This window comes from Butyrivibrio sp. AE3009, from assembly GCF_000420845.1.
Lineage (GTDB): Bacteria > Bacillota > Clostridia > Lachnospirales > Lachnospiraceae > Butyrivibrio.
Genome location: NZ_ATVS01000004.1, coordinates 1 through 57,671 on the forward strand (window position 1 = coordinate 1; position 57,671 = coordinate 57,671).

Genomic DNA, 57,671 nt, shown 5'->3' on the forward strand with positions numbered 1-57,671 from the left:
GAGTCATGCGACTCTGTGCGCTTATGCGGTATTATCAGTCGTTTCCAACTGCTATCCCCCAGTATGAGGCAGGTTGCCCACGCGTTACTCACCCGTCCGCCACTAACTTAAAACAAGAATCCGCCGAAGCCTCATCAGCGTCTTAAGTCCGTTCGACTTGCATGTGTTAGGCACGCCGCCAGCGTTCATCCTGAGCCAGGATCGAACTCTCACGTTTAAATGTTTTGTTCAATCCGGCCAGAACTAAAAGCTTGGCTTTAATGTTCTGTCCGTTATTACTTTTGGTTTGTTAATTCTGAATAATTCTCTTGGAATTTTTCAGGGTTGCATTACTGTTTATTTGTCAAGGTACTTGTCGCTGCAGCTCTCAGCCGCAACTCATTTAGGATATCATGGTTTCAAATCTTTGTCAACAACTTTTTTGAAGTTTTTTAAAAAGTTTTTTGAAGCCATTTTAGAAATCGCTTTATTCTGCGGTTTCTTGCCCCTCTCACAAGCGGGCAAAAGTTATTATAGCAAAGCACAATATCAAATGCAACACCTTTTTTGGGAAATTTTTTATAAAATTAAAACACTACAAAATCTTGGAGAAGGACTCGATCATTCCTACTATTTATAGTGGTTTTATCCGGAAGCTTTACACTTAATTTATAAATTGTTTCTAAATCATACGCACTATTATAGAAGAAAAGTCCATACTTAATATCTATGGATCAAGTTCTCCGAGCATCCAATAATTTCATTTTCCAATAAGTCACAGCAACAAAAAACTCCCGAGGACCTAAGTCCTCAGGAGTTATGTGCTAAACGGAGAAAGCGGGATTTGAACCCGCGCACCGCGTTAACGGTCTACACCCTTAGCAGGGGCGCCTCTTCAGCCACTTGAGTATTTCTCCATGTCTGAATCCCTCTACCAATATGCGGTTGTGAATTCATGCGTCTTTGGTCAAATCATCAGACGCAAAAATAATTATACAAAGCACTGACGGCTTTGTCAATTGTTTTATTCAAAGTAATTGAATCAGACTTCTTCATTGTTGAATTCGCGGATTGCATACTCATAAAGGTTATTGCCCTGACAGTCGATTACCACTATAGCGGGGAACCTCTCAACCTTAAGCTTCCTGATTGCTTCTGTCCCCAGATCATCATAAGCAACTACTTCCGATTCCACTATTGCTTTGGATAGAAGCGCTCCTGCGCCGCCTATGGCAGCCATGTATACCGATCCGTTCCTTATGATGGCATCTATGACAGCCCGAGATCTCTTGCCCTTACCTATCATTCCGCCAAGGCCAAGATCAAGGAGCCTTGGAGCATACTTGTCCATTCGGCTGGCAGTTGTGGGTCCGGCTGAGCCTATGGGGCGCCCCTCTCTTGCAGGCGAAGGTCCCATATAGTATATGAGATTTCCCTCCATATCTATAGGAAGATCATCTCCCCTTTGCAGTGCTTCATCCATTCTTTTGTGTGCAGCATCCCTGGCAGTATATATGGTTCCGGATATATATACCATATCTCCGGCCCTTAGCTGCGATGCTGTATTCTTATCTATAGGAGCAAGAATCTCTCTTTCCATTATAAACCTCTTACTATCTAATAATATGTAATGTAGTAGATCAGATAACTCTGGTCACATGCCTGTTTACATGACAACAGATATTAATCGCAACAGGAAGTCCTGCAATATGAGTGGCATAGGTATTGATATTAACAGCAAGAGCGGTGATACGTCCGCCAAGTCCGGCAGGACCTATTCCAAGCTTGTTAATTCGAGATAACACTTCCTCTTCCATATTCTTAACATATTCTATATCAGAGTGGTGTCCTACAGGTCTGGTCAGGGCCTCTTTGGCCATCTCGGCGCACTTCTCAAAGGTGCCGCCAACTCCAACGCCAACAACCATAGGCGGGCAGGCATTAGGTCCGGCATCCTTTACAGCCTGTACTATGGCATCCTTGACACCCTCTTCGCCGTCGGCGGGTTTGAGCATGAACACTCTACTCATATTCTCGCTTCCAAAGCCCTTGGGTGCACAGGTAATCTGCACTTTGTCCCCGGGTACGATGTCATAGTGCACGACCGCAGGGGTATTGTCTCCGGTATTCTTCCTGATAAGCGGATCCCCAACAACGGATTTGCGAAGATACCCTTGCGTATATCCCTGTCTTACGCCTTCATTGACAGCGTCGGTAAGATTGCCTCCGACAAAATGAACATCCTGTCCTATCTTAATGAAGAAAACCGCCATACCTGTATCCTGGCAAATCGGGATCTTGTCTTCTTCAGCAATTTTCAGATTCTCCTGAAGCTGGGAAAAGATCTTTTTGCCAAGGTCTGATTCTTCTTTGCCCTGTGCATCACAAAGAGCCTTCTTCATATCTGAAGAAAGCTCATAATTGGCATCTATGCACATATCTCTGACTGCCTGAGTTATATCCTTAACATCTACTTCTCGCATTTTGTGTTATCAGCCTTTCAATATTTCATCCCTGATTGCAACAAGCTCCTCGGGTGTAGGAGATGTGGGCTTCCAAAGGATATGCTGCCCGTCATTCTTGTATCTGGGAATAACATGAAGATGGAAGTGCATAACTGTCTGTCCTGCTGCCTCTCCATTGTTCTGCACAAGATTAAGCCCATCGCAGCCAAGGGTCTTCTTCATAGTTGCGGCAACCTTCTTGCCAACTGCAGCAGCTCCTGCAAGGGTCTCCTCGGGTATTTCAAAAAGATCTGCGTAATGAGCCTTGGGAAGCACAAGAGCATGTCCCTTGGTGGCAGGTCCCAGATCTAGAATAACCCTGAAATCGTCATCCTCATATATTGTGTTTGACGGAATCTCTCCGCTTGCTATCTTACAAAAAATACAGCCGTCCATTATGCAATTCCCTCCATATTCTTTCTGTTTTTGAAAAGCACTATATTAATGATTCCAAGAACAACGCCTGTCAAAAGACCTCCAAGATGAGCCTGGGTATTGGCCCCTGCCTGGAAAAAGCAGGCCTGGACTATAAACAGTCCCAACAGTCCCAGTCTGATGATAAGGTTCTTGTTCTTTTTAAACATGCGCCTGTTTACAACGAGCCAGATTACCAGGAATCCCACAACGCCCATGATAGCACCGCTGGCGCCCACAGAAACCCAGTTCAGATTGTGACGGATCTCATATGCCATGGACAAGAGATTGCCGGCAATACCGGATATCAGATACATAATAATGTAGAATCCATGCCCTGTGTACTGCTCAACTATAGCTCCCACGGAGATCAGCATCAGCATATTATTAACCAGATGCTCAATACCTGCGTGGATAAATATTGCGGTAAAGATACGATAGAACTCACCGTCCATAAGGACCTTGTAAGTGACCATAGCTCCTTTGTTATAGATGACTTCCTCTCCGATTATGATTCCAAAGAGAAATACAAGGACGTTTAGCCCCACCAGAAAAAGTGTAACAAATGCATTTCCGATAAGGTTGGTGAAAATGTCAGAACCTCTGTTATTCATACGTCAATATCCCTTCAGGCTTTAGTCTGTCTGCATGAGATCAAAGAGCTGATCCATGCTCCTCAAAAGCTTAAAGTCGCCTTTCATCTTGATATTGCCGGCCATAAAGGCTCTCTGGAAGGTAAGTCGTCCCTCCAGGATATCTTCAAACACCTTCTGATCTGTTGTGATTATAACGTCACAGACATCATCATCACCTTGTCTGCAATCGCACTTGGCGTTATCGACATCGATGATAAGTGGACCAAGCTTAGGATTATCCTGGAAAAGAACCTTGTATCTGGAGCGGATTCCCGATACCGGAGTAAAGGTTCTGTCAAGCTTTTTGATATATTCATCAATGCTGCCGGTGCTTGCATCCTCCTGACCCATCTTGTCTCTGAAGATGCTGGCCAGTTCCTGAAGATCTTCCTTCTGTTTTTTGACATATTTATCGTCGGAAGCATATTCTGAGAGCTGCTCCGACTCCTGAGGTGTAAGATCAATGCCCTTTGCAACGGCAACCTTGTTGATAACAACCTGATTGCTGGTAGGGAAAACAGCCATCTTCTGATTAATTGTCCTATAGATGTTCTCTGTCTTCTTCTCAATGATCTTGATATATTCATTGCTGGTCTCAAGCTTGGTTGTGTCAGCTATGTAGCCGCAGATACCGTCGCAGGTAAGTCCTCCAAGCATCTCCCAGGCTGCGGTGAGGCTCATCATTCCTTCGCGCTCGCCGTGCGTAGTACTCATAACAACCGGAGCCATGTATATTTCCCTGATTCTGTTCTTGTCGCCATATAGCCAGCAGGAATCAAGAAACTGCATCATATAGCCTCCGACACCAAACCACTCAACAGTTGATGCAAGAATGATTCCGTCTGCATCCTTGAGAGTTCCGGGAAGCGCAGTTATGCCGTTCCTCTGCTCGTAAAGATTGTACTGCTGTACCTTAACATTCAGTTCCTGTAAAACGGTGGTTATCTGTGAGATTACTTGAAGCGTGGGATCATCTATAATTCCCCTGCCGCCATAATAGATATTGATCTTCATGAACTTCCCTCCAACTAACTAAGGCTATTATATCATAATTTACCTGCAGTCGAAGCAAATTCTGCCTATTCTCACCTCGTCCCCCTCATCTATATAGTTCTTTTCCCTGGGTTGAAGGCGAAGACCGTTCTTGAAGGTTCCGTTGGTGGAGTTAAGATCGATGAGCGCAAGGCGCCCGCTGTCCTCGTCCCGAACTATCCTGCAATGTATCCTGGATACGCTCATATCCTTGATTACTTTGTCGACGCAGCCCTCCATCTTGCCTATGGTCAGAGGCAGTCTATTCAGCGCTATTCTTACAGTCTTATCCAGGTTCCTGCTGTAGAGACTTAGCTCTCCTTTCGGTTCATTGTCCATATCAAGCACGATTGTCCTGTTGTCTGAGCCATCTTCGCTATTGCCTGCCGCCGTTATTTTAAGCGGAGTTTTATAAAAACCCGGTGTGACAGGCTCCTCATAATCGTAGTCGTACTCGTCTTCTTCAGGTTCTTCCAATTCTTCCGAAATCATTTCTTGGGCTCTGCCCATTGCCGAGGTCGGTTCTATTTTTCCTTTAATTCCACGCAGGCCACTTACAAGACACATCGCGCCGCATATAACAGACACTGCCATCACGCCCATTGACATGTAGTTTTCCTGCTGTGTAAGAACGAAGTTCATCCTGATATACACCATGGCGGCAAGTATAGCTGTAAAAAGAATTGCAAACAGCAGCTGAACTTTGGCTGCAAGCCTCTTATCGGCTCTCTTAAGCCCTAAGTTGTCATGCTTTCTTATTGCAAAAAAGCCTCTGCTTTCTTCCTCCTGATCTTCATCCTCCTCATCCTCCATGGCTTCTCTGTCACCCTCATACAAAAACGGTTCGGGGTCCTGGATGCTCACAGATGCAGGTGTCGGAGTCGCTGCAGTAGTTTTCTCACTATTTTTCAATAGTTTCTCGATTCCCTCCATCGTCATTGCGCCTCGCCCTGATGCGTATTCGCACAGCTCATATATGGCTGTTGCAGCTTCGTCATCCTCGGAACTTGTCAGATCAAGAAGCTGTTCAGCAAAAGTCTCGAAGCCGGATTCTTTCGCTGCGACCGGGCAAAACATGAAGCTGTGCCTTGAAGTCGACATATCCACAAACATACTGTCGATATCAAAGACCACTCCCTCTTCTCCCAGCAGATATTCCGACAGCCCCTCCAGCATTTCCTTCATATCTGAAAAAAGCTGCAGCTGCTGGGCACGATTCATTCCCCTTGAGGTATATCTGTCACGGAGGCTCTGCATTGAACCCATATCATAATAAAGGTACTGCTCTCCGTTCACGTTCCTTACATCACAGGGAAGAAGTCCCGACAGCCTTCCGCTTTCAAGGATCTTCATCTGATATTCGTTTTCCCTAAGGCTCTGTTCTTCATTTTTTACCACCAGATAATTGTGCTTAAGGTCTCGGTAATACTTGTAATTCATGGCAATTTGCCTCCTATATCCATAAGTCTTTTGACTCTCCTTACATGTTTGGGGTCGTTTCTTATTTTGGCCTTCAGGGTAGCCTTAAGCTCCCAGCCGGTTCCAATCTTGAGAAAATACTTGCCCATGGCATTTGTACGTATCCCGGTTTCGCCGGTTACTTTCACCTCTTTGCCGGATTGGGCTGCGGAAAAAGTGGGCTTTGTAGAACCAAAATATTTGGCACCCGCCTGTTCGGCTGAGCTCTTGGAAACATACTCAGAGGGCGCCATCTTTTTCTTTGCATCTGCTCTGACACTGGCTCTGAAGGCGAGAACATAGCAGTCCTGACTTAATATAGCTCTGTTGTACATGTAATAGCTTCCCCATATCAGCATCACAATAACGCAGATAACCATGGGGATTATCAGAGAAGCTTCCAATGTCATATATGCCTTATATCTTCGCAAGCACCATCACCCCCATTCCAACTGCCATGAAGGGAATAAAAGGAAGCCTTGTCTTACCCTTGGCCTTTCCGAACACCAAAAGAAACAGAGATAATATTCCTGCCAGGAAGACCGCCAGTATAAGTCCGAAGGCAGTCTTCTGAATTCCCAGGGCAGGTGCTGCACAAAGGGCGATCAGTCCATCCCCATAGCCAAGTCCCTGCCCGGTCACCCTGGAAATCAGCAGCATCACAATTCCCGGAATCAGCGACAGAGCGATGTATGGAAGCGTAGCAGAGTGCATAAGCAGCATTAATCCGGCATCGGCAGCCGCTATGATGCCGCACATTATTATCATCATAGCAGTGACTTCTTTTTTCCTTATGTCGCCAAGTGCAGCAAGAACCAGTGTTGCAATCAGCGCAGTTTTTAAAAAAGCATCAACAAAGATCATATTTTCCTCCTGTCACCCACAGGTGCTGCAGGGGCTTCTGCCGCCTACTTCCGAGATGGGAATCGTGTATATTTTTCTTTTTAATCCCTGGCAGCTAACGCTGCTGTGATATCTGTTTCCGTAATCCGTAACGAACACATTGCCACCACCCACATTGCTACCACAGTATTCGCAGGGGTAATAAATGGAGCCGTCTTTATTTCTTGCTGAGGACAGGCTGTTATAGGGAATGCTCTTTACATCTATCTTAAGGTGACTGCAGCCGGCATCTCTGTGATACACAGTGCCATGTTCGGTTACAAACACCATCTCCTCTCCCACCTTGGCGGAAAGAGTTCCTCCGGAGATATCGTAACCGGTCCAGGCATGTCCAAAGTATCTCGACTGCACCTTGAATTCCTTGAATCCAATTACCGGAATCAGGGGATGGACCTTGTAATCAACGACTATATCCACATAATCATTGCCCGACATAATTCTTGAGGATAAAAAACTAAGTCCCGCAGCTTTGTCTGTCACACAGCTCTTATTCACACTGTCTCCCAGATACTGTCTGACTCTGTGGGCGGCATAAAGCGTGTATCCCCCTGAGGCGATCACATCAGAAGCACCGGTTTCACCGTCGATGTTAAGCAGATTTTTGCCTGCATTAAGGTCATAGGCTATTGCCGCAATATCGCTCCCTGTCTGATGAAGAGCGGCCTCCAGGTCCGACTGCACCTTGATTATGTTAAAGGCAGTCATTATATTCACAAAAAAGAATATGAATAAAGGCAGTACTATCGAGGCTTCCACGGTGATGGATGCAGATAAGAACACTCCCTTTATATGCTCGATCGTCCGGAAATGCGCTCTTTCATTCATTATTTTTTTGTCTTTGTCGGAAGTGCCCTTAGCTGCCTCCGTCACTGCCAAAGCCTTACATATATTTCTCTTATTCTTCATATCCGTATATTTTGTCCACCTTTGCCTCATAGCCGTATTTCGTTCCCACAGTGATCTCCGCTCTGAATATGTCTACGCAGTGATCTATTCTGAATGCTGAATTGCCGGCGGTTTTCCTGACATCCATCTCAATTATATCCATGAGCCTTTTTGTTTTCTCTCCGGAATCTGTCATAAACAATTTGATTCTTAAATAATCCCGGTAATACAGCCCCTCTCCCAGATCGCCCCCGTTTAGAAAGTTTCTGAACAGAAGCATATCCACGATACTAAGCCTCCAGGTCTTGTCGCTTTTTAAAAGAGGTACTCTCCCCCCGCTGAACAGAATGTTAAGGTCCGATATGGACTCCGCGAAGGTCCAGGCAAAAAGTATTGAGTATTTGAGGGTTTCCCGAAGATCCGGCATGTATAAAAGAATGGCAAGAGTGTCCGCAAGAAGCTCAGCCTGTCCCACCTTGGCCTGATTGGTGAAAAGATACAGCATATTGGAGGCCTCTCGCCAGAAAAGAAGTGTGTAGGCCATGCTCTTAAGATTCTCATAGTCGCTTTCTTTGCCGTAGATCATGTACTCCAGCTGATATTTAAGAAGGGACTTCTCGAGCTCTGCCCCGTAGCGGCTGCATTTTTCGTAGTAATACTGCTCAAGAAGAAGCTTCTTAGCAGCATTAGGAGCACTTTCATCCAGGCCGGTGCCATGGCCCAGCCCTCTGTGGGATGCATAGGAAGAAAGATTAACTGCTGCCGTTGAGATCTTGTTCTTATCCGGAATCGCAAGCGCTAAGGGGCCGAGACTCTTCTGAGAATTGACAGCATCCGCAGGGTTACCTATGGGTATCTCTTCCTCCTTCCCTTTGTCGTTGATAATGACCGGTGGGATAACTTTATCCAGCTCGGCCTGGTTAGCTGCTGCCATTGCTTCGACATCTGTTGAATCAAGTCCGTGTCCTGTCAGTTCTCCCATGTTTTTTAGTACATCCGAGAGCAGCCCCTCCACGGGCTCTGATTCCATATAGGCCAGTATCTGCCTGTTAAGCACCGCTCCGTTGTTGTCACTGGCAAGGGAAAAACCGGTCACTTTGGCTTCCTTACAATTCATGCCAAGCATTGTATCCGCTCCCGTGACCTTGCCCCAGGTAGTTCTCTCAAAGTTTTTATCTGCATAGAACCTTAGATGTTCCTCAAGATTCTGAACCGATCCGGTGCCTGTTCCGTAGGCCATATCCACCATCAAAAGGCCATACTGCTCATACAGAGCCCTACTGTATTCCGCCAGGCAGGAATTCATGGCAATGTCCGCCACGCATTCCGTCTTCATCTTCACAGCCCCTACCCTGGCTCCCTGATAGAGAGCCAGAATAAGTGACAGGATTATCATTATGGTCAGCGACAAAAATACAGTCAGGTACCCATCAGCCGGTGATGACTTTGGTGTCTGCTTTGATTGTTTTAAAGACGCTTTCAACAATTCCGGAGATCTCCTTTTTGAATACGATTACAAGTCCGATGAGTACCACGATGATAAGGATTACCTCAACGGTTCCCATTCCGTCCTCATCCTCCCAGAAATCCTTCATTCTCCTTAAGGCTCCCGCCCCAAATGCTCTTGTTCTTAAAATAAGTTCGTTCATAATTTTTCCTCCTTGTGCGCTTGCTGCGCTAATTTATTAAAATGCCATGTACGCCGGGATCATGATGATCACCATCACGATAAGAAGCATCAGCACCATGGGCATCAGTAACTTGGTTCCTGCTTCCTCGCCTTCTTTTCTGACCAGATCCAATCTGTCCGAGAAGGCTTTGTCAGCCTCGTTTCTAAGAATTGATAATAGCTCGTTGTTTCCTTTTTTAAGATTCTGCGAAAGAAGTGTGCATAGCCTTGAATACTGCTGACTTCCGCATCTTTGGCCCAGTCTTTCGTAAACTTTTGCCTCGGGAAGTCCTCCTGCAAGCTCTCTTACGGACCTTAGTATTTCCTCATAGAGATAGCTCTTGGGCGCTCTGGCCCTTCGCTTTTTCTGATAAGTTCTTGCCTGCAATTCAAAGACGCCTCGCATTGTCATTCCGGCGCCAAGATACAGAACTATCTTGGAGACAAACTGCGGATATTCGGATAAAAGAGCTTTAGACCTGTCCTGAACACTTTTCGCCAGTTCCCTGTCCTTTGCTATGTATGAAAATACTGATAAAACAAGCATCAGAACCAGAAGAATCAGGCTGTTATCCTCAGTTTTTTCCTTCCACACAATCTCGGTATCCTGGTATTTGCCCGGAAGAGTTATGCTCTCTTCATAGGGGGACTCCTCTTCTGCGTCCCTAAGTTTCTCATCAATGGACTTGATCAGCATTTCGTAGGGGGTAAGTATCCTTGGTCTGACATTTGCATAAAGTACCTGCCGGTAGATGACATCCCCATAGCTGTAGTCGGCGGTCAGCATCACAACTCTGCCCTCCTGCGGGATTGCCTCTTTGACAAGACTTCCGTCGTAGTGCATGACTTCATAGTCACTTACGGTCCAGGCTATGTCGAATGGATAACCCTCAAGCTCCTCTATGAGATCAAGATCTTCCGTGACGTCATCCAGGGATGTATTACTGCCGAGAATTGCCTCCGGAAGCGCTTCGCAGGCATCTTCAAATAGCCTCTTAGTCTCCGCTTCTGTATATCTTCGCTCCTCAACAGGAAGATTAAATTCTCCGATCACCTCTCCGTCAGGGCTTTCTGCGATAAGCTCCGCATCATAAGCACCTTCCCCGTAGCTTCTTCTGATCAGCTGCCCATCCTCATTGATATGCGAGGAAAAAAGAATATTCAGATGCATCAGCATTGCCAGGATGCACCCCACATTCAGAAGAACTATCACAAGGCTGATCTTACGGATGTAGTACTGAGTCTGGAGATTTTCAAAATCCCCGGGGTTATTAAGCTGCTTTAAGTTAGTTCTTACCGCCTCCGGCATGAGAAACAATAAGCCCTTGTTTTTTCTTAGTCTCCCGTAAAACAGCATTGCTATTTTCAGAAGTTCGCGGCTGATTCCCGTTTCTTCCATGCCCTCAGGCAAAGGAAGCTTTCTCGCCATCAGATAGAGGACAAGGAATATAAGAGGCACCGCTCCATATAAAAAAATGATCATTTTTAGCTTTCCTTTTTTACATTGAATCGCCAGATATTTTAGGCTTTGATGTTCACGATATTCTCCGACATAAGATATGCGGCCACGTAAATGACCATGCACACAGACATTGCCATGATTCCGAAAAGATTGTGATACAGCGGAGTAAAGAAGTCCCTGCTGGTAATGCTCACATAGATGATTATGAAGAAGGGCACTATATTCATGATCCTGGCCTCCATTCTCTTGGCACTTATGAGAACCTCGATTTCTTTCTCAACTTCAACCTTGGAGGCGATTATTCCAATTGTCCTTTCTATAGTCCTTGTCATATCCCCGCCGTTTCTTTTGGCTACGGCAAAAACCTGAGCAAAGTCCTGAATGTCAGTATTTCCGGACTCCTCTCCAAAGGAATACAGAAGTTTTTCTATAGGAATGTTGTTCTTAATTCCCTTATAGATTTTTTGCAAATACATACAGATAAGACTCTTTTTGCCATAGAGTAGTTCCATGTCTTTTCCTGCCTCCAAGAAGGCATTTTCGACGGAATATCCTGCCTTCATGGCTGTCGCCACCGATTGCATAGCATCCTTGAACTGTATTCCCACAAGCCTGATGTCCCTTTCCCTTCGCCTTTTTCTCTGCAGAAAAACCCATATCAGAATAACCGGCGATACAAAGATAACTGCAGTCCAGGAATCGTAAAAGAGCCTTCCGAACAGTATCGCTATAATAATCCCGCGGATCACATCCGGGATATCATCCCTCTTCAGACGGCAGTCTAAGACCTGCCGCAATAAGCTTCTCCCTCGCTTTAAGATTCCCTTCTTTTTTCCACTCACCCTTAATCCTCCCTTTACTGTCAGTACCCGTTTCTTCAAATCTGAACAGGGTATTGGTCACAATCTTCCCTTCCCGGTCCAGGCCGCTCTCAACCTCTCTTATCTCAAGAACCTTCCTGCTTTTGTCCCTCAGCCTTCCCAAATGTACGATTATGTCTATTCCTGCCGCAATCTGTCCTCTCACCGCAGGGAGCGGAAGCTCCGCCATTCCCATGAGACTCATAGTCTCAAGTCTTGAGAGCATATCTGCTGCGCTGTTGGAATGACCGGTGGACATCGCCATATGCCCTGTATTCATGGCCTGCAGCATGTCCACACACTCCCCGCCTCTGACCTCACCCACTATAAGCCAGTCGGGGCGCATTCTAAGAGATGACTTAATCAGGTCTCTTATGGTAATGGGTTTGCAGCCTTCCACGTTGGCGTTTCTGGCCTCAAGCCTGACAAGGTTCGGAACGCCTCTTATCTGAAGCTCGGCGTTGTCCTCTATGCTTATTACTCGTAAATCCTTGGGAATATAGTCCGAGAGCGCATTCAGAAAGGTGGTCTTACCGGAGCCGGTTCCACCGGAGATAAAAATGTTGTAGCCCGCTTTTACCAGAATCATCAGATAGTCCCTAAGCTCCTCCGAAAGTGATTCAAGTTCAAGAAGCTTCCCCATGGTTATAGGTTCATCGGGAAATCGTCTTATTGTAATGACCGGCCCTCCAAGTGCCACCGGCGTCAGAACAATGTTAACTCTGGCACCGTTTGAAAGCCTGGCATCAACTATCGGCGAAGATTCGTTGACCACTCTGTTGCAGGAGGCAACTATCTGCTGCACCACATCCTCTAGCTTTTCACGGGATTCGAATCTGGTGTTAAACCTATACAGTCTTCCTTCTTTTTCGATGAAGATGTTGTCTGTTCCGTTGACCATAATCTCCGTGACCTTAGGATCATCGATCAGCTGCTGCAGGACATCCAGTTTTCTTATGGAGTGAAAGACCAGTTCCCGCACCCTTCTCCTATCACTTATAGGAACCATCAGGTCCTTGAAGCTCCCCGACATTTCCTTGTCGATAAGCCCGTACATCTCTTCATCCGAGATATCCTTGGAGAAATCAAGGGATGCGATTACCCTGTCCTTAATGCTCTTTTTCAGATCTTCAAGCCTTGTGTCCATCAGATAGTCCCTCACCTATCAGAAGCTGCTCTATGGCTGAGGCATAGACTCCTTTGTCCCTGATATCCGGAAGCCTGCATTTTACAAGCCTTGCGGATACGTCCTCATAACCGTTTTTGCCAAGTACTCCTTCAAAGACCCTCAGTCTGTATTTATCTGCGTTCTGAGGTCTGGTCACGGTAAAAACGGTATCGCAGAGCCTTAGCATATCCATAAATCCGTCAGGGTATTCCTTCATATCAAGAAGAATGCATTCGTAGCCGCAGGAGTTTGTAAGAAGCTCCACAAGCTCAGATAGCCTGTCGCAGGAAATGTCCCTCAGCTGCAAGGCGGTCTTCGCAGGCGGTATGTAGTCGAGGCCGTTGACTGTCTGCCTGATCCTCTCCAGATAGAGGCAGAACTTGTCCTTCTCACACTCTGCATAGTACATGAGATCCGTGATATCCTCCTCCGGCTCCTCGTTAATAAGTCCGCCCAGGGATGAACAGCTCTCGAAGCTAAGAAGTATCGTCTTATGGTTCCCGGCAAGAAGCTCACCTGCTCTGACTGCAAAAGAGGTCTGCCCACATCTTGAAAGGGGCGTGTAAAAACCTATTAATCTGCTCTCTGAGTTCTTGGCCCTTGCCCACAATCCCTTAAAGTCCTCAGGGCTTCTCGAGCACATGTCAACCACCGCACGTGACACTGCAGATGCAGACTGATACTTGCTGACATGCTCCACGTTTTTGCCCGTCCCGCTATCCTCGCAGACTGCGCCGGATATTCTCTCCTCATCCAGGATCAAAATGTTCTTAAATCTTCCGAGAGCATGCTTATCTTCCAGCTCGTAGTAGCTCTTCTCGGATACTATGAGGAGATTGATATCCTCTTTTTCCGCAAAATCCGTGAATATGTCCGGCTCTGTAAAAGAGTGGATATCCATGCTCAAATTAATATGGGTTCTGATATACTCATCAAGGCGCCTCAGATACACAGGGTCCAAGTCGCAGATGGCAAGTTTAGGCCTGCTCATACAAATCCTCCTATAGCAATCATCGCTCCGGCCATTACGGGCACGGCGAAATGTATTGTCTTGTGCTTATTCTTCTTAAAAATGATGATCAATAGTGATATAGCTCCTGCAACCAGGAAAGAATACAAGATACAGGAATACAATTCCTGAAATGATAAAAAAGATGCTGTTGCCATGATCAGCTTGACGTCTCCGGCAGCTATGCCCTTAAGCAGGTATACCGGAAGCAGTACCAGGAAGGCAATAAGAACTGCAAGAAATGCATTTCCAAGTGACGCTGCTCCTTTGGTTGCCGACATGATGAGTCCTGCGGCCAGCCCCGGCAGAATCCATAGGTTGTAGATTTTGTCCCGTGTCAGATCCTGGAACACCGCTCCTGCCAGAAACGCATATAGAATTGCTCTGATAAAAATCTGCTCCTTTCGCAAAATGATTTTTATTCCGGAATATTTCGAGCTCGTGAGATAGAATTTAGCAGATGGTTTTTGCTTTGTAAATAGGGTTTTGCCGATTCTACGCTTTGCATAATTAATAATTTGTTCGATTTTTGTTCGATTCCTCTCGGGACATGTCTAATTCTTCAAAAAGCCAGTAAAAAAGCGAATCCCCACGCCACCATCAAACGCTTAATAGGGATTCGCTCTTTTTTATTGCGTATATATGTTAATGCATAACTGCAAAAACACCAAAGAAAATTAATAATCTTAAGATTTCTTAAGAATTGTCAGCAGACATAGCCTCTGTTCATGGAAACCGCTGCAATACTCTCGTTTAACGCACTTCTTCCATAGGTAAGTCCTGCGTATACAGTCTGGATATTTTCCATCATGGGTGCTGAATTGTCATAGGTTTCCAGCTCTTTATAGGCTTCATGAAGAGCCCTGATATTCTTCTCAACTCTCCAGATCTTGTTCATGCTTCCTGTTGCTGCTGCCACTGTCAGCTCTTTTTTGGAAAAAAGATAGATTCTGTGGAGGTTCTTGCCAAGCTCGAATCTTCGATCAACGGATCTTATAAGTTCATCGAGACAGTTCTGAGCCTTATCAAGTGCGGCAACTGCATCATCTTTTTTGCCAGCTCCAAGGAGGTCAATGGCCTCGTCTGCATAGCACATCAGGATCTCATATAGGATTGTGATCATCTGCGTCTTATTGGCATTGGATATTCTCAATGTAAATTCCTGTTTCTTTTCAGAGGTCATACACTTATCTCCTTATCACTGAAGTAGCTGCAATACCTGTGAAGGTCTTTCGTTGGCCTGTGCCATCATTGAGGTTCCCGCCTGGGAAAGAACCTGCTGTGTGGAATAAACCGTCATTTCCTCGGCCATGTCCACATCCATGATTCTTGAATAGGCGGCTGTCATATTCTCAACTGTGATATCAAGGCTGCTGGTGGTATGCTCAAGTCTGTTCTGGTATGCACCGAGCCTGCTTCGTATCGAGCTTATATCGGATATAGCTTCCTTAATGCTCTGTATTGCCCCTCTTGCTCCGATGGGATTGGCCATATCTACGTTGTAGATGCCAAGGGTTGTGAGATTAACCGCAGGGATCCTGATGTCAATTGTCTGTCCCTCGTTGGCTCCTATCTGCATTGTCATTGAGCCTGTTGCGGTGAGCTCTATCTCTATATCTCCTCTGAAAGCTTCGTCTATCTGAACCTGTATCTTTTTTCCTGTGCTGTCTCTTAATGTGAGTACATCTTCTTCGATTGTTGCCTTCATTCCGTTCGGCATATAATTGTTGCCGTTTTCATCGACTATCTGAATTCTGCTATCGCTGTTGTCCTCGAAGAAAATTCCGTTTTTATCAACATCTGTGGATCCAACCAGATGGGCATAGGATACGTCGATGCCTTTGATGGTATACTTGCCGGCATCCATAGCGTCCGAATAGCCTACCACCTTTATCTTTGAATCTGTAACCGACTCTACTGTTGCATAGGCTCTAAGGTCAAAGGATCCGTCCAGAATGCTCTGACCATTGAACTGTGTGGTTTCGGCCATTCTCTCGATCTCGTCCTTAAGAAGAGTTACTTCCGTCTGGATCATCTCTCTGTCTCCGGTTGTCAGTGTATCGTTACTGGCCTGTATCGCCAGCTGATTCATCCTCTGAAGTATCTCATGGATCTCGGAGAGTGTTCCGTCTGCCACCTGAACGATGGAGATGGCATCGTTGGCGGAATTGCCGGCAACTCCAAGTCCTTCGATCTGGGAGTTCATTCGCCTCGACATCGCAAGTCCCGATGGGTTGTCCTTGGCGTTGGCAATCTTAAGTCCGCTTGATAATCTCTCCAAAGATTCGGACAAGAGAGTGTCGTTTCTCTGAAGTGCGTTATTAGCCACCATTGCAGATACGTTGTAATTAATCTTCATTCTTACCTCGATTCTATAAAGCTTCAAGAAAAGCCTTTGCCATTTTCAGAAGGGTTCCGGTTTCTGTAATATTCTTTGAGTTGCCATCCGTGGCATTAGCTGAAGCCGCGCCTTTGTTCAAAGGCTGTATCTGTGCGTGGTAAAGGATCGCTATTTTATCTTGGCCCACACCAAATTCCCTTATACTCTCTGCCAGTTTGTCGCACATTTTACGTCTAACGGTTTCTAAATATTCAGTCTCTTCGCTGCCCGGGCTTGTAGTCGTTGTCAGCATTCCGGCTATCATTCCGCCCTCTTCATACAGTGTTGCGGTGATAAGTCCGTACTCGTAAGTCTGAATACTAGCTTCCATCCGTGATTTTTGTGTGTCATCACTTTTGATTGTGATGTGCATGGAAATCTTTTGCCCGTCTATCATTGCAGGTACTTCAAAGCTGCCTCTTTCGGAGCTCTGACTCATGACGGTGAGCTGCTTCTGCATGAGCCTTATGCTCTTGACGTCGATGTAGGAGTTCTCCGGCGCCTCAAGCACTTCGGAGAGTTTGTCCGAGATCGAAGAAAGAGTATCCCTATAGGTCTTTCCATAGTTTTCTTCGCCGAGAGCTTGTGTCAAAAGGTCCTGCTCTCTTGCTATCTCGTCTCTTCCCAGATCTTCCGTCTTATCCCAAATGCTTCCGGCACGTCTGTCCCGTCTATTGGAGATCATGGCTTCAATGTTGTTTAAGGTAACCTCTAGCCCAAGCGCATTTAACTCATCCACCGCTCCGGCGGCTGCCTTAGATGAAGCTATGTCTCTTATTTCTCTGACCTGCTGCTTGTAAAACTCGTTGTTTAGCTCCTTATCCTCACCTGCTTCTTCCAGCTTGTCAGCAAGCTCGTTTAAAAGAGTCCTGTCATCGGGTTTTACTTTTGATAGTTTTTCAGGTTCAAGATTCTCATATACTATATCGGCTTTGGCACTGTAATATCTGAAGGCCTCACTTATCTGTTCATCAATTTTTTTTGCGCCTTCCCTTGAAACGCCCTCCAGACCGCCAAAGTCATCATCTACAGTAAAATCTATGCCGCGCCTTGCCCCCGCCTGGGTTCTTGTGGCAGATAAAAGATTGCCCAGAGTCATATCTCTTCCGGTCCTTAGAACCGAACCTATGGCCTGATAATCGCCTGCCTTAAGGGTGGCAAAAAGTCTGTAGATTCCGATAAAAGAGGTTTTCTCCTCCCGAGTTATATTCTTTTGCTTCTCAAGCTTGTAGATAAATCTTGAGTATTTCTCGTCCTTACCTGAGTTATCTCTTCCCTTCTCATCACCTGCAAGGTTCTGATCAAGGGCCTGTCCAAGCTCTTCCAAAGTCATGGACAGCGGATTCTTGCCGTCTCTTATAAGGTCAAGAACTGCTCCGGGTTTGAGTCTGTCCAGGGTTGCCTTGAGCGTCTGATCCCAGCTTCTTACCTTCTCTATATTTTCCTCTGTGATCTCCATTTGGTTGTATCCAAGGATTCTCACAGCCCGTCTGTTATCTTCGTTTAGCTCCTCTCCCTTTTCCTTTAGAAGCTCATCTATATTTCCAAAGGCCTTTTTGATGCTGTCGCCAAGGTCCGGTCTTACCTCTGTCTCCAGTGCTTCATAGCTCTTTTGCGCCTTGCTGTAGGAAAGGGTGAGCTTGTGTGAAGTAGCACTTATCTCTGAAAGACTTGCGTTGCCAAACTCATCTGCCATGGCACCGACAACATCAACCGGACCGGACTTAATCACATTTACTCTTGTGATAGTCATGTTAAGGACGGTGGTCTGAGTCTTAGTATCTACACCTGTTATCTCATCAAGCGCTATACCGGCGCTCTCATCTGCAGCGTTGCCAAGGATGCTTTTTAACTTATCGATGAGATCCTGCATTGGAGCTGTATCTATTGAGAACCCGCTGGAAAGAAGCTGGTGGTTGGCGTTGGCTGTCATCTTCATGCGGACTTCCTCAAGCTGGAGTCTTGCCTTGATAAAACGAGGATCCTGACCATCCACTGTGATATCGTTTGCCGCTTTGCTTGCCAAAACCCTTGTCTCAGTATCAAGATTCTTGATGTTCAGTGTTTTTCCGTAAGCGATGACTCTCTTGATGCCATCGTCGCTAATATTCCTTGTTACTCTTTCAAGATTCTGAGCCCTGGAATAAAGGCTCTTACTGTTGTACAGGTTTGCATCAGTGACCTTTTTCATATCATAAAGAGCTGATGCTATGGCCTCTGCGGCTTTATCCTCAGTTATGGGGAATTCTATACTTTTAAGCTCAGTGGCTGCTGTAAGGTTCTCCGGTGTAAGGGGGATTCCCTGCTCAACTATCCACTTGGCTGTGTCTCTTACTTCCAAATTACCTGTATCAAGGTCGGCTTCTTCTATAATCTTATCTATCTGGGGCGCAAGCTGCTGCCAGTCGAAGTCCTCAGCCTTCTGTGCGTAGTAGCCGCCCATCTCCTGGGAGTAGAAACCTCTCTGCACTCTGTCCATACCATTGGTACTGTGGGATGCGAAATAGAGATTCTCAATGGTGGGCTGCATCTTGTTGAGCACCATGAATTTGACAGCACTGTCATCAAGAGCCGTCATGTTCTTTATCTCATCGTAGGCTACCTTGGCTGCCTTCACGTTCTCTCCGGTAAGAGGCACATCATTCTCATGAAAGCTCTTCTGAATAGCTGCGGCAAAGGACTCGCTTCCGGTGATGCGGGATAGCTTCTCAAGGCTAAGGTCATCATTATAACCTGTTATCTCCACACCGGATTCAAGGAGCACACTCTTTATTTTGTCGATAATTGTAACTGTTTCCGAAGGGTCCAGATTCCTAAGATCAAATCCATCCTCACAGGCCTTGGCATAGTCTTCTGCGGACATGGTATTTGAAAGGAGCGCCATATAGTTATGCTGCGTCAGAACATCCGTGTTCTGTGCCATCTGGCTCATATCGTCGAGGGATCTTGCTTTTCTTGAATAGGCTTCGTTTCCGAATAAGCTGGTATCAAGATCCACAGAAAAAGCGGTAAGGCCATCCATGGCATTGCTGCCGATCCTGGAATAAGTTGGTCTCCCCATATCCATCCCTGATGTATTCAAACTCTGGGAAACCTTCTGATCGGATACAGTATTAAAAGTAATGTTCATATTCGCCTCATAAATTACGTGCAAAACAATAGAAGGTGATGAACCTATCATTCATCACCTTCTATTTCGGCTAGTGCCGCAAAATTCTTAACCGTTTTAATTAAATAGCATTTATGCCTTTTTCTTGGCTGCAGTCTTTTTTGCAGGCTTCTTCTCCTTAGGCTCCGCTTCTTTCTTTGCTTCTTTCTTTACTTCTTTTTTAGCTTCCTTCTTCTCTTCCTTGGCAGGCTCCTTAGCGTCTGCGTTCTGGAAAACAAATACCTCGGCTCCGTAAGGAGGAAGATCAAAGGTAATGCTGTAATCCTTGTAGTCGCAAAGTCCGGGAACAGCCTTGATCTTGGCAGGTATACCGCTGCCCATGCCGCCGAAGCGCTCCTCTGCGCTGTCCAGGAGGTGTGTGTAGGTTCCGGCAAATGGAACACCTACCATGAAGCCCTTGCGCTCTACAGGTGTCATATTGATAACAAAGAGTATATTGTCCTTGCCGTTAATTGCTCTTCTGTAGAAGCTGTAGGTGCTGCGCTCCTTGTCATCTGCATTGATCCATTCGAATCCGCCCCAGTCGTTGTCGACTTCGTACATGGCGGGATATTTTCTGTAAATCTTAAGGAGTTCGGATACATAATCCTTCATTCCTCTGTTGAGGGGGTTGGCAAGAAGGAACCAGTCAAGTTCTCTCTTCTCACTCCACTCACGCTCCTGGCCGAAGTCCTGGCCCATGAAGAGGAGTTTTTTGCCGGAGTGTCCGAACATGTAGGTATAGCCGGCGCGAAGGTTGGCGTATTTATCAACCTTGTATCCGGGCATCTTCTCAAGCATTGAGCACTTGAGGTGTACAACCTCATCATGGGAAAGAGGCAGGATATAGTTCTCCGCGTCATTGTAGCTCATTGCGAAGGTCATCATGTAATGTGCGCCCTGTCTGAAATAAGGGTCAAGCTTCATGTATTCACAGAAGTCATGCATCCATCCCATATTCCACTTGAAGGCAAAGCCAAGGCCGCCATCTTCGGGCCTTGCGGTAACCTTGGGCCATGCTGTTGATTCCTCAGCAATGGTGAGAACTTCGGGATAGGTGCCCCTTACAACACTGTTGAAATGCTTGAAGAACTCAATTGCCTCAAGGTTCTTGTTGTCGCCGTATTTATTGGGTACCCACTGTCCGTCCTTCTTGCCGTAGTCCAGATACAACATGGAAGCCACTGCGTCTACACGAAGTCCGTCAATGTGGAATTTTCTGATCCAGTAGAGTGCATTGGCGATGAGGAAGTTCCTTACCTCATTCTTCTCAAGATTGAATATCTTGGTGCCCCAGTCGGGATGTTCGCCCTTTCTTGGGTCGGGATGTTCGTAGATGCAGGAGCCGTCAAAGCAGGCAAGTCCAAACTCATCAGGGCAGAAGTGTGCGGGAACCCAGTCAAGGATGACGCCGATGCCTGCCTTATGAAGCTTGTTCACAAGGTACATGAAGTCTGTAGGCTCACCGTATCTGGATGTGGGCGCATAGTAGCCTGTTACCTGATATCCCCAGGAGCCGTCAAAAGGGTGCTCCGCAATACCGATAAGCTCGATGTGGGTGTACTGCATCTCCTTGAGATACTCAACAATCCTGTCTGCGAACTGCCTGTAAGTATAGAAACCATCCTCGGTTCCGTCGGGATGTTTCATCCAGGAGCCGATGTGGCACTCGTAGATTGCAATGGGAAGACGGTTAACGTCCTTGCCCTTGATGCTGTCATACCATTTGTCATCAGACCACTTGAATCCTGACAGATCCGTTGTTCTTGATGCATTCCCGGGACGCAGCTCTGCGTAGTTGGCATAAGGATCTGCCTTGTAGAGCTTCCTGCCGTCCTGTGTAGTGATCATGAATTTGTAGAGCGTTCCTATTCCTACTCCGGGAATAAAGAGCGTCCAAATGTTGCCGGTCTTGGAACGCTGCATCTGATGTGCGTTCTCATCCCAGTTGTTGAAATCTCCTACCACATGAACATCTGCCGCATTTGGTGCCCATACTGCAAAAAAGAATCCTTTTTTGCCGCCTTCTTCTGAAGGATGAGCTCCTAGCTTCTCATAGATCTCATAATGAGTTCCCTGTCCAAAAAGATATTCATCAGCCTCAGATATAAAAACTTTCTGACTCATATTTTTTCCCCCTCGGTCAAAAGTAATTATAGTAATTAATGCATAAAGTCTTTTTCTCTTAAAATAACCATATCGTTCTCGTCATAACGCTTGTTAACGATGATGTCCATGAAATGACCCACGGACTTCTTCTCTGCGTAGTAAATGGCGTCGTCCACGATATCCTTGACCTCTGCCACAGTTACCTCGTGGTCAAGGGTCTGTCTCTCGGAGATTCTGGTGTGAAGAGCCAGAATTCCCAGATTGTCGATGGCATACTCTTTTTCAAGGGCATACTGTCTTGCGTAGGCAACCAGCGAATCGTCGTCAAGGGCCTCTATATCAACCCTGGCGTTGAAACTCTGCTGAAGGGAAGGGTTCTTGTCAAGGAATCTGTCCATGTCTTCCTTGGTGTCTTCCATAACTATTACAAGGCCCTTGTTCTCCTCCTGAAGAACCTTCAGAAGCTCGCTGACAGTCTCCGGAAGAAGGTCTGCTGCCCTCTGTATGATGAGAGCGCCGTTGGCCAGCTTGTCAAAAATGGCTCCAACGCTCTTCTTGTTAAGTGTATTGGCTGTGATCTTGGCAACCTTGCCGCTGAAGTTGGAATCGGAGGCCTGCATTGCCTTGATAAGTCCCTTGGCAAGATTGACGGTGCCGGCTCCCTCTTCTCCGGTTACGATGGCATTGCCGGAAAAAGCGTCCATGCTGAGATTATCAATCGCGTTGATTATCTGCCTCCTGGACTTCTTGTGGTGGATGTAGGGGCCAAAAAGCTCCTTCTCCTCGGGAGTCATGGTCCTTACGCGCTCCTCCATCTCACGGTTACCGATGTGGTGCTTCTTGGGACCCGGTTCGGACTTGACATCCTTTTTATCTGATGAGGTATCTTTGCCTGATTCTGGCTGCTTATTATCTTCAGAAGAGTCCTCATCGTCATCTTCGTCGTCAGAGTCATCCTCTGAACTATCTGCGGAAGTATCTGCAGGTTCGTTATCGGAAGCGTTCTCTGCCTCTTTGGCACTGCCTGCTTCTTCAACTGATTCTTCAGACTTAGCCTCCTTTGCAGGTGTTTCGCTACTCTCAGCTGAAGTTTCATCGGTATTCTCTGCAGGAGTCTCATTATCGTTCTCTGCAGGGGCTTCGCTGTCAGCGTCTTCCGGCTCAGCTGATTCTTCTGCAGTTTCGGAAGGTGTTACAGCCTCCTCAGGCTGCTCTGCAGCGCTGTTCTCTGTCTCAGTTATATTCTCATCTGTGAGGACATCATCAGCGTCCTCGTCCTCATATGAATAGTTGCCGTTATCGGCATCTTCCATATTCTCGCTGTCCATTACCTCGGCAACCGCTTCATTTATTACATCCTCGCTGCCGCGGCTCCAGTCGCCTCTTCCGGAAGCCTTGTCGTGGCGCTCCTTCTTGATGGCATCTGAAATAGCCTTCTCAATCTTCTCCTGAAGGCCTGCCTTGGTTTTCTCATCAAAGTCAGCAAACATGTCGCCGGTCTCATCGGCAACTCTCTTCTTGACTCTCTCAAGCTGCTTCTGCTGCTGGCTCTTCTTGAACTGCTCCCAGTTCTCCATGTACTCGGCAATGCTGATCTGGCCTGTGATCTGTTTCTCAACCATAGGCTCGGGCTCAACAGCCATACTTATCTGACCGTCTGACTCCTGTGACAGGATCCTCTCGAAATGAGAAGGCATCTGGTAGCTGGCGTTAGGGTGGATAACGGCTCCGGGTACCTCATCCTCAAGGGGTTTCTCCTCATAGGTCGCAGGACCAAATGTTGTTGGAATCGGCGGTATTTCTTTTGTATTGCGCTCTACAAATTCCTTGAATTTGACTGAATCATCTGAACGAAGCTCGGCAAAATCCGGCTGCGAAACGCCCCCTTCAAAGTCCTCGGGATTCTGGTAACCCTCGTTTTTGGCTTCTCCGAGAATAGGGCCGTTTCCGCCGTATTTGATATCTATTCCAAGCTCAGGAGCTGTGGGAATGTCCTGGGTCTGTGTGTCGAAAAAGACCTCCTGCATGGTTCCGGTGGCTGACTGCGACACAGCAGCAAAGGCAGGTGAAAAGCTCCTGGTCTCATCACCCGGAACCTGTTCCTGCGGGGTCTCCTGTTCATCATATATCTCTGCCGTATCAGGTTTTAGCTGTTCCTGTACAGGCTCATAGATTCTGGTCTCGTCAGTGAGCTTACCTTCGGCAAAGGCCTCTTTTAACCCCTGCGCCAGCGTCTCCTGAAGGTTCATGGTGTTATAGTCGCTGATGTCTACAGATGGTTCCTTGATCTCACTGATGTGAGGGTATCTGATCTGGTAAGGATCGTACTCAGGCTCTGCGGCGGGCTCCTGTGAAGGTTCCTGTTCCTGCTTAAGCGCTTCTTCCGCTCTCACCTGGGCCTCAGTGATAACCTCACTTACAGATTCAAATTCAGCAGTATCGGGCTCCGGCATGATCTCCTGTGAAGAATCGCCGGCAAGCTGCTTGTACTGGCCTGCATTATATATCTTGATGTCCTCGTCGGTTACGGGAGGCATCTCCTTGGTGGGCTGCTTGATCTCGATGGTTCCGGTCTCATCCTTGCCCACTTCATCCTTCTCGCTTACGATGGCTGTATCTACCTGTCCGCCGTGAGCTGCCTTGAGTCTTGCATATCTGTCCTGCTGCTCAGGTGAAAGGGGCTCGTGTAAAGCCTTGAGTTCCAAGGCCTTCATAACATATCTGCCCTCTCCGAACCACAGGAACATCTCGTCGCATTCCTCGATACACTCGGTGGTAAGGCCCACACGGTGATAGAGATACGCAAGTTCATATGCCCATCTTTCACGGTAATCATGCTTCTTATATTCTTCGAGTACGGCAATTCTCTCCTCAAGACTTACGTCCTGGGCCTCGTAGAGCTTGTACTGAAGTATGTATCTTCCGGTGTCTCGCGGTGCTATCCTTACAAATTCCTTGTAATACTCAACCGCCTGAACGAACTCGCCCATTTTGATGGCCAGCTCGCAAAGAGAATAAACGATGGCTCTCCCCGTAGGGTGCCTGTCATAAGCCATAAGGAGTATATCCCTGCTCTCCTCATAGCGTCTGTTGATCTTATATAAGTCGCTGATGGTGCACAACATGGTGACGCTCTTGACGCGCTTCCAGTCAATAGTGTCAGCGATCTTTACTGCATCGGCATACTTGCCTTCCCCAATCAAAGCCTTAATTTCATCGGCTCGAATTTTGTATTCGACTTTATCCAAAATATCCACCCTTTTTTAGTAAAAAAAATTATGATACGAATTGCTCCGTTGAAAAGAACTCTCGCAATTCTAAAAACATTCGGAATCTGCAAAAATGCTACTTCCTCATGTTTTGAGGGTCCCAAATTCATAATGAGGATCATGCAAGCATGACCACATTATGACCTTTGTCCCCTATCATAATACTATATATAGTGTTAGTTTAACATAGCGCACTACCTTTGTAAAATATCTGAGAGCTGTGCAAACTGCTCTAATGTCAGCACTTCTCCTCTTGCCCTTTCGTCAATCCCCATTTCTGCAAGGGCATCGGTAACCTGCTGCCTGGAAACACCAAGCTGTGGGCTACTAGACAGAGAGTTGGAAAGTGTTTTCCTTCTCTGGTTAAAAGCGGTTCTGATCATGTCAAAAAGGAATTTCTCATCCTTAACTGTTACCTTGGGCTGCTCATAGCGCTCAAGATGCACTACGGCAGAGCCAACTCCGGGCTGTGGGATAAAAGAGCTGGGAGGAACCTCCATAACTTCTGTTGCCCTGGCATAAAATCCCACTGCCAGTGAAAGTGATCCGTAGTCCTTACTTCCGGGTCCCATACTCATGCGGTCCGCAACTTCCTTCTGAACCATAACCGTCACACTCTCTATAGGAGCGCCGCTCTCAAAGAGCTTCATGATTATGGGAGTTGTTATGTAGTAAGGAAGATTGGCTACGACCTTGATGGGTCTTCCCTCATTATATTTATTAACGATCTCCTCTATATCAACCTTGAGGACATCCTCATTGATAACTGTTATGTTGTCGTATTCAGACAGGGTATCCGCAAGAACGGGGATGAGAGTCTTGTCGATCTCCACTGCCACAACCTTTTTGGCGCTGTCCCCAAGATACTGGGTCAGGGTTCCGATGCCGGGGCCGATCTCAAGAACGCAGTCCTTGTCTGTGACACCTGCTGCCTCTACAATTCCCTCAAGAACACCGTTATCTATAAGAAAGTTCTGACCGAACTTCTTTTTGGCGCTCATATTGAATTTGGCCAGAACCTCTTTTGTCCTGGCTGGATTACCTAAATATGCCATAGTATTCCTCTTTTATGTGTTAAATCCCATACATGTTCTTGGCGTTCTCAAGGGTGATGCGTTCCACCTCTTCCTTGGAAATGCCCTTGATCCGGGCAATCTCTTCCACCACGTAGGGAATGTAGGTGGAATTGTTGCGCTTGCCGCGATAAGGCTCAGGAGCAAGATACGGACAATCGGTCTCAAGAAGGATCCTGTCCATGGGAGTGACCTCAACCACTTCCCGCATCTTACGGCCGTTCTTAAATGTAACAACGCCGCCGATGCCTATATAGAAGCCCATATTAAGGCATATCTTCGCAATCTCCGCAGAATAGGAAAAACAGTGTACCACGCCGCCAATTTCCTCGGCATGGGCTTCCTTCATGATGTTGATCGTATCCTCTGCTGCCTCCCTGGAATGAATGATAACGGGAAGTCTCTGCTCTCTGGCAAGATCCAGCTGTCTTCTGAACCACTTCTTCTGAATATCCCTTGAGGGCTCAGGCCAGTGATAATCAAGTCCGATCTCACCGATGGCAACGCATCTGCCATCCTCACTCCACTCCCGAAGGAGCTCTATATTATCTTCATTCAGCTCAGCGCTGTCACTGGGATGTACACCCACAGCTGCATATACAAAATCATATCTATGTGCCAGATCAAGGGAGTTCCTTGTAGTCTCAAGGTTAGCCCCAACGTTGACTATACAACCTATTCCGGCATCCTTCATAGACGCAAGAAGCGCCTCTCTGTCTTCATCAAAAGCCTCATCATCATAATGGGCATGTGTATCAAAAATCATATTATCCTCCAAATTACCATATATAAAATACCACAAAATCCGCACAAATCACAGTATTTATGTGGGATGAATTCGCCCTTTGGAAGATTAAAAATGACTATTACAGATATTCTCAGTCCAAAAATATGGAAACTATCAAAAAATTATTCATCTCCAAAGCCTTGTAATTACTGGCTTTTATAAAAAACTAATAAAAAAATTAAAATTTTTTCAAAAAAGTGCTTGCAATCTCCTTCTGAGCGTAGTATAGTATCACTTGTCGTTAAGACATGGCACCGCCACTAAATAATAAAAATGCGCTGCTAGCTCAGTTGGTAGAGCACCTGACTCTTAATCAGGTTGTCCAGGGTTCGAGACCCTGGCAGCGCACGCCGAGTACTGTTTTCGTAGGTATATCCTATGGGGATGGTACTTTCTTTTTGCGCGTAAATAGAGCCATGCAAAAAGAGATACATGCATTCGCCGTGGGAGCTTGCTCACTAAGGTGAATGTATGTATCTCTTTTTATACGGCGAAGCCGCGACAACGAGGAAGTCTGCTTTTTAGACTTCCGAGTCTGTCGGCATGGCGGAATAGTGGGTATCACCCCACTCAATTCGCCCTAATATCAATCCCCCAGCAAAACGGCGCAATTCCATCACCCCACGTATACACCAGATAGTACTTTCCATCCGACACATCCGCATCTATCGTGTCATCAAATCCAAAGTTTCTCTCAATTTCCTCCAGATTCTGGCTCTCCTGCTTCTGTACCAGAAGATCATACTTCCCTTTTCTATACGCACTGTAATGCTCTTCTATATCTTCAATCGACAGATCAGAATGAAGCAAAACCGCACCGTAATACTGCATTTTATTGCCATTTCCGTTCAGATTTCCCGCCAGATAAAACGTCTCAGAGATTTCCGTCTGCTCCGGAAGCGGTAAATTTTTAATCCTGTTCATATCTTGCTTTGCAGCAAAATCGTTCATTAATGGCGGGATAAAGATATTAACTACAAATAACGCAATTAAGCCTATACATATTACTATAAATACTACGATGCTCCTGCTTTTTTTCATTATCCATTTGCCTCTTCAAAATGTTTACGGGGATTCATCACCCATAAAAATTCTTAATCTCATCCGGATGCGCCGAAAGGAACTCTATTACATTCTCCGCAGTAACATCACTGACATTCTCACCAATCCAATCAGTAATAGTTTCCATGCCATAGTCTCCGTAGCTGAAATTACCCCATCCATCAACATAGCCGCTAAGAAGTACAGCAACCGCATCGCCGCCTCGTGACATGATAACGATCATATCCTCTGCTCCATCTTTGTCCACATCACAGATTGCAATATCATCCACACTGTCAAACTCAGCAGAATCCCCAACATTTCTTCTGGGGTATACTGTCTGAACAACTGCATTATCTTTGATAATCTCAATATTAGGTCCAAGACCTGTATATTTTACTCCGCAGAAGGTGGTCTCTCCGCTATCAGTCACAGGAGCCGCAATGATCTTATCTGCTCCTTTTTCCCACAGTTCGCGGTTTGCGGCAAACAGATACTGATCAGGTGAATCCGCTCTTTGGATCATCGTTAAGCATCTTTCATTGTCATGCATACCATCATTTACGACAACCTGCACCGTATCACCATTTTTAACGCCTTCTGTACAGGTTACCTGGCTATAATTTGTATCACTTACCTGATGAAAAAGAATGTCAGAATCTTCTACATATGTATATCTCACCAAAGATACATCAAAATTCTTAATCCCCGTCTTGGCTTCCACAAAGTCTCTGACATCCTGTCCTGAAAGGGCTACGAGATCATATTCAACAGAGTCAAAAAACTCATCTGCCTCAAGATAAGCATCCAGATCTTCCTGTGAATACTCGCAGTTCTCAATACCGGCTCCGTTATAAAGCACAGATGCCCAGTTTATCTTGTCCGGCGATTCATATGACACAGTGGCAAAACCATTATTATCCCGCTGGTTTAAATATGACTGGAAAAAACTGAGCTCATCTTCCGTAAGCTTTTCTCCATCCATAAGCTTAAAGCCTTCATGCTCAGGTTCTGCTTCCGATGCGTCTGCTATAACCGTTTCCTGCTCCTGAAGCGGCTCGGAACTGCCTTCTTCAGAATTATCCATTGTCACATCAATAAGGTCTGTAATGACATTTCCGGTATCACCATTATCTGCATTATCCTGCGCTCTATCTGCAGTATTTATGCCGTTACATCCTGTCATGATCATAGACATTGCCATCACTCCGGCAACGGCCGTTACAAATCTCTTTTTCATAATATCTCCTCTGTTACTCTTTATCTATCACCATTAGTTCCGGTTCCTTGTACCGGAGATGCCTCCAGGTTGTTGGAATATGAGGTCTTGCCCTCTCGATCCATCTCAATAACTCCGCTGACTTCCTTCCTGAACTCATCCATAGAATTGAAGGTGCGGCTCTTAACCTGCTGTCCCCTATTTCCCTCAATGGTCTTAATGGTTACCGTTCCATCCGGATTCTGCACTACACTGCTGATAAATCCCACATGTCCTGATTTATCATTTGGATTGTTCGGATAGTTTCGTTTATAAAAAATATCACCCGGTTTAGGAACATAATTGGCGGTTTCAGCTTTGCTGAAATCCCTATAAAGGCCCTTCTCATCTGCATCTACCATCATGTCATAAGTTACTGCTGTGGGCTTAAGCGTTGTATCTCCTGACATGAACAGACACCAGGAAACAAAGGATGCACACCAGGGCTGGTTATCAGAACCCGTATATAATCCAAAGGGAGTCTTATTTCCCCATTGGCCTTGATCATTCTTGCCCTCAGTAAATCCATTCTGAGCAATAGCCCACTCCAGCCAGTCATCTTTATGTACAACTCGCTTTGAACCATCAAGATCCAACGGATCCTCATTACCATATTGGCCGCTTAATTTTTCATATACTTTTTTCTGCTCATCGGTAAGCTCGGTCGGCTCAGGTGTTGCATTTCCTCCGTTTTGAGGATCGTTGTTATTCCCGCCAGTGCCACCGGGAGCTGTACCACCACCGCCATCATTGATTACAACCGTAAATGGGCGGCTAATTGATGCCGCTATATTACTCTCTGCGTCTTTATACGCAGCAACGATCCTCTTCTGTCCATCACTCAGCTTCTCCAATTTGACGCTGTGTGATCTGATATTCTGAGATACCATCTCCAGAGAGGGCTTTATATCCCAAAGGCTTGAATCCAGTTCAGAAATAATTGTGTCTACTTCCTTGGCCAATCCATCCAAATGCACCGATGCCTGACTCATCTGATCTGCTGCCTGTAAAACAGAATCCGGCTTAATACTGAACTTTGTTCCCATACATATTTCCTCCATTTAATACGATCATGTTGCCTAAACTATAACAGATATGGCAGGAAAATGTTGTTTTTCTGACAAATGGTATCTGAAATCGGACGAATTGCATTATTTGGTTTTAATGAACATTCCGATTCCGCCGGCGATCGCTCCGCCCACAACCATGGCAAAAGCCTCTATCGCAGCCTTACCCTGCTGCTCATCCGTCGGATTCACCTCCAGAGATCCTGTATAAAGGTACATTACTCCGGTCAGTATCAGTATCACTGCCGTAATCAACAATCCAAACTTCACTATCTTCAGAACAGTATTCATCTTTGCCTCCATTATCCACAAAATTGTTCTAGCACTTACATAATATCATGGACACCGGTAGCAGACATTACTTCGCTTATTAATCCCACCAGAAATACCATATCTTAGATACTTCAAGGCTTGCTGCCACTTCACTTATAGTACCGGTTCTCGTTCCCTGATCTACTCTGTCGGGGCAAAATGCATAATGCTCTTTAGCAAGTTCCAATGCATCACCGGCGCTTACGCACTCAAGTACTGACATTTCCATGATTTCGTGGGTAATAGTAACAGGAACCGCACCATACTTTTCAAACCAGTATTTGCAAACGGATACCATCTTATCCGGGTTAGGGCACTCATTCCATCCGCCAAAAGGAAGGTAGGCAACAACCTCCCAGGGATTGGTTGTGGGCACTTCAAAAATTATTGTCTCTAACGTGTCAGGTGCTCCGAATTCCATAAAAGCGGTCACATGATTTATTGCATCCGGCTCATCATCAAATTCGCCGACGTACTCTTCTTCTGACATCGAGGTGTCATCCAGCATTTCCTCATAGCACTCATGAAGAAATTTCTTGCCTTCTTCAGAAGAGGCTCCGCGAATCGTATCCTCAAAAGAGTATTCCTCGTCCTCAAAAATTTCCCAGTACTCTTCCAGCGTTTCGTCAACAGGAACAATAACCGGAGTGAATCCTTTCTCTTTTCCCTCGCGAAGCTTCTCTTCGTACCTCTTCATTATGTCTGAGTGGTTGCTTCCTTCAGGAAATACCTCATAGGGAAATTTACACTTTTCCACCATCTCACGAGCTGTATCGCTCATAGCCTGAGGCTGATCTCCATTATTTGAGCCGCGCTTAAAAAAATCGATTATCATCTGTCATCCTCCTTGCAATACCTTTTTCCGTAATTGTGTTTCCTCACACAGTTTGCCTAAATTATATAGTTGGACTGCGCAGCGCTCAATAATTCATAGGATGAATTAAAGACCTGTATTTTCCGCTCTTTTCAAAAAAAGTTACCACCTACCTTAAGTAAGTGGTAACTTATATCAATTCTCATATCAGATAGAAGCCGCAATCATCGGTTGTATAGGACTTAACTTTATTTCCAAAAAGATCAGCAATCTCATAGGATACCTCTCCAGCCCGTACCTTCTGCCAGGAAGCCTTGACCCTTGAGGCGTAATCACCCGGAAGTACGCACTCATCATGGGATGCGTAGATGGTGTCATATTCGTCCTCCAAAGCAATGAGCTTATCGAGAGATGCTTCATATAGATCAGGCTCTCTTTTGTCCCCAAACATGTAGATATGGCCCTTCTGCACAGAATCTCCGGCGATGAGGACGTGATTATTCACATCTAGAATTGCAACGCTACCTGCAGTGTGCCCCGGAATATGTATTATCCTAAGAGGTCTTCTGCCAAGGTCTATCACGTCACCATCTGCAATTGCATGCAGTTTGGTTCCCGGATATCTGTTACACACATCGCATTTGACATAGTCATCGGGGTGTAAATAGATCTCGGAAAAAGCGCTTGTTCCTGAGGTATGATCCCCATCTCCGTGAGTGTTAAGAAGCATCAAAGGTTTGTCCGTAAGAGTAGCTGCCTGCTCCGCAGCATCCGGGCAATTCATTCCGCTGTCGATAAGAACTGCTTTTTCCTCACCGACCAGAAGAAAGAATCTTACAAAGCCGTCCTCAAAACTCCAGGTATTCTCATTAAGCTGTATAACGTCTGCCATAAATTTTGCCCCCAATTCTTTTTTCTATATGTTGATTTCATTGTTTCATCATTTTTGCATCAGCTCAGAACCGTGGTCCTTAAGCCATTTGCGCTTTTCCTTATAATCAGGAAGAACGCTCTCCACTAAAGCCCAGAACCTGTCTGAATGGTTCATTTCCTTTCGATGGCAAAGCTCATGAACTATCACGTAATCAACCACATCATCCGGCGCACGCATAAGCAAACAGTTAAAATTAAGATTTCCCTGCCCTGAGCAACTTCCCCAGCGGCTCTTTTGCATCCTTATGGTAATGCGGTTGTAGTCAACGCCAAGGACCTTGGCGTATCTATCTACCTTTGGAGGAATAACTCTTTTTGCCCTGGTTGTAAGGAGCTTGATATCCTGTGGTGTCAACAACTGGCCCTGTGGCTGGTTCTCCTGCCTCTCCTGCATCTTCCGAAGGCTCTTATCGATCCAATCCGCCTTCTCCCCTATAAACCCATTTATCTCCTTCTCAGGCATTTTCATAGGAGCTCTTACGATAACCCGCAGATCCCTCGTCACCTCTATAGCTAATGATTTTCTATTACTTCTTATTAACTCTATTTTGTCCATACCTGAATTATATCAAACTGCAAGAATAAAGTTGCAACCTTCTTGAATCCCATTCTATTTCAAACGATCTATCACCTTCTTTTCAACTTGCTTTATATCTAACGGCACCAATTCTGATTCCATAGAAAACAATAATGTTTCTCCTATTACAAGTCCGCTCTTTTCATATGCGTGTAGTCACCCCCGCAACGCAACACGCAGAAACACCAGCTTCGTTCATACGCATGTTGTTGCCCGCGCTCGCACCAATAATTTCTTAGGAATCAGTGTGATCAGACAAATATGACCACAAAGTGATTATCTAGAATAATAAGAAACAAAGAGAATATACTCCTATTCCACTTATAAATCAAGGCTATTGTCCCTTTAAGGCATCAAAAAAACAGTGTATCGGATCATTTCCGATACACTGCCTATTCATCGCAACCTTTATTTCAACATATAACGCTGTTGCCCAAATCTCATCCCTGCGCCTTCTCAGGATTCTCAAGCATCTCCTGCATTGTGTGCCATCCAAGCACCGCACACTTAACTCTGGCGGGCATGTGGGCCACATCCTGAAGGGCTGCTGCCTCATCAAGTTCCTCAAGGCTAGCTTCGTCTGTAACTTCGCCCTTGATCATGCCCATAAAGGTGCCGGCAAGCTTGATCGCATCTTCCTTGGTTCTACCGATGACCTGATCAGCCATCATATCAACAGATGCCTGGGAAATAGCACAACCGCTGCCTTCATACATGGCATCTGCTATCTTGCCGTCAACAATCTTGAGTGAAAGGGTAATATCATCGCCGCAGCTGGGATTGACGCCCCTAAGCACCAGGTCCGGTGCCTCCATCTTGCCCTTGTGAACAGGGTGAAGATTGTGCTCATTAACTATTTCTCTGTATAACTGCTTAAGCTCCATATCCCATGACCTCTCTTACTCCGGAGAGCTTTTCCAGGAATCTCTCCACTTCTTCCTCAGTATTGTAGAAATACAAGCTGGCTCTTGCTGTGGAGCCTGCTCCGATAAACTGCATAAGAGGCTGTGCACAGTGATGTCCTGCTCTTACACATACATGGTCATCGTTAAGCACTGAAGAGATATCGTGAGGATGAACGCCGTCCATGGTAAAAGTCACGATTCCGCAATGCTTGGTGTAATCCTTTGATCCATATATTTTAATATAAGGCATCTTGGCCATGCCGTCCATAAGGAGCTTTGTCAGTTTGCGCTCTTTTTCTTCGATATAATCAAATCCAACTTCTCTGATATAGTCGATTGCCGCTGCAAGTCCCACTGCATCTCCTGCGTTAACGGTTCCTGCCTCAAACTTGTGAGGAAGCTCTGCGTAGGTAGCGTCGGTTCTTGTTACGTACTCAATCATCTCTCCACCGGTCAAAAAAGGATTCATCTTCTCGAGAAGTGCTTTTTTGCCGTAAAGAGCTCCGATTCCCATGGGAGCCATCATCTTGTGTCCGGAGAAAGCGAAGAAATCTACGCCCAGCTCTTTGACATTAACTGCCATGTGAGGTGTTGACTGTGCTCCGTCGCAAAGGACTACTGCGCCCTTGCTGTGGGCATACTCTGCGATCTCGGCAACGGGGTTGGTGATTCCCATTACGTTGGAAACATGGCCTATAGCCACGATCTTGGTCTTGTCTGTGATCTTGGAGGTGTACTCCTCCTCCGAAATAACGCCCTCCTCGTCAGGCTCAAGGAAAACCAGGGTAGCGCCCTTCTTCTTTGCAACCATCTGCCAGGGAAGGAGGTTGCTGTGATGCTCCATTACTGTGACAACGATCTCATCACCCTCATTTACGTTGTCCATTCCGTAGGAATAGGCCACAAGGTTAATGGATTCTGTTGTATTTCTGGTGAAAATGATCTCTTCCGACTTAACTCCGCCAAGGAAATCAGCCACTTTGCTTCTGGCGCTCTCGTAGGCGTCTGTTGCAGCTACGCTCCAGTCATACAGGCCTCTTAAGGGGTTGGCGTTGGCTGTTTTGTAAAAATCTGAAACCGCCTCCAAAACCTGTCTGGGACGCTGTGATGTGGCAGCGTTGTCGAAATATATATAATCACCTGAATTAAGGATGTCAAAATCCTGCCTGAAATCTCGCATGGTGCTTCACCTTTTCTTTTTATATTAATGAAATGTAACTATGATATACGAATTGCTCCATGACTATCGTCATTCTCGCAATTCTACAAATATTCGGAAACCGCTAATTTACTACGTAAATTGCTAATTCCTCATATTTGTTTGGGCCATAAAGTCAAGATGCTTAACATGCCAGCATGTACGCATTTATGACTTTTGGCACCTATATCATAGTATATTTTGAATGTAATACTGAACTCTCTGCATAAGAGCGGGATCGGGAATGGTCCTTGCAACACTCTCAAGTCTTGCTCTGATCATGATCCTCTTGGCCTCTTCCTCATCAATGCCTCTTGACTGCATGTAGAAAAGAAGATCCTCACCCAGCTGTCCGATTGTGGCGCCGTGGCGTCCGTCTACGTCCTCTTCCTGACAGAGGATAACGGGCATTGAGCGGTTCACAACGTCGGGAGAAAGAAGGAGTGCATCCTCCTGCTCATCACCGGCTGAACCTGAGCTGCCGTTCTTGAAATCAATGGTTCCTCTGAAGGTCTTCTTGGCCTCATCAAGAAGAACGCCCTTGAACTGCATGGAAGCATTGGTCTTCTTGCCTCTGTGGTCGGAGACATAGTTGATATCGAGCTTCTCATCTCCGCGGCAAAGGTATCCCATATTTGAGAAAAGCTCTGCCTCTTTTTCCGCAAGGTTGATATAACTTCCTGTCCAAACCTTGCTAGCTCCAAGCTCGAGAGTTGTTATGTTGATGGCGCCCTGTGTAAAGCAGGCTCCGCCGATATCATCAAAATGAGTAAAGTTTCTGCCAAGGAGCTGTGCCTTAACCAGGTTGATCTTGGCTCCGTCCTCTGCAAGAAGTCTTGTGCTGACTCCAAGGAAGCCCTCAGCGTCTGCTTCTGAGTTGTAATCCATGATTACGGTAATCTCGGAATCTCTCATGGCATGGATGACCTGGCCTGTGAGAACGCCCTGTCCCTTATCCATGTTAAAGTTAAGGATCACGGGTTCATTTGCCTTGACGCCCTCTTCTACTGTATAGACGTCAACCATGGCTCCTACGGACTCCATGAGATTATCCACATCTGCACCCATTCCGGTTCTTACAGCCTGGGAGGCATCTCTTGCGGAGGTGTCGCCGTTGGGAACTCCGGGAACGCCTGTGGATACCAGGATTCTCTCACTGTTTTGTCTAAAGAGCTCGCCTGCCTCGGTAAAGGATACCCTTTTTACGCTGACACCCTGTGGAATGGATGCTGCCTCGGGGCTGACAAGCTTATCAATATTTATATCGGATCCGGTGATGGCACTGTCGTTTACGTGTAAAAAATTGTAGGTAAGAACCGGCAGTACGTTAACCTTCATATTCAAGTCTTTTTTCATATCAGTACCTTACATGTTTCCGCTCATCTCTAATTTGATGAGGTTATTCATCTCAACCGCATACTCAAGAGGAAGCTCCTTGGATACAGGGTTGGCAAAGCCGCTAACGATCATTGCCTTGGCGTCCTCTTCGCTGATACCGCGGCTCATGAGATAGAAAATAGCTTCGTCGCTGATCCTTCCGATCTTAGCCTCGTGTCCTACGTCAGCATCGTCTGTGCGAATGTCCATTCCGGGGATTGTGTCCGCTCTGGAGATGGAGTCAAGCATAAGGGAATCACAGGATACGGATGCCTTAGCTTTTTTGGCCGTGCTGTTAATAACTACACTGCTGCGGTAGGTTCCGATTCCGCCGTCCTTGGAGATGGACTTGGTGGAAATAAAGGATGAGGTGCGCTGTCCCTGGTGAACTACCTTGGCTCCGGTATCAAGGTTCTGACCCTTGCCGGCAAAGGTGATTCCGGTAAATTCCATCTGGGACTCGTCGCCCTTAAGTATTGTCATAGGATACAGGTAAGAAGTGTGGGAACCAAAGGATCCAGAAACCCACTCCATTCTTCCGCCTTCCTCTACGATGGCTCTCTTGGTGTTGAGGTTGTACATATTCTTGGACCAGTTCTCAATGGTTGAGTAACGAAGTCTCGCATTCTTGCCTACATAGAGCTCAACACAGCCTGCATGAAGGTTGGCAACGTTGTACTTGGGAGCAGAACAGCCTTCGATGAAGTGAAGATCTGCACCTTCGTCTACTATAATAAGTGTGTGCTCGAACTGACCGGCTCCGGCCGCATTAAGTCTGAAATAGGACTGCAGCGGAATGTCCACCTTAACTCCCTTGGGAACATATACGAAGGATCCGCCTGACCATACTGCGCCGTGAAGCGCTGCAAATTTATGGTCTGTGGGAGGCACCAGCTTCATGAAGTGGGACTTTATCATATCTGCATAAGGTCCTCTCATGGCGCTCTCAAGGTCTGTGTAGATGACGCCCTGGGCTGCCACTTCATCTTTTACATTGTGGTACACGAGCTCGGAATCGTACTGAGCACCTACGCCTGCAAGAGACTCACGCTCTGCCTGGGGAATACCCAGCTTCTCGAAGGTGTTCTTGATGTCCTCGGGAACTTCTTCCCAGCTGCCCTTCATGTCGGACTTGTGTCTAACATAGGAAGAGATCTTGTCCATATCAAGGCCGTCGATATCGGGGCCCCAATCAGGAATCTTAAGGTCGTGGTAGATACCAAGGCACTTAAGTCTAAAGTTCCTCATCCACTCTGGGTCATTCTTCTCCTCTGAAACCTTGAGAACGGTCTCCTCTGTGAGACCTTCCTTCATGCGGTAGAAGTCCTGCTCGTTCTCTATATCTTTAAAATCGTATAAGCTGTGGTCGATATCGGCCACTATCTGCTTGTTATCGCTCATATCAATCCTCGTCTGTTAAAAATCTCTCGAATCCGTTAGCATTGATCTCGTCCACAAGAGTTCCGTCGCCGGTGTGCACGATCTTACCCTTGACCAAAACGTGTGTGTAATCCACGTGAAGGGATTCAAGGATCTTGGTGCTGTGAGTGATGATAAGAAGGGCTCCGTCCTTCTTTTTCTGATATTCCTCGATGCCCTTGGATACGGTTCTGACTGCGTCTACGTCAAGACCTGAGTCTGTCTCGTCGAGAATTGCGAACTTGGGATTCAGCATAAGAAGCTGAAGGATCTCCGCCTTTTTCTTCTCACCGCCGGAGAAACCTACGTTAAGGTCTCTGTCTGCATAGGACTCGTCCATGGAAAGAAGCTCCATAGCAGCCTTCAGTGACTTCTGGAAAGCCATGAGCTTGACGGGAGCGCCTGTCTGGGCATGATATGAATTTCTTATGAAGCTGGAAAGTGAGATTCCGGGAACCTCATAAGGATTCTGGAAGGAAAGGAACATTCCGGCCTTGGCTCTCTTATCGGCAGCGCTGGCTGTGATGTCCTCACCGTCAAAAATGATATTACCTCCGGTCACGTTGTAATGGGGGTTGCCCATAAGTGTGAAGCCAAGAGTGGACTTGCCGGCACCGTTGGGTCCCATAAGTACGTGGGTCTCGCCGGGCTTGATGTCCAGATTGATGTTATGAAGTATAGGAAGTTCGTTGTCGATTGAAACCGATAAATCCTTTACCTGCAAAAGAGACTGTTCTGACATGATCTGTTTCCTTTCCGAAAAATACATAATATATATTGAAGTGTAGTTGCTGTCTAAATTTTTCACATATCCTACTACATTGGTAGGAATTATCTTAACACCCACAAAGACTGTTGTCAAATGCAGAAAAATAAAAGTTTGCAACAGCAATCCCTAGTTTAACATAAAAGTGCTTGACATACCACTTAAAGTTAAGTAATATATATTCTTGTCAGTACCGTGCGGGTGTAGTTCAATGGTAGAACACTAGCCTTCCAAGCTAGATACGTGGGTTCGATTCCCATCACCCGCTCTACAACAAGGATAGTCATGAGCTATCCTGTTTTTTTGCAAAAATTCTAAATGCGAATGGTTCGCATTTGCATTTATGCCAGGGTCAGAAAGTCTTGCGCGGAGCAATCCGTGGCATAACTATACCTACACCAAGGAGATAATTATGGAATTACTTATCGACATTGTAAAAGACGGCGTCATCGACTCCGTTAAGATACTACCCTTCCTTTTTATTACATATCTAATTATGGAATATCTGGAGCACAAAACCCAGGATTTCACCCAGGACATTGTCCAGAAGACCGAGCACTTCGGTCCTCTCTGGGGCGGTCTTATCGGAATCTTCCCTCAGTGCGGCTTCTCTGCAGCAGCTTCCAATCTCTATGCAGGAAGAGTCATAACTCTGGGAACACTGATCGCCATATATCTGTCAACTTCAGATGAGATGATCCCGCTTTTCATATCTGAGCAGTTTCCTGTGAGAACCATGATCAAGATTCTGGCTGTGAAGGCTGTGATCGGTATTATCGCAGGCTTTGTTATCGATGCAGTGGTTCACTACTACCACAAGATCAAGGGCAGATCCCTTAACGATCCCGTCAACATTGAAGCTCTCTGTGAAAAAGAGCACTGCCGCTGCGAGGAAGATGACCACGAGGGGCCTCTTGGAATCGTTAAGTCTGCATTTGTTCATACGATGCACATTTTCCTGTTCGTGCTTGTACTTTCATTAATACTTAATGCTGCTATCGAGCTGATCGGCTCAGAGAACCTTTCAGCAATGCTCAAGACAAGCCCTGTGATCAGCCATATCCTGGCTGGAATCATCGGACTTATCCCGAACTGCGCAGCTTCAGTTATCATCTCTACTCTGTATCTTGATCAGATGATCACCTTCGGTACTATGATGAGCGGACTGCTGGTGGGAGCCGGAATCGGACTGCTGGTGCTGTTCAGAGTAAATGACGACAAGAAACAGAATATCAACATTACTATATTGTTATTTGTTGTTGGTACTGTAGTTGGACTTTTGCTGGACTTGATAGGAATTAAATTATAAGGATACATCAAAGAACCGTCCCCTTTGACTCACAACCGCCCAAAAACCGGAGGAAATATGAACTGCAAGATACATCACGAGCACTATGATGAAATAATAGATAAGTTCTGGCCTGAGGGCTTTAAGAAGACCAAGCAGAGAATCGACATCTTCAAGATCCTTCATGCCTCTGAGACACCGCTGTCAGCGGCTGAGATATACAATCAGCTTCTGGCTGACACATCGAAGGAGCAATATGCTTTTTCAACCATTTACAGAACGCTCCTGGCCTTCGAAAAAGCAGGAATCGTAACCAAAAGTGTCCTCTCCACTGAGGACAATGCAATCTACGAACTTTCCCTTGGCACCCACAAGCACTATGCAATATGCCTGTCCTGCCATAAAAAGTTCCCTATACAGGCCTGCCCTATGCATATAATATCGGAGGAGGTTAACCAGACCCTCCCTGATTTTCGCATCACAGGCCACCAGTTGGAAGTCTACGGCTATTGCAGAGACTGCCAGTAATTATTATAGGTGCCAGGTCAAGATGTTTTCACTTATACCCATCTGTATACCGTATCTATGGTCTTTTCATCCTTCATCTTAAGGACAAAGTTGCCACGGAGCAGCTTATCTTCGCCGTTTTCACGGAATCTAACAAAGAAATGTGATGTCAGGTATCCATCATAAAATCTGGCATCTGCGATGTTTACACTGACAAGCTCTAAGGGCCCGGTAGCTACCACGTCATTGTCTGCAACAGCCTTTTCAATGATAGTCCTGGTCTCAGTAAAATAGGAATCTACAGCCTCTGTAATCCTTTGTACATCCTCTTCGCCGCCCATATCCACTGATGTTACAGGCTTCAAATCTTCAAGGATATGCCTTATTACAGGCTGATCCTTAGCACCGTAGCGTAAATCTCCCGCCTGGATCATGGCATTTATCATAAGTGCCCCGGTATAATATCCGCATATTCTAATAGGGAAATAATACTCCGGCTTCACCATTTTTTCCCTCATATAATCCGTAAGGACCTTGGCTTCCTTGCCATCAAGCTGCTCAAGCACCTGCCATTCAACGTAGTTCGCAGAGCCCTCGATTGCTTCTATAGAGCACTCATAGCCAAACTCATAAGGAAACTTTTCACTACGATATTTCCTGCAGGCAAGAAGCTCCTCATACTTTTCTCTGTCAAAATGGTCTAATAACCCCAGCAGGAGCCTGCTCTCACGAAGCTTCAAGCTCAGGTTTTCCGCGCTGTATTTGTACTTGAACGGAGCCTCTCTCTCATCCGCCCAGCAGTCCCAGCCCTCTTTTTCCTGAAAGGCATGGAACATCTCGTGTATGATAAACGATGCAAAAACGGATGGAGGCAATTCCTCTTGCACATTCCAAATCGCGATATTCTCGCCCTGATATTCAATAGCAGTATTGGCACAAAACTCTATGGTCTTCTCAACATACCTTCCATCAAAAAAACATTTCTCATCGTCATAAATAGCAAACTTAAGAGGAATAAAACCTTCCCACAGCGTAGAAAAATCCACCTTTGCAATCTCTTGCGCCACGCTATAATACAGCTTCTCTAAATCTATCTTCCCCATATCAGCAGTCCTCCCCCATTTTTCTGCCAAGCAGCCAAAAGTGGTTTTGCCCATCCTCAGAAAAATCCATGGCACACCTGATCTGACGGCTCTTTCCCTCATTTTGGGCCATTAGCATGCTAAGAATGATGTTGGCAAAGGCTGTGTGATTGGATTTTTTAGAGGAAAGCTTGAATAAAAGGGCATATGCCCTTCCATTCTCCAGTTCAGCGAACTCCTCATAGAAATCTCTGACATTGCTCCAACCATGCTTTTCATACACAACTTCAAATCCCGGATAATCCTGAACCGCTGACGGAGCCTTGCTTTCCTCATCCATCCAGTCCAGATGTTCATCTTTACCGGCTCGTTCAATCATGTAATCAAAGAAAGAATCAACACTATCAACCGTCTTTTGATAGTCCTCTTTTGACAATCCAAACTCGTCCCTTGGATCATATTCCTCCATGCGGCTTTTGATCTCCGCGCGTAATTCTTCTATTCGTTCTTTCATCTGGGTCATTTCATGCTGATATGACCTGCGAATTTCTTTTATTTTCTGCAGCTTATCCTCAAGCTCCTGTATCTTGGTGCCAAAAGCCTCCGCGATAGTTTCATCGTCCGCATCAAGATACTCTCTGATTTCTTCAATGGTGAAGCCTGCAGTCTGCAAGTTCTTGATCTTTACAAAATCAAGAGCCTGTTTTTCCTCATAATACCGATACCCTGTCCACTCATCTACCTTAACCGGTTTCAGCAGATTCATACGGTCATAATATCGCAGCGTCTGAGGGTTACAGCCACACAGACAGGCAAATTCCTTAATTGTCATACCGCATTTCTCCTTTCTGAATCCGTTATATCATTGCAGTAAAGTGTAAGGTCAATCATGAAAAATCTTTTTCATAAAAAATTCTTATACGCTGCGGCCTCTATATCCAATACCATTGAAGCCTTTGAAAAATGGCCCTTCACTAACTATATCATCTCGAATTGCTATCTGATACTACATTCTGTTAAGATTATCCTCGTACGAAAAAAATATATGGAGGCACATATACAATGCTAGAATTAGTTACACCGACACTGAAAGATATGTGGTTCAGAGAAAGCCTTATGGCTGATGAAGAGACCATGTCATACAATCACGCCTGGGGCGGGACTATCCCTTTTCCCAAGGAAAGATGGGCCGGATGGTATGACTGCTGGATCGTTAATCACGAAAACAAAAGATTCTATAGATATCTGAAAGATGAAAACGGATTCGTTGGCGAAATTGCCTATCACTACGATTCCGAGTATGATGGCTACGTTGCGGACGTAATCATCTTCTCAAAATACAGAGGAAAAGGCTATGGCACACAGGGCCTGGAACTCCTTTGCTCCGCAGCAAAAGAAAACGGAATTACCGTGCTGTACGACGACATCGCCATCGACAACACCGCCATCAGCCTCTTCCTAAAACACGGCTTCTATGAAGACTATAGAACCGAAGAAAAGATAGTATTGAAAAAAGAATTGGGGATATAAAAATCCCCAATTCTAAAAATTCCCAATTCTTTATTGGGATATCTCTTCAAAGTCCCTGAGAACATTTGAGGTATATACCTTAGCTGTATCATTGTATTTAGCTACCATTGCAGCACTATCACCTGCAGGTGATTTCTTAAGAGTTTCTATGAAAACTGCATTATAATTCCTGCAGCATTCCAGCACCTGATAGTTATCTTCGCTGTCCAGAACGTTCTTCTCACCTCTGTCCACATTAAGGATCACATACGGATAGTTAAAGGATACCGCTTCATTAATAAGCTCACCGGCACAGGTTACATCAAATTCAACATAATCGATCTTCGCATCATCTTTTTTGTCCGCCCCATTGCACGCCACCAAAAGCATGCAGGCTACCGCAGCAACCACTGCGCATCTCCTAAAACTCATATATTTTAGAAACCTACTCCTTTTTTTCCGCCATTATATCACAAGGAATTTTAAAAAGATGATTTTCTGACGAATGACACCTGAAATTGAATGAATGACATATTTTACCCTGTCAAATCATTTTGGAAGGGAATCTTTTGACTATTACGATGCACAGGGAGCAAATTTAATGAATCGAAGATTTTTATTCCTATGATGCACAGGGAGCAATTTCCCGGCGGGTTTCTTCCTTGGTGAAAGTGCTGGAAAAATGCGCAGTTCTTGTACGACGACATGATTTTCAAGACGAGAGGGCGAAGGAATGACGACTGTCCACGAATAGGCATGAGTACGAGTCATTCCTTTGTCAGCAAGTCTATGAAAATCAGGAGGCGCACGAAAACAAGCTTTTTTACAGTGCTTTTGCCAAGGAAGAAACCTGCCGGGAAATTGCTCCCGTCCTCACAGCCAAAAACTCCGCCAGGAAATTGCTCCCGGCATTGAAAGCATCAAAAAACCCCCGCCACATATGTGACAGGGGTCGTAAATATGTACTGACTAAAGCAATTGATTTTCACTGGTTAGTAGTTACCTGATGTTAGAATCTAATTGAATTAGTTGTTTGCTGACTCTGATGTAGCCTCAGATGCTGCCTCAACAGCCTCCTCAGTTGTAGCTTCCTCAGCAGAAGCGTCCTCAGTAGCTTCCTCTACAGAAGCGTCCTCAGCAGAAGCATCCTCAGTTGCCTCCTCAACAGTAGCCTCAGATGCTGCCTCAACAGCCTCCTCAACAACTGCCTCTACAGTAGCAGCCTCAACTGCCTCTTCTACAGTAGCCTCAACAGCTGTCTCCTCAACAGTTGTCTCCTCTACAGCTGCCTCTCCGCAACCAGCAAGAACTGCTGCAGAAAGTGTAAGAACTGAAAGTAATGTTACGATATTCTTTTTCATAATATATAATCTCCTCTTTGTATACTGCTACCTCAGATCAGAATACTGTGCCACCCGGTGACACACAGTCTGAAGTAGTCAATTGCTTCAGTACAAAATTAGATTATATACTTATGATTTTGAATTGTCATGAATCAACTTGTGCAATTTAGATTAACCAATCAGCAATTTGTTGTGCATATTGCACAATTAAAATTCATCAAGAATCAGCCGGAAACGCCACTGGATGCTGAATCTGCGGCATCTTCAGAGGCTGAACTTCCCTCTGCTCCTTCATCCGAATTTTTCGTTTCCTCTTCCTTTACATAAGAGCCAAGCTGCGCCTCTGCCTCTCCTGTTTCAGTGTTCATCTTGAGAGTTAAGGAGGTTCCGTCGGCGCCTATGCCGGCAAGGCCTTCAAGAGGCATAGCATACTCTTTGCCATTCTCATCGGAAGCTACCAGCTCCCAGGCACTTGAATCTGCGTGAACCTGCAGCATGACTCCCATAAGAGTATATCCATCAGTCAGAACAACGCCGTCTCCAAGAAGGTTATCTGACAATGTATCTGTGGTAACATCATGGAGCTTAAGACTTGTGATATTAACTCCCATCTTATTAAGAACATAGCACTCAACCTCAAGATGCTTGGCGGCCTCTGTCCTCTCTGCCTCCTCGCTGTCGTAGGTCTTGTCCATAACTCCGACAATTGCCTCATATTCGGTAATAAGAGTCCTTATAGTCGGAAGATATTCATCGATCTTCTTGTCGCTCATCTTGGTAAAGTCAACGGTCAGCGTCTCTTCAACCTGAGCTGAGAGCTCATCGAGCTTACCTCTGTTGGACTCCTCGGTGAGATCCAGGTACTTCTGCTCAGCGCGGCCTCTGTATTCAACCAGTGTATTTCTGGCGTTATTGGCTTCGGCCAGCTTCTCGTCGGAGGGCTTGCAGGCAACCAGCATAAGGCCTGTGAGGATCATGACTAAAAGGGTTCTGATTTTTTTCTTATTCATTATATTTATCCTATCTCTGTAAGTATTGATGCGTCACTGCACATTATAACACTTAAGAGAGAAAATCACATCTATAGGCTCGCAGGCCCCTCAGACACAGCACTTATAAATCTCCATCCGGGCCGTAATAATAATAGTCCATGATAAGTCCAACGACCTGAGTGTAGTTGACCTTGCCCTCCAGCACGCCGTTGACCTTGAGGTTGGTGTCGATAAAAACGTCTGCTGCCTTCTTGACGGTCTCGGTCTTGATCACCGCTTTTTTCTCAACTTCCTTCCACTCCTCCTCGGTGACGAACTGGTTGTCATACTTAACCCTGTCGGAGATCTTCACGTGGGAATTGTACACGCTTTTGTCCACAGCACGGTAAAAATCGTTGTTGATATAATTAAGAACTCCCAGATATCCACTGTACTGGAACACGATGTCATCGGATCTGATGCAGGCAAGGAATCCAAAGAAGTTGGCCTCGTCCTCGTAGATATATCCTTGGGTGTGAGCCAGCTCATGGCACATGGTAAAGGGCTTGTTCATGATCGACATCTTGGAATTGATATTGGCTTCCATGGAAAAAGGGAAGTAGTAGCCCTGCATGTACTGCTGACACATGAACTCGCTGAAGTACAGCTCCTTGGGAGTTCCAAAGTACCCGTCAAATCTCTTGTAATCCTTGGAAAGGTTTCTCATGGCCGCTCTGGCAGTCTCTGTCATATCCCCTTCGTAGACCACATTTCCCTTCTCGTCACGGGGCATCTGCTTACTTAGTTCATTGCACTTTTTTACCATATAGTCCCTAAGATCTGCCAGCTGCTGAAGATCGTACTCCTCAGAAGGTGAATAGGTTGGAACCTTGGTGCAGTGATAGAGGACAAAGCAGTTAAGGCTCATGACTACGCAGGTGATGGCAAGAAGGATTGGCGTAACATGGTAAAAAAAGTCCGACATGCGATCCAGTACCTTTTTAACCTTGGTCAGCTTGGACTCTTCATTGTCTTTTTTATCTGAAATAAGCCTGAATACTATAAGGAAAACTGTGTGAAGCAGAATAAAGACCACTGTAACCACAACGTAGATTACCACTGCAACAAGAAGCCACTCACCAAAAGAAAATGGTAACAAGCTCGTAAGTCTGCTGTATACAGATGTGATCTTCGGGAAAATGTTGTCGGTGTAGAAGTCAGAAAAAGTCGCACTCTTCCATGCGACCAGATTGAATATTACAGAAAAAATAAGTGCTATAACAACAGGAAATGAAAATGCCTTCTTCGTTTTCATGTCCGTAACCCCCAGTGCCCCAGATATGAATATATTTTACCTCGAAATTATGTCCTCAAAATGTCCAAAACGAAGCAAATTGTTCATATTTTATACATATATTAGAACAATTTTAGGTTAGCTTAAGGTTAACCATGTTAGAATTATAATAGAATCCGCTGATCTTTTATGAATATGAAGGAATACATACATGAAATTACTACTTGCAGATGACGAAAAAGAATTATCAAACGCACTGGTTGCGATACTTAAACACAGCAATTACACCGTGGATGCGGTATACAACGGAACCGACGCATTGGACTATGCCCTTACCGGCGACTACGACGGCATCATTCTGGACATCATGATGCCCGGTATGGATGGAATGGAAGTCCTTAAGAACCTGAGATCCAAAGGTATCTCCACGCCGGTCCTCTTCCTCACAGCCAAGACAGAAGTGGACGACAGGATAAAAGGGCTGGATCTTGGAGCCGACGACTATCTGCCCAAGCCCTTTGACATGGGAGAACTCCTTGCAAGGGTCCGTGCCATGTTGAGAAGGAAAGAAGAATACGCTCCCTCCAATCTGACCTGCGGAAACCTCTCACTGGACAGAGTATCCTTCGAGCTGACAACCCCTGGCCATGACCCGATTCGACTTTCCAACAGGGAATTCCAGATGATGGAAATGCTGATGACAGGCCCCGGAAGAATAATCTCCGTGGATTCCTTCATGGACCGTATCTGGTCAGATGGCGAAGCCGACGTAAATGTGGTATGGGTATACATCTCCAACCTCAGGAAAAAACTGGCTTCTCTGGAAGCCACCTGTGAGCTCAAAGCCTCAAGAGGCCTTGGCTATTCAATAAACGAGGTTAAATAATGGAAGCTGAAAACAGTATGGTAAAAAAGCTGCGGAGAAAATTCGTCAAGACCGCAATGCTATCACTCCTTGTGATCATCGTTATCATGATTGCATTTATCAATCTGGTGAATGTACACAGGCTTGTTTCTGATGCGGACAATCTCCTGGTCATGCTGACAGACAATGACGGAGAATTTCCGGACATGCGCATCATAATTGAAGGTCAGGGGCAGTCGGGGGGATTTCCCGATGACCCGGAAGAAGACAGGAAGAATCCCGGTGGAATTGGAAAGGGCCCCAAAAATCCGAGCTCTAATGATCCAAACGCCTTTTTTACCCTTGAAAAGCTTAACGACAACAGATCCCGTGAAATGCCCTACCGGACCAGATATTTCTATGTGAAGTTCGATGAGTCAGGTGAGATTACAACCACCAACACTCAGCATATCGCGGTGATAGATGAAGAGACTGCACAGAGCTATGCACAGGCTGTTTACGAGAACAAGGACAACAAGGGATTCTATCACACCTACAGATATCAGCAGCTGATAGCCCCGGACGGCAATAGCATCATCGTTTTTACCGACCTTAGTACCGCTCTGGTGGATGCTTATACGTTGCTGTTCCAGTCGCTCCTTATAGGACTTATTGCCCTGATTGCCATGTTTATCCTGGTATATCTCTTCTCGGGAAAAGCGGTGGCTCCTGTGGTTGAGTCCCTCGAGAAGCAGAAGCGCTTTATCACTGATGCAGGTCATGAACTGAAGACACCGCTGGCTGTTATCTCAGCAAATGTGGATGTTCTGGAGCTTGAAGCGGGAAAGAGCGAATGGACCGGAAGTATCCGCAATCAGATAAAGAGAATGAATTCACTGGTCAAAAATATGCTGACACTCTCAAGGATGGACGAAGATGTGATGCATGTAGTCTACTCCGATTTTGACATGAGCAGTGCCGTAAAAGAGACCGCCGAGAGCTTTGTTCCCATAGCAGAAGCCGGCGAGAAAAATTTCAGGATGGATATAGAGGAAGAGATTCATATTACCGGAGACAAAAATGCAATCAACCAGCTGACTTCTCTCCTTCTTGATAACGCCATGAAATACTCCTCCGAAAAGGGCAGCGTTCATATCCTTCTGTCCAGAGCTAAAAATATCGTGCTGGAGGTTTCCAACACCTGCGACAGTATTCCTTCGGGAAATCTTGATAAGCTTTTTGACAGATTCTACAGAGCAGATTCCTCAAGAAGCAGAGAAAGCGGAGGCTTCGGAATAGGCCTGTCTGTAGCCAGAGCCATAGCTATCTCCCACGGTGGTACCATCGAAGCCTTGAAGGACGGCGACAGGATCATAAGGTTCGTGGTAACCCTGCCGAAGCAGCTTCCCAAGAATCTGCTGGCAAGAAATGCTAAGTGATTATCTGTAAATTTAATTAATCATTAAAAAAGTATAAACTCTCGCACAAGTTTATACTTTTTTTAGATATAAATTTCGTATAATCGTCCGAAAATACGCATTATTACTGAACTTCTATGATATAATTAATAAATCACAATTTAACTTAATTATATTACTGACTGGAGGGATGCGTATGTACAAAAGCGGGGACAAAGTTATTATTCTTGATTACAACCAGAAACCTCTCGTTCCACAAGTAGTTGCAGAGATTGAGGATGTGATCGCAGAAGACCGAGTAAGACTCAAACTTCCTGACAACGCTTGTTGTCTTGAGTTTGTTGATCGTTTTGAAAAGATTGATGAAGAAACCTATGAAAAGTATCTCCACGCTGTGCATGAGCGCGAAAAGGAGCTTCCTGTAGACCTTCAGCTGGACATCAGGAAATTCGCTTCCAAGCATCCGCGCCGCAGAAAAGACGAGATCATTAAGATGTTCGATCAGGACAAGCGCTATGTTTCAGTGCTTAACGCTTACACAGGCCGTGTTAATATGTACGGCGAAGAGAACATCAACGACCGCTTCCTTTTTGAGTACAAGGAAGCGCTGTACGGAATTGTTGAAACAAGAACCTTCTTCCATGAGCTTGATGAATCCATCAAGGTTCCGGATTTAGTATAACTAATACAAGTGCCTGTCCCCATCAGCAGCAGGGAACAGGCACCTTTTTATTATCTTCTACTATCTGCAATTATCTTAATCCCGATTCCTATACATACGAAAAGATACGGTGTTGAAGTTGTCTGAGAGAATGACACAAGGCTGTTGAGGAAATAGGCTGCAATGGGAAGTGCAAAGACTATAGCGGAGCCTTCGAAGCCATTGGCATTATCAGAATCACTCTTATGACCTTCGGCTACCCACATAAGTCCGAGCACACTGCTGACTATAAGCCCCAGATAGGCTGCTGCTCCAACAAATCCCGTTTGAATAAGTACTGTAAGAAGTTCGCAGTGGGCATTGGTAAGTCTTGATCCGTCAAAAGCTTCGTAAACCGCATGGCTTAAATCTTTGTCTGATCTGATGAAAGTAAAATAGCAGTCCTGGCCCACACCGATAAGCTTCTGTAAAAAGGACTCCTTGGAAAAAGCCTCTGCGGAAAGTCTCCAGATAATTCCTCTTCCGTTTCCGAAATCATCGCTCAGGTTATTGGCAAGAAACAGAAGTGCCACTACGCCTGTAGCAACCACAAGTCCCCAGAGAATCATACGATAAGCATCCTTATAAAAGGGTACTTTGATCTCATCAAACAGACAGCCGAGCCTGTATATACAGACCGCTGCAGCTACAAGAATCAATCCCACATGCTTTGCGCAGGAGGTGATGAGAAGGCTCGCTTCATAGGTGTAGCTGTTCTGAAAAGCCAGGAACAATAGGCCTGCTATCTCCATACCTATTCCCAGGATTGCAATTTGCAGAAGAAATTTTTTGCAATTCTCTCTGTCTCTGAAGCCGTTAAATGCAAGGAGAGCCATAACCGCTGTCACGATCAAAAGCGCGCTCTCGCTTCCCTGGAGGAAAAGTGTGGCAAATCCAACAATCTCATATACTGCGCAGGCAAAGAAGCCCTTGGAAAATCTTTTTTCCCTGTAACAGAGTCCTGCCCCTATTGGCACAAATATGGATAAATAGCCGGTGTACCAGTTGATGTTTCCGAGAGTTGCGAGGAAGGAATTGTTCCTGCCGTTAACAGCAAGGGGATAGATTCCGAATCTGTTGATGATTCCAAGAAGGAACATAAGAAACGGGACAATGAGGCATAGAGCTGCGATGTAGCCTTCTATTTTTTTCTTTGGGATAAAGCCGTATTTCGAGATAAAAAGAGCAATTATCGCGGCAAATCCCCAGGTCATAAAGCCGGTTCGCCAGCCGTCGAGGCCGAAGAAGGCGATTTTTTTGTCCATGGAAAAGGCAAGGGATAGGAGGGAGGTTAAGATGAAGGCAAGGAGGAAAGCTCGTGGCTTGAAAAAAGAAAGTGTGTCCGTTTTGCTCAAGTGAACCGAAGCATTGCCATTTGGCTTTTTTAGTTTGCTTGCCACTGACATGGTAAGTAATGCCACTATATTTACGATAAGGAAGCTACTTGCAATCCAAAGAGAGGCGATGCCCTTGGCTTCGCCCAGCTTGTAATAGCCGTCTCGCATGTATAGTGGCAAAATTACGCACAATATTATTATGTATACTGCCTGTATAAAGTTCATTTATTTTCCCGCTAGTATCCCACACCCTTATATCAATTACAACTTTAGTATTCCGCGAATCTGCAGATTATCGGGTTTAATTTCGAAGGTTGTCCGCTTGCCTGTCTTTGGGTGGTCACAGACAAACTTATGACAGACAAGGCAAACGTCCTTCACATTCTGCTCTTTTGAAAATGCGATAGATTCATCACTTCCGTATTTCTGATCTCCGAGGAGCGGATAGCCCAGGTAGGAGAGCTGCGCTCTGATCTGGTGATAGCGGCCGGTGAGGAGCTTAACTTCAAGTAAAGTAACCGGTTTCTCACCAATAAATGATCTGGCGATAACCTTGTAATCAAGCTCGGCGTTCTTGATACCAAGAGTCATAATAGGTATTTTCTCTCCGGACTTAAGCGTCACTGAATAGTCCTCCAGAGATGCTGCTTCTTTATCGGAGAGAACAACTGCTCTAAGATTATGGTCATCCCGGGCCATGTTGTTTTGAAGATGCCCTTCATCTCCCGGAATGTCGCCGTAGCAAAGGGCATAGTAATACTTATCAGTGGTCTTGTCCTTAATCTGCCCGGAAAGGCTGGTAGCTGCTGCCTTGGTCTTAGCCAGCACAAGAACACCTTCTACAGGCTGGTCAAGGCGGTTGACGGTGGCTACATAGGGCAAGCCCCGGTCTTTGCCTCCGGCTTCCCTATGTTTCCTGGCCAGATAGTTTCTGACATTACTTACCACATCCATGGTGCCGACTCTTGCCCCTTCTGTGGCAACGCCGGCAGGCTTGTGGCAGGCTATTATGTGATGATCTTCATAAATATACTTAATTTCTCTCATAAGAATATTTTACCATTTGTATATCACTTTACAGGCTGAAATTTCGCTTTCACATGAATTTTCCCTTTGCTGCCTTTAACGATAGTCGTTGTGGTTCCCTTAACAGTAACTGTGACAGTTGAAGGAGCGGTTACTTCCCAGCCTGTGAACTTATAACCCTTTTTCTTGGGGACAGGAAGCTTGACAGCCTTGTCAGAATTATAGGAATTTACAGGGCCGGCAAGGGTTCCGCCGCTTAAGTCATAGGTTATTCTGTAAGTTGAAGTTTAGTAATTGAGTTCCTATAGGCGTCCCAGGGTGCGCCATGAATGCTGTAGTCAGGCATGGATCCGCTACCCTTAATGGTAAGAGTTCCGCCGTTATAATCCCAGCTCATGTTGGGAGTAACATCTCCGCCAAGAAGCTGCGCTTCGCCGTCTAATGTGTCATCACCGATTTCTTCAGCAATGGATGTGCTTGTTTCTTCGGTGTAAGTTTCTACGTCATTGGCGCTTACATCATAAGAGGCTACTTCTGATGCCTCATCCGACACATCATCTGACGTATCTTCCGATTCCTCTATGGCGATGATTTCCTCATCTTCGAACACTGTTACATTTTCATCCTCGGAATCTGTTATGGTCTCGTCTTCTGAAACCGTCACATTTTCCTCTTCAAGGGTTGAGATTCCGGAGCTTGAATTATCTGCCGCCATGCTGACAAAACCGCTCTGCGCTACCAGATTCACTGCCAGCACAAGACCGAGGCTCCTGTAGAACATACTTTTTTTCATACTGCCTTAATCCTCCGCGTTTATTTCTCTCTCCCAAAGAAAAATTCTAAAGCCCGCAGAGCATTATTTCAACTGCAAAATAAAAGTGCCTGTCACCGAAAACGATGACAGACACTGAAGCTGCGATATTTCATTATACTTTGAAGCGATATCCAACGCCCCAGATTGTCTCAATATACTGAGGATTGGAGGTATCATACTCAATCTTCTCACGGATCTTCTTGATATGAACCGTTACGGTTGCGATATCACCGATGGAATCCATGTTCCAGATCTTACGGAACAGCTCCTCCTTGGTAAATACGTGATTGGGATTCTCTGCAAGGAAAGTAAGAAGATCGAACTCCTTGGTTGTGAAGCTCTTCTCCTGATCATCCACGTATACTCTTCTTGCGGTCTTGTCGATCTTGAGGCCTCTGATCTCTACAAAATCATTGGACTCATGACCTGAACCAACAAGTCTTGAGTATCTTGCCATGTGAGCCTTAACTCTGGCCACAAGTTCTGAAGGGCTGAAGGGCTTGGTGATATAATCATCGGCGCCAAGGCCCAATCCTCTTATTTTGTCGATGTCGTCCTTCTTGGCTGAAACCATGAGGATCGGTACATCCTTCTTTTCTCTGATGTGCTTACATACTTCAAAGCCATCCATTCCCGGAAGCATAAGGTCAAGAATTACAAGATCAAAGTCCTCTGCAAGAGCGGTTTCAAGACCTGCGTCTCCGGTGTTCTCAATTTTTACCTCAAAGTCACTAAGCTCAAGGTAATCCTTCTCAAGGTCAGCAATCGCCTCTTCGTCCTCAACAATAAGAATTTTGCTCATACACTAATCTTTACCTTTCTGTAGTTTTTTATGTATCCTGGTCTACTGTTACGGCCTCTGTTTCAGCCTCTGAACTGTCCGCATACTCAACGAACTTACGAAGCACGAAGTGCATGCAGGTTCCTTCTCCTTCATGGCTTGTAGCCCATATGTAGCCGCCATGATCTTCAATGATCTTTTTAACTATTGATAGTCCTATACCGCTGCCACCCTGCTTGGAATTTCTGGAAGCATCCGTTCTGTAGAATCGGTCGAAAATATTGGGAATATCTTTCTGGGCGATTCCCTTTCCGTTGTCCTCCAGCTCCACTCTGATGGAATCCAGCTCATCAAGGATCCTGATGTCGATCTGACCGCTGCCGTCATCTCGATTGAGGTACTTGACGCTGTTGCTGACGATATTGTTGACTACCCTCTTTATCTGCTCGGGATCCGCAACGATCTGTGTATCCGGAGTAGTAAGGTTCGAATAATTCAGCTCAATCTGTTTGCTCTCAAGATCTGCACCGATCTCTTCGATACAGTCTCCAAAGTAGTCAGCCACGTTGAGCTTGACGAAATTGTAAGGGATACGGTTGTTATCAATGCTGGAATACAGTGTAAGCTCATTAATAAGGTTGTTCATGTCGTTGGCCTTGCTATTAATGATCTTAATGTATTTCATCTGCTTCTCGGGGTTGTCGGCAACGCCCTCGATAAGTCCCTGGGAATATCCCTTGATTGCAGTGATAGGAGTCTTCAGATCATGGGAAATATTACTGATAAGCTCCTTGTTCTGCTTCTCTCTTTCTATTTTTTCCTCCGCGGATTCCTTAAGACGAAGTCTCATGTCCTCATAGTTGCGGTACATGGCTCCAATCTCGCCTTTTTCCTTGACGTCCGTCGGAAGCATATAGTCGAAATTGCCGTCCTTGATGTGCTGCATGGCCACGTTGAGCTCGTCAATTGGTTTGAAAAAGCTCCTTCCAATCCACATGGTCAGCAAAATGCTGGTAAGCAGCAGGATCAGAATGATGGCTATACTCATATATATTATTACCTGGGTGGTAAGCGCCGTGCGCAGCCCGGAAACAATATACAGAGAGCCTTCCTCTCCCGTGGTAAAGTGGAAATCGATCTGTCTTACAAGCCGTCTTGAGGATGTGTAGTAGATCCCGTTAACATTGGTGCCGTATCCGGGCAATTCCTTAAGTACGTCTCTGGCCCGCTCGTAGTTATCTACGTAGTAGACTGCATCCCCTTTTTTAACAATTATAAAAGCATATCTTTTTTCAACTCTGCTGTTTATCTCGCTAAGATAAGTGGTATTCTCAAGTACATAAGGATCAACCAAAAGTGCCAGTGCAATTTCTTTGGTGACCTCCTCCGTCATTTCGGAAAAGGCTCCTCCCGGATCAGAGAGCATTCCGTAGTCCAGGTTGGTGGGATAACCTACGGTCTGCTGCTTCCCTACCAAATAACTTCCCAATACAAGGTACGTTCCAACTGCCAGTATAATCGGTATTATTACAACCGCGATTGATGTGATCAAGAGTTTAGTACGAAAACGCATAGTGCCCCCTACATCTAATCTAAGTATAACATAAAAAAAGTACGGTTGTTAATTTTGAGTTTATAATTATCAAAATTTTGAATAAAAATTATTAACATAGTTGAATTATCGATAACTTTTCTTAAGTAATATTTAATGTCTAAGCGCTTGATATGTGATTTAGAGTTTGATAAACTTTTATCGAATGTGGAATCAGTCAGTTCACAGCCAAATAGGAGGATTCATAAAATGATCAATTGGAACAATTTTGATACTCTTGGTTCTGTAAATGAACTTAAGAGCGCAAAGAAGGTCAACCTTCAGGAAGTGATGGAAGGAGCCGGCGGCGCAGAACGTGTTAAGAAGTACTCTGTACCCATGGCTGCAGGTCTTAATTACAACTATGCAGCAAAAGAGGTTGATGATGCGGTTTTGGGTTCACTTGTAAAACTCGCAGAGGAAGCTCAGCTTGCAGAGAAGTTTGAGGCTCTCTACAACGGCGAAGTTATAAATACCGGCGAGAAGCGCCTTGTTCTTCACCAGCTCACAAGAGGACAGCTCGGAAATGATGTTGTTGCAGACGGTATTAACAAGCGCGAGTTTTATGTTAAGGAACAGCAGAGAATTGCTGATTTTGCAAAAAAGGTTCATAACGGTGAGATCACAAACGCTAAGGGTGAGAAGTTCACAACCGTTGTACAGATCGGTATCGGCGGATCAGACCTTGGTCCCAGAGCTATGTATCTTGCTCTTGAAAACTGGGCTAAGAGAACCGGCAACTTCAAGATGGAAGCCAAGTTCATCAGCAACGTAGATCCCGACGATGCTTCCGCAGTACTTGCCAGCGTTGACGTTGCTCATTCAATCTTCATCCTGGTTTCCAAATCAGGAACAACTCTTGAGACTCTTACAAATGAGTCCTTCGTAACAGATGCTCTTAAGAAGGCAGGCCTTGAGCAGAACAAGCACATGATTGCCGTAACTTCTGAGACATCACCTCTTGCTAAGAGTGATAACTACCTTGAAGCTTTCTTCATGGATGACTATATCGGAGGAAGATATTCTTCCACATCAGGCGTTGGCGGAGCAGTTCTGTCACTGGCCTTTGGTCCCGAAGTATTCGCTAAGTTCCTTGATGGCGCAGCAGCACAGGACAAGCTTGCAGCAGAAAAAGATGTTCTCAAGAACCCTGCAATGCTGGATGCACTTATCGGTGTATATGAGAGAAACATTCTTGGCTACGGCAGCACAGCAGTGCTTCCTTACTCACAGGCTCTTTCACGTTTCCCTGCTCACCTTCAGCAGCTTGACATGGAGTCCAACGGTAAGAGCGTTAACAGATTCGGAGAGCCCGTTAATTACGTTACAGGTCCCATCATCTTCGGTGAGCCCGGAACCAACGGACAGCACTCCTTCTATCAGCTCCTTCACCAGGGAACAGATATTATTCCTCTTCAGTTCATTGGCTTTAAGAACAGTCAGTGCCAGAACGATGTAACAATTCAGGACAGCACCAGCCAGCAGAAGCTCTGCGCTAACGTAGCTGCTCAGATCGTTGCTTTCGCATGTGGCAAAAAAGACGATAACAAGAATAAGAATTTCGAAGGCGGAAGACCTTCAAGCATCATCATCGGTGATGAGCTTACACCTGAGGCTCTTGGTGCTCTTCTGTCACACTTCGAGAACAAGGTTATGTTCCAGGGCTTTGTATGGAACATCAACAGCTTCGATCAGGAAGGTGTTCAGCTTGGTAAGGTTCTTGCCAAGAAGGTTCTCGCCCACGAGACAGACGGTGCTCTTGCTGAGTACAGTAAGCTCCTTAATATCTGATATGTGATTTATTGAATCCGGAATAGCAAACAGCCGGTGGCAAATAACTTGCCACCGGCTATTTTAATACAATATTAATTTAGTCTATCAGGGACTTAAGAAGTTCAAGCGTAGCTGCGGCGCAGTCCCTTGCTGCCTTAGCCTCGAATTCCGGATAATCCTTGATCTCGCTTCCATCTGCCTTGTCTGAGATGGCGCGGATAATAAGAAATGGAATGTTGTTCAAAAAGCATGCCTGAGCAATGCCGGTTCCTTCCATCTCGCAGCACATTCCGTCAAAATCAGCTATGATAGCGTCCTTAACTGCCTTGTCACAGATGAACTGATCACCGCTGCAGACTCTTCCTTCGAAGACCTGCTGATCCGTAACTACTGTCTCAATAGCCTTTTTTGCAGCAGCTCTGAGTGTCTTATCTGCCTCAAAGGTCTGTACTCCCAGCTGAGGGATCTCACCCTTCTTGTATCCAAAAACAGTTGCATCAACGTCGTGATATACAGCATCTGTAGAGAGTACGATGTCTCCGATGTTGATCTTAGCATCAAGAGAGCCTGCTGCCCCGGTGTTGATAACGTGGGTAACGCCGAAGGTATCCACAAGAATCTGAACGCAGATTCCGGCATTAACCTTACAGATTCCGCTTCTTACAACAACTGCCTCGGTGCCTCCGATCGTTCCTTCGAAGAACTCCATAGAGGCCTTCTTAACGATATTTTTGATCTCCATGTTCTTCTTGAGGGTCTCAACCTCAACTTCCATAGCTCCGATTATTCCTATTTTCATTGGCATTCTCCTATATGATGATGTAGGTGTCAAAATTATCCTGTTAATTATAATCCATTTTGATACGGTTATTCTACCTAAAAGGATTAAAGAATCTGTTTCCGTCCGCAAAAGTGATGATCATTGTCGCAATACAGAACAAAGTGATAAAAGATATCACATACAGATCGATACTAGTCAACG

56 protein-coding genes, 3 tRNA genes and 1 rRNA gene (1 of these 60 running past the window's edge) are annotated in these 57,671 nt (G+C 45.6%); 9 read left to right on the plus strand and 51 right to left on the minus strand.

The features are described from left to right. From G588_RS0103115 to G588_RS0103240, 25 genes are all read right to left on the minus strand, one after another. Positions 1–217: ribosomal RNA gene (locus G588_RS0103115) — 16S ribosomal RNA — on the minus strand; the annotation flags it as partial. A 591-nt stretch (positions 218–808) separates the two neighbouring features. Then, positions 809–896 (minus strand) — tRNA-Ser (locus tag G588_RS0103120). Between the two features lie 125 nt (positions 897–1,021). Further along, positions 1,022–1,579: a Fe-S-containing hydro-lyase gene (locus G588_RS0103125; protein WP_022777303.1), complete on the minus strand. Its 558-nt coding sequence runs from the start codon at positions 1,577–1,579 to the stop codon at positions 1,022–1,024. Between the two features lie 40 nt (positions 1,580–1,619). After that, positions 1,620–2,462 carry a fumarate hydratase gene (locus G588_RS0103130; RefSeq protein ID WP_022777304.1) on the minus strand — a complete coding sequence of 281 codons (843 nt, stop codon included), beginning with the start codon at positions 2,460–2,462 and terminating at the stop codon, positions 1,620–1,622. 9 nt (positions 2,463–2,471) lie between these two features. Beyond that, the gene (locus G588_RS0103135; protein ID WP_022777305.1) at positions 2,472–2,879 is read right to left on the minus strand and encodes an HIT family protein; all 408 of its coding nucleotides are present in this window, start codon (positions 2,877–2,879) and stop codon (positions 2,472–2,474) included. Next, a complete protein-coding gene (locus G588_RS18965) occupies positions 2,879–3,511 on the minus strand; it encodes a rhomboid family intramembrane serine protease (RefSeq protein ID WP_022777306.1) in 633 nt (210 codons plus the stop codon). Before G588_RS18965 ends, G588_RS0103135 begins: the two co-directional genes overlap by 1 nt. Before the next feature lie 21 nt (positions 3,512–3,532). Further along, on the minus strand, positions 3,533–4,546 hold the full coding sequence (locus tag G588_RS0103145) for an SCP2 sterol-binding domain-containing protein (RefSeq protein WP_022777307.1): 1,014 nt from the start codon (positions 4,544–4,546) through the stop codon (positions 3,533–3,535). 39 nt (positions 4,547–4,585) lie between these two features. Continuing rightward, positions 4,586–6,004, minus strand: coding sequence for a DUF6382 domain-containing protein (locus G588_RS0103150; RefSeq protein WP_022777308.1), 1,419 nt, complete (start codon positions 6,002–6,004; stop codon positions 4,586–4,588). Then, positions 6,001–6,453, minus strand: coding sequence for a hypothetical protein (locus G588_RS0103155; RefSeq protein ID WP_022777309.1), 453 nt, complete (start codon positions 6,451–6,453; stop codon positions 6,001–6,003). The genes G588_RS0103150 and G588_RS0103155 overlap by 4 nt, the downstream gene beginning before the upstream one ends. Next, positions 6,440–6,886, minus strand: coding sequence for a hypothetical protein (locus G588_RS0103160; RefSeq protein ID WP_022777310.1), 447 nt, complete (start codon positions 6,884–6,886; stop codon positions 6,440–6,442). Before G588_RS0103160 ends, G588_RS0103155 begins: the two co-directional genes overlap by 14 nt. 12 nt (positions 6,887–6,898) lie before the next feature. Then, complete coding sequence (locus tag G588_RS0103165) at positions 6,899–7,831, minus strand: TadE/TadG family type IV pilus assembly protein (protein ID WP_022777311.1); 933 nt, start codon at positions 7,829–7,831, stop codon at positions 6,899–6,901. Next, on the minus strand, positions 7,821–9,296 hold the full coding sequence (locus G588_RS0103170) for a DUF5702 domain-containing protein (RefSeq protein ID WP_196804933.1): 1,476 nt from the start codon (positions 9,294–9,296) through the stop codon (positions 7,821–7,823). The genes G588_RS0103165 and G588_RS0103170 overlap by 11 nt, the downstream gene beginning before the upstream one ends. Next, positions 9,241–9,459, minus strand: coding sequence for a Flp1 family type IVb pilin (locus G588_RS18970; RefSeq protein WP_022777313.1), 219 nt, complete (start codon positions 9,457–9,459; stop codon positions 9,241–9,243). Before G588_RS18970 ends, G588_RS0103170 begins: the two co-directional genes overlap by 56 nt. Positions 9,460–9,495: 36 nt before the next feature. Then, a complete protein-coding gene (locus tag G588_RS0103180; RefSeq protein ID WP_022777314.1) occupies positions 9,496–10,962 on the minus strand; it encodes a type II secretion system F family protein in 1,467 nt (488 codons plus the stop codon). Positions 10,963–11,000: 38 nt separating this feature from the next. Beyond that, on the minus strand, positions 11,001–11,690 hold the full coding sequence (locus G588_RS18975) for a type II secretion system F family protein (RefSeq protein ID WP_155830729.1): 690 nt from the start codon (positions 11,688–11,690) through the stop codon (positions 11,001–11,003). Between the two features lie 10 nt (positions 11,691–11,700). Further along, complete coding sequence (locus G588_RS0103190) at positions 11,701–12,948, minus strand: CpaF family protein (RefSeq protein ID WP_022777316.1); 1,248 nt, start codon at positions 12,946–12,948, stop codon at positions 11,701–11,703. Further along, complete coding sequence (locus tag G588_RS0103195; protein WP_022777317.1) at positions 12,932–13,960, minus strand: hypothetical protein; 1,029 nt, start codon at positions 13,958–13,960, stop codon at positions 12,932–12,934. The genes G588_RS0103190 and G588_RS0103195 overlap by 17 nt, the downstream gene beginning before the upstream one ends. Beyond that, positions 13,957–14,388 (minus strand): A24 family peptidase, encoded by a 432-nt coding sequence (locus G588_RS18980; RefSeq protein WP_022777318.1) that lies wholly within the window; start codon positions 14,386–14,388, stop codon positions 13,957–13,959. The genes G588_RS0103195 and G588_RS18980 overlap by 4 nt, the downstream gene beginning before the upstream one ends. A 296-nt stretch (positions 14,389–14,684) precedes the next feature. Next, on the minus strand, positions 14,685–15,161 hold the full coding sequence (locus tag G588_RS0103205) for a flagellar protein FliS (protein ID WP_022777319.1): 477 nt from the start codon (positions 15,159–15,161) through the stop codon (positions 14,685–14,687). Positions 15,162–15,176: 15 nt separating this feature from the next. After that, entirely contained in the window at positions 15,177–16,364 is a 1,188-nt protein-coding gene (locus tag G588_RS0103210; protein WP_242830331.1) for a flagellin N-terminal helical domain-containing protein, read from the minus strand. Next, on the minus strand, positions 16,351–19,488 hold the full coding sequence (locus G588_RS0103215; protein ID WP_022777321.1) for a DUF6240 domain-containing protein: 3,138 nt from the start codon (positions 19,486–19,488) through the stop codon (positions 16,351–16,353). The genes G588_RS0103210 and G588_RS0103215 overlap by 14 nt, the downstream gene beginning before the upstream one ends. A 111-nt stretch (positions 19,489–19,599) precedes the next feature. Beyond that, positions 19,600–21,633, minus strand: coding sequence for a 1,4-alpha-glucan branching protein GlgB (gene glgB / locus G588_RS18985; RefSeq protein WP_022777322.1), 2,034 nt, complete (start codon positions 21,631–21,633; stop codon positions 19,600–19,602). Between the two features lie 35 nt (positions 21,634–21,668). Continuing rightward, positions 21,669–24,863 (minus strand): hypothetical protein, encoded by a 3,195-nt coding sequence (locus G588_RS18990; RefSeq protein WP_155830730.1) that lies wholly within the window; start codon positions 24,861–24,863, stop codon positions 21,669–21,671. Between the two features lie 215 nt (positions 24,864–25,078). Further along, positions 25,079–25,939 carry a 16S rRNA (adenine(1518)-N(6)/adenine(1519)-N(6))-dimethyltransferase RsmA gene (rsmA, locus tag G588_RS0103235; protein ID WP_022777325.1) on the minus strand — a complete coding sequence of 287 codons (861 nt, stop codon included), beginning with the start codon at positions 25,937–25,939 and terminating at the stop codon, positions 25,079–25,081. A 19-nt stretch (positions 25,940–25,958) separates the two neighbouring features. Then, entirely contained in the window at positions 25,959–26,723 is a 765-nt protein-coding gene (locus G588_RS0103240; protein ID WP_022777326.1) for a TatD family hydrolase, read from the minus strand. 296 nt (positions 26,724–27,019) lie between these two features. Between G588_RS0103240 and G588_RS0103245 the strand changes: the two genes are divergently transcribed. After that, positions 27,020–27,092 (plus strand) — tRNA-Lys (locus G588_RS0103245). A 222-nt stretch (positions 27,093–27,314) separates the two neighbouring features. Here G588_RS0103245 and G588_RS0103250 read toward each other — a convergent pair. From G588_RS0103250 to sufC, 12 genes are all read right to left on the minus strand, one after another. Further along, on the minus strand, positions 27,315–27,785 hold the full coding sequence (locus tag G588_RS0103250; protein WP_022777327.1) for a hypothetical protein: 471 nt from the start codon (positions 27,783–27,785) through the stop codon (positions 27,315–27,317). Between the two features lie 37 nt (positions 27,786–27,822). Next, positions 27,823–29,025 (minus strand): hypothetical protein, encoded by a 1,203-nt coding sequence (locus G588_RS0103255; RefSeq protein ID WP_022777328.1) that lies wholly within the window; start codon positions 29,023–29,025, stop codon positions 27,823–27,825. A 20-nt stretch (positions 29,026–29,045) separates the two neighbouring features. Beyond that, positions 29,046–30,089: a CHAP domain-containing protein gene (locus tag G588_RS0103260; RefSeq protein WP_022777329.1), complete on the minus strand. Its 1,044-nt coding sequence runs from the start codon at positions 30,087–30,089 to the stop codon at positions 29,046–29,048. Between the two features lie 105 nt (positions 30,090–30,194). After that, positions 30,195–30,401 (minus strand): hypothetical protein, encoded by a 207-nt coding sequence (locus G588_RS0103265; RefSeq protein WP_022777330.1) that lies wholly within the window; start codon positions 30,399–30,401, stop codon positions 30,195–30,197. A gap of 79 nt (positions 30,402–30,480) precedes the next feature. After that, the gene (locus tag G588_RS21205; RefSeq protein WP_022777331.1) at positions 30,481–31,257 is read right to left on the minus strand and encodes a DUF4253 domain-containing protein; all 777 of its coding nucleotides are present in this window, start codon (positions 31,255–31,257) and stop codon (positions 30,481–30,483) included. Positions 31,258–31,438: 181 nt separating this feature from the next. Continuing rightward, on the minus strand, positions 31,439–32,128 hold the full coding sequence (locus tag G588_RS19000; protein WP_022777332.1) for an MBL fold metallo-hydrolase: 690 nt from the start codon (positions 32,126–32,128) through the stop codon (positions 31,439–31,441). A gap of 48 nt (positions 32,129–32,176) precedes the next feature. Beyond that, positions 32,177–32,725 (minus strand): M48 family metallopeptidase, encoded by a 549-nt coding sequence (locus tag G588_RS0103280; protein ID WP_022777333.1) that lies wholly within the window; start codon positions 32,723–32,725, stop codon positions 32,177–32,179. Between the two features lie 461 nt (positions 32,726–33,186). Next, entirely contained in the window at positions 33,187–33,630 is a 444-nt protein-coding gene (gene sufU, locus G588_RS0103285; protein WP_022777334.1) for a Fe-S cluster assembly sulfur transfer protein SufU, read from the minus strand. Further along, the gene (locus tag G588_RS0103290) at positions 33,620–34,831 is read right to left on the minus strand and encodes an aminotransferase class V-fold PLP-dependent enzyme (protein ID WP_022777335.1); all 1,212 of its coding nucleotides are present in this window, start codon (positions 34,829–34,831) and stop codon (positions 33,620–33,622) included. The genes sufU and G588_RS0103290 overlap by 11 nt, the downstream gene beginning before the upstream one ends. 207 nt (positions 34,832–35,038) lie before the next feature. Then, entirely contained in the window at positions 35,039–36,205 is a 1,167-nt protein-coding gene (locus G588_RS19005) for a SufB/SufD family protein (protein ID WP_022777336.1), read from the minus strand. A 9-nt stretch (positions 36,206–36,214) separates the two neighbouring features. Continuing rightward, complete coding sequence (gene sufB / locus G588_RS0103300; RefSeq protein WP_022777337.1) at positions 36,215–37,627, minus strand: Fe-S cluster assembly protein SufB; 1,413 nt, start codon at positions 37,625–37,627, stop codon at positions 36,215–36,217. A gap of 1 nt (position 37,628) precedes the next feature. Beyond that, a complete protein-coding gene (gene sufC / locus G588_RS0103305) occupies positions 37,629–38,387 on the minus strand; it encodes a Fe-S cluster assembly ATPase SufC (RefSeq protein WP_022777338.1) in 759 nt (252 codons plus the stop codon). 221 nt (positions 38,388–38,608) lie between these two features. On the opposite strand from sufC, the gene G588_RS0103310 reads away from it, so the two are divergent. The 3 genes from G588_RS0103310 (at position 38,609) to G588_RS0103320 (ending at position 40,227) form a co-directional block, all read left to right on the plus strand. Further along, positions 38,609–38,679: transfer RNA gene (locus tag G588_RS0103310), tRNA-Gly, on the plus strand. 144 nt (positions 38,680–38,823) lie between these two features. Continuing rightward, the gene (locus G588_RS0103315; protein ID WP_022777339.1) at positions 38,824–39,720 is read left to right on the plus strand and encodes a putative manganese transporter; all 897 of its coding nucleotides are present in this window, start codon (positions 38,824–38,826) and stop codon (positions 39,718–39,720) included. 57 nt (positions 39,721–39,777) lie between these two features. Continuing rightward, positions 39,778–40,227: a Fur family transcriptional regulator gene (locus G588_RS0103320; protein WP_022777340.1), complete on the plus strand. Its 450-nt coding sequence runs from the start codon at positions 39,778–39,780 to the stop codon at positions 40,225–40,227. 32 nt (positions 40,228–40,259) lie between these two features. Here the strand turns inward: G588_RS0103320 and G588_RS0103325 are convergent, their stop codons facing one another. Together G588_RS0103325 and G588_RS0103330 are read right to left on the minus strand one after the other, a co-directional pair. Then, entirely contained in the window at positions 40,260–41,309 is a 1,050-nt protein-coding gene (locus G588_RS0103325) for a hypothetical protein (RefSeq protein WP_022777341.1), read from the minus strand. Between the two features lies 1 nt (position 41,310). Continuing rightward, a complete protein-coding gene (locus tag G588_RS0103330) occupies positions 41,311–42,120 on the minus strand; it encodes a MerR family transcriptional regulator (RefSeq protein WP_022777342.1) in 810 nt (269 codons plus the stop codon). Positions 42,121–42,350: 230 nt separating this feature from the next. On the opposite strand from G588_RS0103330, the gene G588_RS0103335 reads away from it, so the two are divergent. After that, on the plus strand, positions 42,351–42,818 hold the full coding sequence (locus G588_RS0103335) for a GNAT family N-acetyltransferase (protein WP_022777343.1): 468 nt from the start codon (positions 42,351–42,353) through the stop codon (positions 42,816–42,818). A 30-nt stretch (positions 42,819–42,848) separates the two neighbouring features. Here G588_RS0103335 and G588_RS0103340 read toward each other — a convergent pair whose 3' ends face one another. The 4 genes from G588_RS0103340 to G588_RS19015 form a co-directional block, all read right to left on the minus strand. Next, positions 42,849–43,229: a hypothetical protein gene (locus tag G588_RS0103340; RefSeq protein ID WP_155830731.1), complete on the minus strand. Its 381-nt coding sequence runs from the start codon at positions 43,227–43,229 to the stop codon at positions 42,849–42,851. 593 nt (positions 43,230–43,822) lie between these two features. After that, entirely contained in the window at positions 43,823–44,158 is a 336-nt protein-coding gene (locus G588_RS19010) for a hypothetical protein (protein ID WP_022777345.1), read from the minus strand. Between the two features lie 206 nt (positions 44,159–44,364). Continuing rightward, positions 44,365–45,150, minus strand: a complete 786-nt coding sequence (locus G588_RS0103350; RefSeq protein ID WP_022777346.1) for a hypothetical protein — start codon at positions 45,148–45,150, stop codon at positions 44,365–44,367. Between the two features lie 103 nt (positions 45,151–45,253). Continuing rightward, the gene (locus tag G588_RS19015; RefSeq protein ID WP_022777347.1) at positions 45,254–46,426 is read right to left on the minus strand and encodes a DUF3810 domain-containing protein; all 1,173 of its coding nucleotides are present in this window, start codon (positions 46,424–46,426) and stop codon (positions 45,254–45,256) included. A gap of 190 nt (positions 46,427–46,616) precedes the next feature. On the opposite strand from G588_RS19015, the gene G588_RS0103360 reads away from it, so the two are divergent. The 3 genes from G588_RS0103360 to G588_RS0103370 all read left to right on the plus strand — a co-directional run bounded on the left by G588_RS0103360 (position 46,617) and on the right by G588_RS0103370 (position 49,349). Next, positions 46,617–47,291 (plus strand): response regulator transcription factor, encoded by a 675-nt coding sequence (locus G588_RS0103360; protein ID WP_022777348.1) that lies wholly within the window; start codon positions 46,617–46,619, stop codon positions 47,289–47,291. Further along, the gene (locus tag G588_RS19020) at positions 47,291–48,688 is read left to right on the plus strand and encodes a sensor histidine kinase (protein ID WP_022777349.1); all 1,398 of its coding nucleotides are present in this window, start codon (positions 47,291–47,293) and stop codon (positions 48,686–48,688) included. Before G588_RS0103360 ends, G588_RS19020 begins: the two co-directional genes overlap by 1 nt. A 175-nt stretch (positions 48,689–48,863) precedes the next feature. Next, entirely contained in the window at positions 48,864–49,349 is a 486-nt protein-coding gene (locus tag G588_RS0103370) for a hypothetical protein (RefSeq protein ID WP_022777350.1), read from the plus strand. A 50-nt stretch (positions 49,350–49,399) separates the two neighbouring features. Here the strand turns inward: G588_RS0103370 and G588_RS0103375 are convergent, their stop codons facing one another. The 6 genes from G588_RS0103375 to G588_RS0103395 form a co-directional block, all read right to left on the minus strand. After that, the gene (locus G588_RS0103375) at positions 49,400–50,929 is read right to left on the minus strand and encodes an O-antigen ligase family protein (RefSeq protein WP_022777351.1); all 1,530 of its coding nucleotides are present in this window, start codon (positions 50,927–50,929) and stop codon (positions 49,400–49,402) included. 36 nt (positions 50,930–50,965) lie between these two features. Beyond that, on the minus strand, positions 50,966–51,751 hold the full coding sequence (locus tag G588_RS19025; RefSeq protein WP_022777352.1) for an RluA family pseudouridine synthase: 786 nt from the start codon (positions 51,749–51,751) through the stop codon (positions 50,966–50,968). Between the two features lie 23 nt (positions 51,752–51,774). Then, the gene (locus tag G588_RS23505; RefSeq protein WP_081644240.1) at positions 51,775–52,002 is read right to left on the minus strand and encodes an InlB B-repeat-containing protein; all 228 of its coding nucleotides are present in this window, start codon (positions 52,000–52,002) and stop codon (positions 51,775–51,777) included. After that, a complete protein-coding gene (locus G588_RS0103385; protein WP_022777353.1) occupies positions 51,999–52,523 on the minus strand; it encodes a hypothetical protein in 525 nt (174 codons plus the stop codon). Before G588_RS0103385 ends, G588_RS23505 begins: the two co-directional genes overlap by 4 nt. Positions 52,524–52,656: 133 nt before the next feature. Beyond that, positions 52,657–53,346: a response regulator transcription factor gene (locus tag G588_RS0103390; RefSeq protein WP_022777354.1), complete on the minus strand. Its 690-nt coding sequence runs from the start codon at positions 53,344–53,346 to the stop codon at positions 52,657–52,659. Between the two features lie 28 nt (positions 53,347–53,374). Next, a complete protein-coding gene (locus G588_RS0103395) occupies positions 53,375–54,898 on the minus strand; it encodes a sensor histidine kinase (RefSeq protein WP_022777355.1) in 1,524 nt (507 codons plus the stop codon). Between the two features lie 228 nt (positions 54,899–55,126). Between G588_RS0103395 and G588_RS0103400 the strand changes: the two genes are divergently transcribed. Continuing rightward, positions 55,127–56,707: a glucose-6-phosphate isomerase gene (locus G588_RS0103400; protein ID WP_022777356.1), complete on the plus strand. Its 1,581-nt coding sequence runs from the start codon at positions 55,127–55,129 to the stop codon at positions 56,705–56,707. A gap of 79 nt (positions 56,708–56,786) precedes the next feature. Here the strand turns inward: G588_RS0103400 and G588_RS0103405 are convergent, their stop codons facing one another. Together G588_RS0103405 and G588_RS0103410 are read right to left on the minus strand one after the other, a co-directional pair. Next, complete coding sequence (locus tag G588_RS0103405; RefSeq protein WP_022777357.1) at positions 56,787–57,488, minus strand: 5'-methylthioadenosine/adenosylhomocysteine nucleosidase; 702 nt, start codon at positions 57,486–57,488, stop codon at positions 56,787–56,789. 73 nt (positions 57,489–57,561) lie between these two features. Continuing rightward, positions 57,562–57,671 carry the 3' end of an energy-coupling factor transporter transmembrane component T family protein gene (locus G588_RS0103410; RefSeq protein ID WP_022777358.1) on the minus strand. The gene runs 718 nt beyond the window's last position, so only the last 110 of its 828 coding nucleotides appear in the window; the start codon falls outside the window, past its right edge — the gene reads right to left on this strand; its stop codon occupies positions 57,562–57,564.

Coding starts and splice junctions, on each gene's coding strand:
- G588_RS0103125 (WP_022777303.1), bottom strand. CDS start 1,579: ATGGAAAGAGAGATTCTTGCTCCTATAGATAAGAATACAGCATCGCAG.
- G588_RS0103130 (WP_022777304.1), bottom strand. CDS start 2,462: ATGCGAGAAGTAGATGTTAAGGATATAACTCAGGCAGTCAGAGATATG.
- G588_RS0103135 (WP_022777305.1), bottom strand. CDS start 2,879: ATGGACGGCTGTATTTTTTGTAAGATAGCAAGCGGAGAGATTCCGTCA.
- G588_RS18965 (WP_022777306.1), bottom strand. CDS start 3,511: ATGAATAACAGAGGTTCTGACATTTTCACCAACCTTATCGGAAATGCA.
- G588_RS0103145 (WP_022777307.1), bottom strand. CDS start 4,546: ATGAAGATCAATATCTATTATGGCGGCAGGGGAATTATAGATGATCCC.
- G588_RS0103150 (WP_022777308.1), bottom strand. CDS start 6,004: ATGAATTACAAGTATTACCGAGACCTTAAGCACAATTATCTGGTGGTA.
- G588_RS0103160 (WP_022777310.1), bottom strand. CDS start 6,886: ATGATCTTTGTTGATGCTTTTTTAAAAACTGCGCTGATTGCAACACTG.
- G588_RS0103165 (WP_022777311.1), bottom strand. CDS start 7,831: ATGAAGAATAAGAGAAATATATGTAAGGCTTTGGCAGTGACGGAGGCA.
- G588_RS18970 (WP_022777313.1), bottom strand. CDS start 9,459: ATGAACGAACTTATTTTAAGAACAAGAGCATTTGGGGCGGGAGCCTTA.
- G588_RS0103180 (WP_022777314.1), bottom strand. CDS start 10,962: ATGATCATTTTTTTATATGGAGCGGTGCCTCTTATATTCCTTGTCCTC.
- G588_RS0103190 (WP_022777316.1), bottom strand. CDS start 12,948: ATGGACACAAGGCTTGAAGATCTGAAAAAGAGCATTAAGGACAGGGTA.
- G588_RS0103195 (WP_022777317.1), bottom strand. CDS start 13,960: ATGAGCAGGCCTAAACTTGCCATCTGCGACTTGGACCCTGTGTATCTG.
- G588_RS0103205 (WP_022777319.1), bottom strand. CDS start 15,161: ATGACCTCTGAAAAGAAACAGGAATTTACATTGAGAATATCCAATGCC.
- G588_RS0103215 (WP_022777321.1), bottom strand. CDS start 19,488: ATGAACATTACTTTTAATACTGTATCCGATCAGAAGGTTTCCCAGAGT.
- glgB (WP_022777322.1), bottom strand. CDS start 21,633: ATGAGTCAGAAAGTTTTTATATCTGAGGCTGATGAATATCTTTTTGGA.
- rsmA (WP_022777325.1), bottom strand. CDS start 25,939: ATGGCATATTTAGGTAATCCAGCCAGGACAAAAGAGGTTCTGGCCAAA.
- G588_RS0103240 (WP_022777326.1), bottom strand. CDS start 26,723: ATGATTTTTGATACACATGCCCATTATGATGATGAGGCTTTTGATGAA.
- G588_RS0103250 (WP_022777327.1), bottom strand. CDS start 27,785: ATGAAAAAAAGCAGGAGCATCGTAGTATTTATAGTAATATGTATAGGC.
- G588_RS0103255 (WP_022777328.1), bottom strand. CDS start 29,025: ATGAAAAAGAGATTTGTAACGGCCGTTGCCGGAGTGATGGCAATGTCT.
- G588_RS0103260 (WP_022777329.1), bottom strand. CDS start 30,089: ATGGGAACAAAGTTCAGTATTAAGCCGGATTCTGTTTTACAGGCAGCA.
- G588_RS0103265 (WP_022777330.1), bottom strand. CDS start 30,401: ATGAATACTGTTCTGAAGATAGTGAAGTTTGGATTGTTGATTACGGCA.
- G588_RS21205 (WP_022777331.1), bottom strand. CDS start 31,257: ATGATAATCGATTTTTTTAAGCGCGGCTCAAATAATGGAGATCAGCCT.
- G588_RS19000 (WP_022777332.1), bottom strand. CDS start 32,128: ATGGCAGACGTTATACAGCTTAATGAGAATACCTGGAGTTTTGAGGAC.
- G588_RS0103280 (WP_022777333.1), bottom strand. CDS start 32,725: ATGGACAAAATAGAGTTAATAAGAAGTAATAGAAAATCATTAGCTATA.
- sufU (WP_022777334.1), bottom strand. CDS start 33,630: ATGGAGCTTAAGCAGTTATACAGAGAAATAGTTAATGAGCACAATCTT.
- G588_RS0103290 (WP_022777335.1), bottom strand. CDS start 34,831: ATGCGAGATTTCAGGCAGGATTTTGACATCCTTAATTCAGGTGATTAT.
- G588_RS19005 (WP_022777336.1), bottom strand. CDS start 36,205: ATGAAAAAAGACTTGAATATGAAGGTTAACGTACTGCCGGTTCTTACC.
- sufB (WP_022777337.1), bottom strand. CDS start 37,627: ATGAGCGATAACAAGCAGATAGTGGCCGATATCGACCACAGCTTATAC.
- sufC (WP_022777338.1), bottom strand. CDS start 38,387: ATGTCAGAACAGTCTCTTTTGCAGGTAAAGGATTTATCGGTTTCAATC.
- G588_RS0103315 (WP_022777339.1), top strand. CDS start 38,824: ATGGAATTACTTATCGACATTGTAAAAGACGGCGTCATCGACTCCGTT.
- G588_RS0103320 (WP_022777340.1), top strand. CDS start 39,778: ATGAACTGCAAGATACATCACGAGCACTATGATGAAATAATAGATAAG.
- G588_RS0103325 (WP_022777341.1), bottom strand. CDS start 41,309: ATGGGGAAGATAGATTTAGAGAAGCTGTATTATAGCGTGGCGCAAGAG.
- G588_RS0103330 (WP_022777342.1), bottom strand. CDS start 42,120: ATGACAATTAAGGAATTTGCCTGTCTGTGTGGCTGTAACCCTCAGACG.
- G588_RS0103335 (WP_022777343.1), top strand. CDS start 42,351: ATGCTAGAATTAGTTACACCGACACTGAAAGATATGTGGTTCAGAGAA.
- G588_RS0103340 (WP_155830731.1), bottom strand. CDS start 43,229: ATGAGTTTTAGGAGATGCGCAGTGGTTGCTGCGGTAGCCTGCATGCTT.
- G588_RS19010 (WP_022777345.1), bottom strand. CDS start 44,158: ATGAAAAAGAATATCGTAACATTACTTTCAGTTCTTACACTTTCTGCA.
- G588_RS0103350 (WP_022777346.1), bottom strand. CDS start 45,150: ATGAATAAGAAAAAAATCAGAACCCTTTTAGTCATGATCCTCACAGGC.
- G588_RS19015 (WP_022777347.1), bottom strand. CDS start 46,426: ATGAAAACGAAGAAGGCATTTTCATTTCCTGTTGTTATAGCACTTATT.
- G588_RS0103360 (WP_022777348.1), top strand. CDS start 46,617: ATGAAATTACTACTTGCAGATGACGAAAAAGAATTATCAAACGCACTG.
- G588_RS19020 (WP_022777349.1), top strand. CDS start 47,291: ATGGAAGCTGAAAACAGTATGGTAAAAAAGCTGCGGAGAAAATTCGTC.
- G588_RS0103370 (WP_022777350.1), top strand. CDS start 48,864: ATGTACAAAAGCGGGGACAAAGTTATTATTCTTGATTACAACCAGAAA.
- G588_RS0103375 (WP_022777351.1), bottom strand. CDS start 50,929: ATGAACTTTATACAGGCAGTATACATAATAATATTGTGCGTAATTTTG.
- G588_RS19025 (WP_022777352.1), bottom strand. CDS start 51,751: ATGAGAGAAATTAAGTATATTTATGAAGATCATCACATAATAGCCTGC.
- G588_RS0103385 (WP_022777353.1), bottom strand. CDS start 52,523: ATGAAAAAAAGTATGTTCTACAGGAGCCTCGGTCTTGTGCTGGCAGTG.
- G588_RS0103390 (WP_022777354.1), bottom strand. CDS start 53,346: ATGAGCAAAATTCTTATTGTTGAGGACGAAGAGGCGATTGCTGACCTT.
- G588_RS0103395 (WP_022777355.1), bottom strand. CDS start 54,898: ATGCGTTTTCGTACTAAACTCTTGATCACATCAATCGCGGTTGTAATA.
- G588_RS0103400 (WP_022777356.1), top strand. CDS start 55,127: ATGATCAATTGGAACAATTTTGATACTCTTGGTTCTGTAAATGAACTT.
- G588_RS0103405 (WP_022777357.1), bottom strand. CDS start 57,488: ATGAAAATAGGAATAATCGGAGCTATGGAAGTTGAGGTTGAGACCCTC.